Origin of the sequence: Abyssibius alkaniclasticus (assembly GCF_020447305.1) — a bacterium.
Taxonomy (GTDB): domain Bacteria; phylum Pseudomonadota; class Alphaproteobacteria; order Rhodobacterales; family Rhodobacteraceae; genus Abyssibius; species Abyssibius alkaniclasticus.
Genome location: NZ_CP095732.1, coordinates 110180 through 164205, shown reverse-complemented (window position 1 = coordinate 164205; position 54026 = coordinate 110180). Strand labels below are relative to the sequence as shown.

At 61.6% G+C, this 54026-nt stretch carries 61 protein-coding genes (2 of these 61 running past the window's edge); 35 read left to right on the top strand and 26 right to left on the bottom strand.

Annotated features, from left to right (window positions below; all coding sequences use genetic code 11):
- A protein-coding gene (locus LGT41_RS00880) for an N-formylglutamate amidohydrolase (protein ID WP_274128112.1) crosses the window boundary here: on the bottom strand, positions 1-395 show its 5' portion. Its footprint begins 355 nt before the window's first position; the window shows 395 of its 750 coding nt (coding positions 1-395); the start codon lies at positions 393-395; the stop codon falls past the left edge of the window.
- A gap of 159 nt (positions 396-554) precedes the next feature.
- On the opposite strand from LGT41_RS00880, the gene pyk reads away from it, so the two are divergent.
- The 4 genes from pyk (at position 555) to rplT (ending at position 2936) form a co-directional block, all read left to right on the top strand.
- A complete protein-coding gene (pyk, locus tag LGT41_RS00875; protein ID WP_274129616.1) occupies positions 555-2000 on the top strand; it encodes a pyruvate kinase in 1446 nt (481 codons plus the stop codon).
- A gap of 24 nt (positions 2001-2024) precedes the next feature.
- Positions 2025-2249 (top strand): hypothetical protein, encoded by a 225-nt coding sequence (locus tag LGT41_RS00870; RefSeq protein ID WP_274128111.1) that lies wholly within the window; start codon positions 2025-2027, stop codon positions 2247-2249.
- Between the two features lie 111 nt (positions 2250-2360).
- Complete coding sequence (gene rpmI / locus LGT41_RS00865) at positions 2361-2561, top strand: 50S ribosomal protein L35 (protein ID WP_274128110.1); 201 nt, start codon at positions 2361-2363, stop codon at positions 2559-2561.
- Positions 2562-2573: 12 nt separating this feature from the next.
- The gene (gene rplT / locus LGT41_RS00860; protein WP_274128109.1) at positions 2574-2936 is read left to right on the top strand and encodes a 50S ribosomal protein L20; all 363 of its coding nucleotides are present in this window, start codon (positions 2574-2576) and stop codon (positions 2934-2936) included.
- Positions 2937-2992: 56 nt separating this feature from the next.
- On the opposite strand, the gene LGT41_RS00855 is transcribed toward rplT, so the two are convergent.
- Positions 2993-3625 carry a calcium-binding protein gene (locus LGT41_RS00855; RefSeq protein WP_274128108.1) on the bottom strand — a complete coding sequence of 211 codons (633 nt, stop codon included), beginning with the start codon at positions 3623-3625 and terminating at the stop codon, positions 2993-2995.
- 130 nt (positions 3626-3755) lie between these two features.
- Here LGT41_RS00855 and pheS point away from each other — a divergent pair, with 130 nt between their 5' ends.
- The 5 genes from pheS to LGT41_RS00830 all read left to right on the top strand — a co-directional run bounded on the left by pheS (position 3756) and on the right by LGT41_RS00830 (position 9613).
- The gene (gene pheS, locus LGT41_RS00850) at positions 3756-4829 is read left to right on the top strand and encodes a phenylalanine--tRNA ligase subunit alpha (RefSeq protein WP_274128107.1); all 1074 of its coding nucleotides are present in this window, start codon (positions 3756-3758) and stop codon (positions 4827-4829) included.
- 250 nt (positions 4830-5079) lie between these two features.
- Positions 5080-7515, top strand: coding sequence for a phenylalanine--tRNA ligase subunit beta (gene pheT / locus LGT41_RS00845; protein ID WP_274128106.1), 2436 nt, complete (start codon positions 5080-5082; stop codon positions 7513-7515).
- Complete coding sequence (locus tag LGT41_RS00840; RefSeq protein WP_274128105.1) at positions 7512-7949, top strand: YtoQ family protein; 438 nt, start codon at positions 7512-7514, stop codon at positions 7947-7949. The genes pheT and LGT41_RS00840 overlap by 4 nt, the downstream gene beginning before the upstream one ends.
- A 270-nt stretch (positions 7950-8219) precedes the next feature.
- Complete coding sequence (gene mscL / locus LGT41_RS00835) at positions 8220-8612, top strand: large-conductance mechanosensitive channel protein MscL (RefSeq protein WP_274128104.1); 393 nt, start codon at positions 8220-8222, stop codon at positions 8610-8612.
- 188 nt (positions 8613-8800) lie between these two features.
- A complete protein-coding gene (locus LGT41_RS00830; RefSeq protein WP_274128102.1) occupies positions 8801-9613 on the top strand; it encodes a mechanosensitive ion channel family protein in 813 nt (270 codons plus the stop codon).
- Positions 9614-9770: 157 nt separating this feature from the next.
- Here the strand turns inward: LGT41_RS00830 and ald are convergent, their stop codons facing one another.
- On the bottom strand, positions 9771-10889 hold the full coding sequence (gene ald / locus LGT41_RS00825; protein WP_274128101.1) for an alanine dehydrogenase: 1119 nt from the start codon (positions 10887-10889) through the stop codon (positions 9771-9773).
- A gap of 152 nt (positions 10890-11041) precedes the next feature.
- Here ald and LGT41_RS00820 point away from each other — a divergent pair, with 152 nt between their 5' ends.
- The gene (locus LGT41_RS00820) at positions 11042-11500 is read left to right on the top strand and encodes an Lrp/AsnC family transcriptional regulator (protein ID WP_274128100.1); all 459 of its coding nucleotides are present in this window, start codon (positions 11042-11044) and stop codon (positions 11498-11500) included.
- On the opposite strand, the gene LGT41_RS00815 is transcribed toward LGT41_RS00820, so the two are convergent.
- Together LGT41_RS00815 and LGT41_RS00810 are read right to left on the bottom strand one after the other, a co-directional pair.
- Positions 11495-11824, bottom strand: coding sequence for an AzlD domain-containing protein (locus LGT41_RS00815; RefSeq protein ID WP_274128099.1), 330 nt, complete (start codon positions 11822-11824; stop codon positions 11495-11497). The genes LGT41_RS00820 and LGT41_RS00815 overlap by 6 nt on opposite strands.
- Complete coding sequence (locus LGT41_RS00810) at positions 11808-12518, bottom strand: AzlC family ABC transporter permease (RefSeq protein ID WP_274128098.1); 711 nt, start codon at positions 12516-12518, stop codon at positions 11808-11810. The genes LGT41_RS00815 and LGT41_RS00810 overlap by 17 nt, the downstream gene beginning before the upstream one ends.
- A gap of 71 nt (positions 12519-12589) precedes the next feature.
- Between LGT41_RS00810 and LGT41_RS00805 the strand changes: the two genes are divergently transcribed.
- From LGT41_RS00805 to LGT41_RS00780, 6 genes are read left to right on the top strand one after another with little or no spacing between them, the layout of a single operon-like run.
- A complete protein-coding gene (locus tag LGT41_RS00805; protein ID WP_274128097.1) occupies positions 12590-13462 on the top strand; it encodes a formate dehydrogenase accessory sulfurtransferase FdhD in 873 nt (290 codons plus the stop codon).
- Entirely contained in the window at positions 13459-13740 is a 282-nt protein-coding gene (locus LGT41_RS00800) for a hypothetical protein (protein ID WP_274128096.1), read from the top strand. The genes LGT41_RS00805 and LGT41_RS00800 overlap by 4 nt, the downstream gene beginning before the upstream one ends.
- Positions 13733-14275 carry a hypothetical protein gene (locus tag LGT41_RS00795; protein ID WP_274128095.1) on the top strand — a complete coding sequence of 181 codons (543 nt, stop codon included), beginning with the start codon at positions 13733-13735 and terminating at the stop codon, positions 14273-14275. Before LGT41_RS00800 ends, LGT41_RS00795 begins: the two co-directional genes overlap by 8 nt.
- Positions 14272-14871 (top strand): molybdenum cofactor guanylyltransferase MobA, encoded by a 600-nt coding sequence (gene mobA / locus LGT41_RS00790; protein WP_274128094.1) that lies wholly within the window; start codon positions 14272-14274, stop codon positions 14869-14871. The genes LGT41_RS00795 and mobA overlap by 4 nt, the downstream gene beginning before the upstream one ends.
- 2 nt (positions 14872-14873) lie before the next feature.
- On the top strand, positions 14874-15374 hold the full coding sequence (gene mobB / locus LGT41_RS00785; protein ID WP_274128093.1) for a molybdopterin-guanine dinucleotide biosynthesis protein B: 501 nt from the start codon (positions 14874-14876) through the stop codon (positions 15372-15374).
- Entirely contained in the window at positions 15367-16644 is a 1278-nt protein-coding gene (locus LGT41_RS00780; RefSeq protein ID WP_274128092.1) for a molybdopterin-binding protein, read from the top strand. The genes mobB and LGT41_RS00780 overlap by 8 nt, the downstream gene beginning before the upstream one ends.
- Here LGT41_RS00780 and LGT41_RS00775 read toward each other — a convergent pair.
- The 3 genes from LGT41_RS00775 to LGT41_RS00765 all read right to left on the bottom strand — a co-directional run bounded on the left by LGT41_RS00775 (position 16641) and on the right by LGT41_RS00765 (position 18966).
- Positions 16641-17675, bottom strand: coding sequence for a hypothetical protein (locus LGT41_RS00775; RefSeq protein ID WP_274128091.1), 1035 nt, complete (start codon positions 17673-17675; stop codon positions 16641-16643). The genes LGT41_RS00780 and LGT41_RS00775 overlap by 4 nt on opposite strands.
- A 17-nt stretch (positions 17676-17692) precedes the next feature.
- On the bottom strand, positions 17693-18163 hold the full coding sequence (gene greA / locus LGT41_RS00770; protein WP_274128090.1) for a transcription elongation factor GreA: 471 nt from the start codon (positions 18161-18163) through the stop codon (positions 17693-17695).
- Positions 18164-18300: 137 nt separating this feature from the next.
- The gene (locus LGT41_RS00765) at positions 18301-18966 is read right to left on the bottom strand and encodes a DNA alkylation repair protein (RefSeq protein ID WP_274128089.1); all 666 of its coding nucleotides are present in this window, start codon (positions 18964-18966) and stop codon (positions 18301-18303) included.
- 148 nt (positions 18967-19114) lie between these two features.
- Between LGT41_RS00765 and LGT41_RS00760 the strand changes: the two genes are divergently transcribed.
- From LGT41_RS00760 to LGT41_RS00750, 3 genes are all read left to right on the top strand, one after another.
- Positions 19115-20770 carry an electron transfer flavoprotein-ubiquinone oxidoreductase gene (locus LGT41_RS00760; RefSeq protein WP_274128088.1) on the top strand — a complete coding sequence of 552 codons (1656 nt, stop codon included), beginning with the start codon at positions 19115-19117 and terminating at the stop codon, positions 20768-20770.
- Between the two features lie 88 nt (positions 20771-20858).
- Positions 20859-22544 carry a tetratricopeptide repeat protein gene (locus tag LGT41_RS00755; protein WP_274128087.1) on the top strand — a complete coding sequence of 562 codons (1686 nt, stop codon included), beginning with the start codon at positions 20859-20861 and terminating at the stop codon, positions 22542-22544.
- A complete protein-coding gene (locus LGT41_RS00750; protein ID WP_274128086.1) occupies positions 22531-23370 on the top strand; it encodes a 4-(cytidine 5'-diphospho)-2-C-methyl-D-erythritol kinase in 840 nt (279 codons plus the stop codon). The genes LGT41_RS00755 and LGT41_RS00750 overlap by 14 nt, the downstream gene beginning before the upstream one ends.
- On the opposite strand, the gene LGT41_RS00745 is transcribed toward LGT41_RS00750, so the two are convergent.
- Positions 23367-24356, bottom strand: a complete 990-nt coding sequence (locus tag LGT41_RS00745) for a polyprenyl synthetase family protein (RefSeq protein WP_274128085.1) — start codon at positions 24354-24356, stop codon at positions 23367-23369. The two genes, LGT41_RS00750 and LGT41_RS00745, sit on opposite strands and share 4 nt — an antisense overlap.
- Positions 24357-24409: 53 nt before the next feature.
- Here LGT41_RS00745 and LGT41_RS00740 point away from each other — a divergent pair, with 53 nt between their 5' ends.
- The 3 genes from LGT41_RS00740 to LGT41_RS00730 all read left to right on the top strand — a co-directional run bounded on the left by LGT41_RS00740 (position 24410) and on the right by LGT41_RS00730 (position 25660).
- Positions 24410-24625 (top strand): putative signal transducing protein, encoded by a 216-nt coding sequence (locus LGT41_RS00740; protein ID WP_274128084.1) that lies wholly within the window; start codon positions 24410-24412, stop codon positions 24623-24625.
- Between the two features lie 3 nt (positions 24626-24628).
- Positions 24629-25405, top strand: a complete 777-nt coding sequence (locus LGT41_RS00735; protein WP_274128083.1) for a tRNA1(Val) (adenine(37)-N6)-methyltransferase — start codon at positions 24629-24631, stop codon at positions 25403-25405.
- Between the two features lie 87 nt (positions 25406-25492).
- Complete coding sequence (locus LGT41_RS00730) at positions 25493-25660, top strand: YdcH family protein (RefSeq protein ID WP_274128082.1); 168 nt, start codon at positions 25493-25495, stop codon at positions 25658-25660.
- Between the two features lie 3 nt (positions 25661-25663).
- Here LGT41_RS00730 and yddG read toward each other — a convergent pair whose 3' ends face one another.
- The 7 genes from yddG to LGT41_RS00695 form a co-directional block, all read right to left on the bottom strand.
- Positions 25664-26509 (bottom strand): aromatic amino acid exporter YddG, encoded by an 846-nt coding sequence (gene yddG / locus LGT41_RS00725; protein ID WP_274128081.1) that lies wholly within the window; start codon positions 26507-26509, stop codon positions 25664-25666.
- Entirely contained in the window at positions 26506-27252 is a 747-nt protein-coding gene (locus LGT41_RS00720) for a type 1 glutamine amidotransferase (RefSeq protein WP_274128080.1), read from the bottom strand. Before LGT41_RS00720 ends, yddG begins: the two co-directional genes overlap by 4 nt.
- Before the next feature lie 60 nt (positions 27253-27312).
- Complete coding sequence (locus tag LGT41_RS00715; protein WP_274128079.1) at positions 27313-28539, bottom strand: sugar-transfer associated ATP-grasp domain-containing protein; 1227 nt, start codon at positions 28537-28539, stop codon at positions 27313-27315.
- Between the two features lie 70 nt (positions 28540-28609).
- A complete protein-coding gene (gene phbB, locus LGT41_RS00710; protein WP_274128078.1) occupies positions 28610-29335 on the bottom strand; it encodes a beta-ketoacyl-ACP reductase in 726 nt (241 codons plus the stop codon).
- A 55-nt stretch (positions 29336-29390) separates the two neighbouring features.
- Positions 29391-30566, bottom strand: a complete 1176-nt coding sequence (locus LGT41_RS00705; protein WP_274128077.1) for an acetyl-CoA C-acetyltransferase — start codon at positions 30564-30566, stop codon at positions 29391-29393.
- A 66-nt stretch (positions 30567-30632) separates the two neighbouring features.
- A complete protein-coding gene (locus LGT41_RS00700) occupies positions 30633-31829 on the bottom strand; it encodes an alpha/beta fold hydrolase (protein ID WP_274128076.1) in 1197 nt (398 codons plus the stop codon).
- Positions 31826-31969, bottom strand: coding sequence for a hypothetical protein (locus LGT41_RS00695; protein ID WP_274128075.1), 144 nt, complete (start codon positions 31967-31969; stop codon positions 31826-31828). The genes LGT41_RS00700 and LGT41_RS00695 overlap by 4 nt, the downstream gene beginning before the upstream one ends.
- 102 nt (positions 31970-32071) lie before the next feature.
- Here LGT41_RS00695 and phaR point away from each other — a divergent pair, with 102 nt between their 5' ends.
- Positions 32072-32671, top strand: coding sequence for a polyhydroxyalkanoate synthesis repressor PhaR (gene phaR / locus LGT41_RS00690; protein WP_274128074.1), 600 nt, complete (start codon positions 32072-32074; stop codon positions 32669-32671).
- Here the strand turns inward: phaR and LGT41_RS00685 are convergent.
- A complete protein-coding gene (locus LGT41_RS00685; RefSeq protein ID WP_274128073.1) occupies positions 32668-33462 on the bottom strand; it encodes an EAL domain-containing protein in 795 nt (264 codons plus the stop codon). The genes phaR and LGT41_RS00685 overlap by 4 nt on opposite strands.
- 85 nt (positions 33463-33547) lie before the next feature.
- Between LGT41_RS00685 and LGT41_RS00680 the strand changes: the two genes are divergently transcribed.
- Positions 33548-34105 (top strand): DNA-3-methyladenine glycosylase I, encoded by a 558-nt coding sequence (locus LGT41_RS00680; RefSeq protein WP_274128072.1) that lies wholly within the window; start codon positions 33548-33550, stop codon positions 34103-34105.
- Here the strand turns inward: LGT41_RS00680 and LGT41_RS00675 are convergent.
- Entirely contained in the window at positions 34102-34674 is a 573-nt protein-coding gene (locus LGT41_RS00675) for a TlpA family protein disulfide reductase (RefSeq protein ID WP_274128071.1), read from the bottom strand. The genes LGT41_RS00680 and LGT41_RS00675 overlap by 4 nt on opposite strands.
- A 25-nt stretch (positions 34675-34699) precedes the next feature.
- On the opposite strand from LGT41_RS00675, the gene argH reads away from it, so the two are divergent.
- The 5 genes from argH (at position 34700) to LGT41_RS00650 (ending at position 41080) form a co-directional block, all read left to right on the top strand.
- Positions 34700-36094, top strand: coding sequence for an argininosuccinate lyase (argH, locus tag LGT41_RS00670; protein ID WP_274128070.1), 1395 nt, complete (start codon positions 34700-34702; stop codon positions 36092-36094).
- Between the two features lie 323 nt (positions 36095-36417).
- Positions 36418-36963: a putative pterin-binding protein gene (locus LGT41_RS00665; RefSeq protein ID WP_274128069.1), complete on the top strand. Its 546-nt coding sequence runs from the start codon at positions 36418-36420 to the stop codon at positions 36961-36963.
- A 63-nt stretch (positions 36964-37026) separates the two neighbouring features.
- A complete protein-coding gene (locus LGT41_RS00660; RefSeq protein WP_274128068.1) occupies positions 37027-37344 on the top strand; it encodes a DUF2834 domain-containing protein in 318 nt (105 codons plus the stop codon).
- Between the two features lie 14 nt (positions 37345-37358).
- Positions 37359-38627: a diaminopimelate decarboxylase gene (gene lysA / locus LGT41_RS00655; RefSeq protein ID WP_274128067.1), complete on the top strand. Its 1269-nt coding sequence runs from the start codon at positions 37359-37361 to the stop codon at positions 38625-38627.
- Positions 38615-41080 (top strand): DUF4175 domain-containing protein, encoded by a 2466-nt coding sequence (locus LGT41_RS00650; RefSeq protein ID WP_274128066.1) that lies wholly within the window; start codon positions 38615-38617, stop codon positions 41078-41080. The genes lysA and LGT41_RS00650 overlap by 13 nt, the downstream gene beginning before the upstream one ends.
- Here the strand turns inward: LGT41_RS00650 and LGT41_RS00645 are convergent.
- Complete coding sequence (locus tag LGT41_RS00645; protein ID WP_274128065.1) at positions 41077-43041, bottom strand: zinc-ribbon domain-containing protein; 1965 nt, start codon at positions 43039-43041, stop codon at positions 41077-41079. The two genes, LGT41_RS00650 and LGT41_RS00645, sit on opposite strands and share 4 nt — an antisense overlap.
- 150 nt (positions 43042-43191) lie before the next feature.
- On the opposite strand from LGT41_RS00645, the gene LGT41_RS00640 reads away from it, so the two are divergent.
- Genes LGT41_RS00640 through LGT41_RS00630 form a run of 3 tightly spaced genes read left to right on the top strand, consistent with a single transcriptional unit; the run spans position 43192 to position 45495 of the window.
- The gene (locus tag LGT41_RS00640; RefSeq protein WP_274128064.1) at positions 43192-43869 is read left to right on the top strand and encodes a cell division ATP-binding protein FtsE; all 678 of its coding nucleotides are present in this window, start codon (positions 43192-43194) and stop codon (positions 43867-43869) included.
- A complete protein-coding gene (locus LGT41_RS00635; protein WP_274128063.1) occupies positions 43866-44765 on the top strand; it encodes a cell division protein FtsX in 900 nt (299 codons plus the stop codon). Before LGT41_RS00640 ends, LGT41_RS00635 begins: the two co-directional genes overlap by 4 nt.
- 1 nt (position 44766) lies before the next feature.
- Positions 44767-45495, top strand: coding sequence for a lysophospholipid acyltransferase family protein (locus LGT41_RS00630; RefSeq protein WP_274128062.1), 729 nt, complete (start codon positions 44767-44769; stop codon positions 45493-45495).
- On the opposite strand, the gene LGT41_RS00625 is transcribed toward LGT41_RS00630, so the two are convergent.
- From LGT41_RS00625 to LGT41_RS00595, 7 genes are all read right to left on the bottom strand, one after another.
- Positions 45492-46451, bottom strand: coding sequence for an IS481 family transposase (locus LGT41_RS00625; RefSeq protein ID WP_274128061.1), 960 nt, complete (start codon positions 46449-46451; stop codon positions 45492-45494). The genes LGT41_RS00630 and LGT41_RS00625 overlap by 4 nt on opposite strands.
- Positions 46452-46508: 57 nt before the next feature.
- Positions 46509-47471: an acetyl-CoA carboxylase carboxyltransferase subunit alpha gene (locus LGT41_RS00620; protein WP_274128060.1), complete on the bottom strand. Its 963-nt coding sequence runs from the start codon at positions 47469-47471 to the stop codon at positions 46509-46511.
- Positions 47472-47522: 51 nt separating this feature from the next.
- Positions 47523-48581, bottom strand: coding sequence for a sensor histidine kinase (locus LGT41_RS00615; protein ID WP_274128059.1), 1059 nt, complete (start codon positions 48579-48581; stop codon positions 47523-47525).
- A gap of 63 nt (positions 48582-48644) precedes the next feature.
- On the bottom strand, positions 48645-49604 hold the full coding sequence (locus LGT41_RS00610; RefSeq protein WP_274129615.1) for an L-malyl-CoA/beta-methylmalyl-CoA lyase: 960 nt from the start codon (positions 49602-49604) through the stop codon (positions 48645-48647).
- A 94-nt stretch (positions 49605-49698) separates the two neighbouring features.
- On the bottom strand, positions 49699-50889 hold the full coding sequence (locus LGT41_RS00605) for a multidrug effflux MFS transporter (protein ID WP_274128058.1): 1191 nt from the start codon (positions 50887-50889) through the stop codon (positions 49699-49701).
- On the bottom strand, positions 50886-51386 hold the full coding sequence (locus tag LGT41_RS00600) for an acyloxyacyl hydrolase (RefSeq protein ID WP_274128057.1): 501 nt from the start codon (positions 51384-51386) through the stop codon (positions 50886-50888). The genes LGT41_RS00605 and LGT41_RS00600 overlap by 4 nt, the downstream gene beginning before the upstream one ends.
- Positions 51386-52561, bottom strand: a complete 1176-nt coding sequence (locus LGT41_RS00595) for a MalY/PatB family protein (RefSeq protein ID WP_274129614.1) — start codon at positions 52559-52561, stop codon at positions 51386-51388. The genes LGT41_RS00600 and LGT41_RS00595 overlap by 1 nt, the downstream gene beginning before the upstream one ends.
- A 151-nt stretch (positions 52562-52712) precedes the next feature.
- Between LGT41_RS00595 and def (LGT41_RS00590) the strand changes: the two genes are divergently transcribed.
- The 3 genes in view from def (LGT41_RS00590) to fmt are tightly spaced (each overlapping or abutting the next) and all read left to right on the top strand, a layout consistent with a single transcriptional unit that may run on beyond the window.
- Entirely contained in the window at positions 52713-53231 is a 519-nt protein-coding gene (gene def, locus LGT41_RS00590; protein ID WP_274128056.1) for a peptide deformylase, read from the top strand.
- Complete coding sequence (def, locus tag LGT41_RS00585; RefSeq protein WP_274128055.1) at positions 53224-53736, top strand: peptide deformylase; 513 nt, start codon at positions 53224-53226, stop codon at positions 53734-53736. Before def (LGT41_RS00590) ends, def (LGT41_RS00585) begins: the two co-directional genes overlap by 8 nt.
- A protein-coding gene (fmt, locus tag LGT41_RS00580; RefSeq protein WP_274129613.1) for a methionyl-tRNA formyltransferase crosses the window boundary here: on the top strand, positions 53736-54026 show its beginning. Its footprint extends 606 nt past the window's final position; only the first 291 of its 897 coding nucleotides appear in the window; the start codon lies at positions 53736-53738; the stop codon falls past the right edge of the window. Before def (LGT41_RS00585) ends, fmt begins: the two co-directional genes overlap by 1 nt.

Genomic DNA, 54026 nt, shown 5'->3' with positions numbered 1-54026 from the left:
GCCTCCAGCCGCGCGGAAATCGCGTTGTGATAGGGGCGGTGGAAGGCATCAAGGCGGCGCTGCTTTTCGGTGGCATCGGCATGGCGGTTGCCTTCGATGATCGTGCCGTCATACAGCTTCATCAGCAGGGTCGGGTCATCCTCGCCACGGTTCGGGTCGATCACCAGGCGCGAAAAATTCGTTGCAAGCAGCGGGGCATCGAGCGTGGCGGCCAGCAGGCGCGCAACCGCCAAGGCCCCGATATCAAAGGCAATATGCCGGTTCATATCGGCCGCGCAAATGCCAAGGCTGCCACCGTTCACGCAAGGCGGCACACGGTTTGTTGCATGGTCGCACAGCACCAGAACCGGCGCGGCACCTTCTTGGTTTTCGGCAAAGACGGCGGGTTCAGACATGGATTATCCTTGCAGCTTTGCGCTTGTTTTGGGCATTGGCGCGGCAATTTGCAAGCCTCGGCGGCGCATCAGAATTTATTCGGACAAGCCCCGATCCTTGCGCTATAAGGCGGTAAGGCCCCAAATTTTGAGTGAAAGCAGACCTGAATGACCGACAACATTCGCCGTAAGCGCAATGTCAAAATCGTAGCGACGCTGGGGCCCGCATCCAGCAGCAAGGAAATGATCGACAATCTGTTCATGGCCGGGGCCGATGTGTTTCGTCTGAACATGAGCCACGGCAGCCATGAAGAAATTCGCGCGCGCCACGCCTTCATTCGCGAGATCGAGGCAGAACGTGGCCGCCCGATTGCGATTCTGGCCGATTTGCAGGGGCCAAAACTGCGCTGCGGCACCTTTGCCAATGGCAGTGAAATGCTGGAAGAAGGCGCGCCGTTCCGCTTTGACCTTGATAAAGCCCCTGGCGATGCGCGGCGCGTGAACCTGCCGCACCCGGAAATTCTGCAAGCGCTCGAAGTTGGTTCCAACCTGCTGATCAATGATGGCAAACTGCGCGTGCGCGTGACCGCGCGCGGCGATGATTTTGCCGAAACCGTGGTAGAGGTTGGGGGCGAAATCTCCAACCGCAAGGGCGTGAATGTGCCCGATGTGGTGCTGCCGCTGGCCGCCCTGTCGGACAAAGACCGCACGGATCTGGAATTTGTCTGCGAGCTTGGCGTTGACTGGCTGGCCCTGTCTTTCGTGCAGCGCGCCGCCGATGTGACCGAGGCGCGCGCGCTGGTAAAAGGCCGCGCCGCGATTGTGGCGAAAATCGAAAAACCCGCCGCCGTGAAGGCGTTTGACGATATTCTTGCCGCCTCGGACGGGATCATGGTTGCGCGCGGCGATCTGGGCGTGGAACTGCCCGTTCATGCGCTGCCGCCCATTCAGAAACGGCTGGTGCGCGCCTGCCGCAATGTCGGCAAGCCGGTGATTGTGGCCACGCAGATGATGGAAAGCATGATCACGTCGCCCGTGCCGACCCGCGCCGAGGTTTCCGATGTTGCACAGGCGATTTATGAGGGCGCCGATGCGGTGATGCTGAGCGCGGAAAGTGCCGCCGGCGATTACCCGATCGAGGCCGTGACCACGATGAGCAATGTCGCAGAATCGGTTGAGGCCGACACGATTTACCGCCAGGTGATCGAAGCCAGCCGCACACCGGCGCGCCACCGCGTGGCCGATGCCATTACCGTGGCCGCCCGCGAAGTGGCCGAAACCACCGAAGTTTCGGCCATTGCCTGTTTCACCCATTCCGGCACCACGGCGCTGCTGGCCGCGCGCGAACGCCCCAGCGTGCCGATCATCGCGCTGACCCCGCTCATGCGCACAGCGCGGCGGCTGGCCCTGTCCTGGGGGCTGCATTGTGTTGTCACCGAAGAGGTTGACCGCTTCAAGAAGGCCGTTGTGCTTGCAGTGCGCGCGGCGCGTGCCTATGGGTTCGGCGTGGATGGCGACAAGATCGTGGTGACAGCGGGTGTGCCGTTCAATACACCCGGCAGCACGAATATCTTGCGCGTTGCGCCTGTGCAGGAAGAGCTTATTTTCGCCGGGGAAGTCGAATAACGGCGATATGGGGGGAAGGCTGCTATGTCAGACTATGAAATCTTCATTCTTGGTGGCAGCTTTCTGCTGATCATCGGGCTTATCAAATTCTTTGCCTCGGTCACCACGCGCAAGCCCATCGGGGTTGGTGTGCTGATCTTTGCGGTTGGCGGCGGCCTGCTGGTCTATGCCAATACGCTGCAACCGGGCGGCATGATGCCCGCCGATGTGCCCAATGCCCTGTTCAAACTGATTGGCAGAACCTTCTGATAGGGCTTGCAAAAGCCCCGCGCGCCTAGTATCAGGCGCGCTCCACCGGTGCGACCGGCCGAAAGGGCTGCCGAGTCGTGCTTGAATGCGTCATCCTGACAGGAGATTGAAATGCCCAAGATGAAGACCAAATCGAGCGCCAAGAAGCGCTTCAAGGTAACTGCGACGGGTCGCATTGTTGCCGCTCAGGCCGGCAAACGCCACGGCATGATCAAACGCACGAAGAAATTCATTCGTAACGCACGTGGCACGACCACGCTTTGCGCGGCGGATGAAGCCATCGTGAAAACATACATGCCGTATCACCGCTAGGAGGGCCGAGAGATGTCGAGAGTCAAGAGCGGCGTAGTCACACACGCCCGTCACCGCAAGGTTATCAAGGCCGCCAAGGGCCATTACGGCGCACGTTCGCGCAATTTCCGCACGGCCACCCAGTCGGTTGACAAGGCGATGCAATATGCAACGCGCGACCGTAAGGTGCGCAAGCGGAATTTCCGCGCGCTGTGGATTCAGCGGATCAACGCCGCCGTGCGTGCCTTTGATGAAAAGCTGACCTATTCGCGCTTCATCAACGGGCTGGCGCTGGCCGGTATTGAAGTGGACCGCAAGGTTCTGGCCGATCTGGCCGTGACCGAACCTGCCGCGTTCAACGATATCGCCGCGCGCGCCAAGGCTGCACTGGCCTAAGGCCCGCAGGCTGTTGAATTGTGAAAACCCGCCGCGCAAGTGGCGGGTTTTTCGTGTCAGAAAATGAAATCATCCGCCCCGAAATCGGCCGATGTAAAGGCTTTGGACCCGTCGGTGACGAAGATGGCCTCGGTGCCCAGTTCGGTTGTCAGTTCCAGCCGCACACGACCGGGCCGGACATCGACCATGACCAGCGCGCCGAAATTCGTATCAAAGGTTTGCAAATCGATCTGGTCTTTGCCCAGTTCGAAATTGCGCACCGCGTCGCGCGTGCCATCGGGGTTGAACAAAAACACATCCGGGCGCGAGGTGCCGAACAGCTTGTCCTTGGCTGCGGTGTCGGAGATGAGGTTCACGCTGGGCGGGGCGGCACCGGGGTCGAAGATGAAGTCATCGGCGCTCAGCCCGATCGGGCCGCCAAGCGTGGGCGCGAAGGTGACATTGTTGCTTTCGCCGCGAATGGTGAAGACGAAAGTGTCGGCCGAAATGCGCTTGATGAACACCTCGTCAAAGGTCACGCGAAAGGCGCTGAGGTCGATCTTGTCAAAACCATCGGCGAAATCGAGGATGAAATCGCGCTTGTTGTCGCGGTTCAGCGCGAAAATATCGGCCCCGTCACCGCCGCTCAGCTTGTCGCGGCGCATGGTGTCTGGCAGGGTTTCGCCCGCGGCTGTGCCGGTTATGATCATAAATAAACGCCCTATCTTTACGCAATTTTAACTTTGCACCATCAGGGTTAACGAGGGCTTAACGCGCCCTTCGCCTTGCAATCGCCGCTGTTTCTGATAGGCGTGAAGCGGATTTTGAGGCAGGCGGGTTATGGACGATATTGCAGAGCTGAAAACACGAATTCTGGGCGCGGTCGGCGCGGCTGGCGACGAGGCGGCGCTTGAAGATTTGCGCGTGGCCAGCATTGGCAAGAAGGGCGAGATCAGCCTTAAAATGCGCGAGCTTGGCAAGATGACGCCAGAGCAGCGCCAAGCGGTCGGCCCGCTGCTGAACGCGCTGAAGGATGAGGTGAACGCGGCCATTTCCGCCAAACGCGCGGCTTTGGGCGATGCGGCGCTGAACGCACGCCTGCAGGCCGAATGGCTGGATATCAGCGCGCCCGCGCGGCCCGCAGCGCAGGGCAGCATCCACCCCGTTAGCCAGGTGACCGAGGAAGTGATCGCGATTTTCGCCGATCTGGGCTTTTCGGTGGCCGAAGGCCCGCAGATCGAGACCGATTTTTACAATTTCGATGCGCTGAACATTGCCCCCGAACACCCCGCGCGCCAGGAGCATGACACGTTTTACATGCACCGCGAGGCAGGCGATAACCGCCCGCCGCATGTGCTGCGCACCCATACCAGCCCCGTGCAAATTCGGCATTTGGAGGCGCATGGCACGCCCTGCCGGGTGATCGCGCCGGGGCGGGTCTATCGCTCGGATTACGACATCACCCACACGCCGATGTTCCATCAGGTGGAGGGGTTGGCGATTGACAAGAGCATTTCGATGGCCAACCTGAAATGGGTGCTGGAGCAGTTCTTTTCAGCCTATTTCGGCACCAGCGTCAAAACCCGGTTTCGCGCCAGCCACTTCCCCTTTACCGAGCCGAGCGCCGAGGTCGATATCCAGTGTTCATGGGTTGATGGTCAGTTGAAAGTGGGCGAGGGCGATGGCTGGCTGGAAGTGCTGGGCAGCGGCATGGTCCACCCCAAAGTGCTGCAATCGGCAGGCGTTGACCCGAGCCAGTGGCAGGGCTTCGCCTTTGGCATGGGCATCGACCGGATTGCGATGCTGAAATACGGGATACCGGATTTGCGCGCGTTTTTCGATGCCGATTTGCGCTGGCTGCGGCATTATGGCTTCGGTGCGCTTGACGTGCCGACGTTGCATGGTGGGGTTTAACTCATCGTTGCATTGAAACAACTAGGATCGCGACCGGCACGAGGGTGGGCGGTCACGCCCGCCGCCGAGCCAGATGCGGGGCGGGTCGGGCGTGATCCGGGCCGCTTGGGGCGACCCGGAGGGTTTTGGGCCAGCTTCACCGCGTAAGGGCTGGTGGTTGTGCGGGTTCGCCCCACAAAAACCCTCTGTAACCCATCCCGCGCATTTGCTAGTTACTCCCCAACAGGATTGCGCGGGATAGGGCGGATATATGAAATTCACATTGGGCTGGCTGAAGCAGCATTTGGACACCGAAGCCTCGGTCGAGGAGATCGCCGAGGCGCTGACCGATCTGGGGCTTGAGGTTGAGGGCGTTGAAGACCCTGCCGAAAAGCTTGGCGCATTCCGCATTTGCCGCGTGATCGAGGCCGTGCAGCACCCCAATGCCGACCGTCTGCGCCTGTGCCGTGTGGAAACCTTCCCCGATGGCCAAGGTGGCCGCTCGGAGGAGGTGCAGGTTGTCTGCGGCGCCCCCAATGCGCGCACCGGGCTTGTGGGAGTATTCGCGCCCGTTGGCACGCATGTGCCCGGCACGGGGGTGGACCTCAAGCCCGGCAATATCCGTGGGGTGGATAGCAACGGGATGCTGTGTTCCGAGCGCGAATTGATGCTGTCTGATGACCATGACGGCATTATCGATTTACCCGCCGATGCGCCGCTTGGGATGCGCTATATCGACTATGCGAAGTCGAACGACCCTGTGTTTGACATTGCCATCACCCCCAACCGCCCCGATGCGCTGGGCGTGCGCGGTTTAGCGCGGGATTTGGCCGCGCGCGGGCTTGGCAAGCTGAAACCGCTGCCCATTGCAACCCTGCCCAAGGGCAAGCCGAGCGCGATAGGCGTGAGCATTGACGCCGATGTGCAGGCCAAGGGCTGCCCGCTTTTCACAGGCCGCCTTGTGCGCGGCGTGAAGAACGGCCCTAGCCCGCGCTGGCTGGCCGACCGTTTGCGCGCCATCGGGCTGCGGCCGATTTCAACGCTGGTCGATATCACCAACTATTTCACCTATGACCAGAACCGCCCGCTGCATGTGTTCGATGCCGACAAGGTGAAGGGCAATTTGCGGGTGCATTTTGCCGACGGTGGCGAAGTGATTACCGCGCTGGATGACAAGGAGTATACGCTGGAAGCCGGCATGATGGCGATTTCCGATGATACGGGCGTGGAATCGATTGCCGGTGTCATGGGCGGGGCGGCCACGGGCTGCACGGAAGATACGGTGAATGTGTTCATCGAAAGCGCCTATTGGGACCCTGTGAGCATTGCGCAGACCGGGCGGAAGCTGAAAATCAACTCGGATGCGCGCTACAGGTTCGAGCGCGGCGTTGACCCGGCCTTCACGCCCGACGGGCTGGATGCGGCCACGGCGATGGTGCTGGAGCTGTGCGGTGGCGAGGCGAGCGAGATGGTCGTGGCCGGTGCCGTGCCGGATACGAGCCGGTCTTACATGCTCGACCCCAAGCGCGTTGTCAGCCTTGTGGGCATGGAGATTGACGCCAAGGAACAGGCGCGCATTCTGGCCGATTTGGGCTTTGGCGTGGCTTCGGAGTTTTCGGGCATGGAGGTCTGGGTGCCAAGCTGGCGGCCCGATGTGCTGGGCGAGGCGGATCTGGTCGAGGAAATCGCCCGCGTCACCTCCTTGACCAAGCTCAAAGGCGTGCCGCTGCCCCGCCCGGAAAATGGTGTAGCCGAACAGGTGCTGACGCCTATTCAGGTGCGCAGCGCCAAGGTGCGCCGCGCGATTGCCGCACTTGGCTATAATGAATGCGTGACCTATTCCTTTATCGATGCGCAGGCGGCTTCGCTGTTTGGCGGCGGCGATGATGCGGTGCGCCTTGGCAACCCGATCTCGGCTGACCTGAGCCATATGCGCCCCAACCTGCTGCCAAGCCTTTTGCGCGCCGCCGCCCGCAACCAGGCGCGCGGCTTTGGCGATATGGCGCTGTTCGAGCTTGGCCACGGCTTTGCGGGCGGCGAGCCCGAGGATATGCAGCTTTTGGCCAGCGGTATCCGCATAGGCGCCACCGCGCCGCGCAACGCCTTTGGCACCCGCCGCCCGGTTGATATTTACGACGCCAAGGCCGATGCTGAAGCGGCGCTTGCCGCGATTGGCGCGCCGGTTGAGCGGCTGATGGCGCAGCGCACGGCACCCGACTGGTTCCATCCCGGTCGCTCGGCGGTGCTGGGGCTGGGGCCGAAAAACCCGCTGGCGGTGTTTGGCGAGCTGCACCCAAAAGTGCTGGCCGCACTGGATGTGAAGGGGCCGGCCGTGGCCTTCAGCCTGTTTTTGGAAAACGTGCCGGTGCCAAAATCCTCCAGCCGCACACGGCCTGCTTTGGGCATGTCGGATTTTCAGGCGGTCGAGCGTGACTTTGCCTTTGTGGTGGATGCGGATTGCGAGGCCGATACCCTGCTGCGCGCCGCCAAAGGGGCCGACAAGGCGCTGATTGCCGATGTCAGCCTGTTTGATATATTCGCAGGCGAGAAGGCCGAGGCGCAGATGGGCGCGGGCAAAAAATCGCTCGCCATTTCGGTGCGGCTGGAACCGAAGGACGCGACGCTGACCGATAAGGATATCGAGGCGGTGGCCGAAAAGGTGATCGCCAAGGTCGCAAAAGCAACAGGGGGGGTCTTGCGCTCATGAAGGTTTATCTGTCAGGGGAAATCCATACCGATTGGCGCGGCGAGATCGAGGCCGGGGCCGCGGGGCTGGGCATTGAGTTTTCAGCCCCCGTGACCGACCACGACACATCGGATGATTGCGGTGTGCGCATCATGGGGCCGGAGGAGAGCAAGTTCTGGCACGACCACAAGGGCGCCAAGCTGAACGCCATCCGCACGCGCAACGCCATTGCGGCGGCCGATATTGTCGTGGTGCGCTTCGGCGAGAAATACAAGCAGTGGAACGCGGCGTTTGATGCCGGCTATGCCGCGGCTTTGGGCAAGGCGCTGATCGTCATGCATGGTGCCGACCATCAGCACGCGCTGAAAGAGGTGGATGCCGCCGCGCTGGCGGTTGTGGAATCCGCCGAGCAGGTTGTGGAAATTCTGCGCTATACGGTGACGGGCAAGGCGTGATGAGGGCGCCAAGGGTGGTGCGCAATGAATGCAACCAAAGAGGTGCGCAATGAATGCGCACCCTACGGGTTGGATGTGATGTAGGGTGCGCATTTATTGCGCACCATGCGAGGGGTGAATCATTCCAAGGTGCGCCATTCGGGCGACCACAAAGGTGCGCAATGAATGCGCACCCTACGGGTTGGCCCGTCAAGAATTTGTTCCCATTTTCGCAGCTTATGCTAAATATTGTATAGGCGCAAAGACGCCCTACAACTTATGGGGACAGAAATGTTGAAAGAATTCAAAAGCTTCATCGCCAAGGGCAATGTCATGGACATGGCCGTTGGCATCATCATCGGCGCGGCTTTTACGGCGATTGTCAGCTCGCTGGTGGCCGATCTGATCAACCCGATCATCAGCCTGTTTACCGGCGGGATTGATTTCTCAGGCATGATGATCATGCTTTCGGATGATCCGGAGGCCGGCGCCTTCAAATATGGCAGCTTCATCATGGCGGTGATCAACTTCCTGATTGTGGCCTGGGTTGTGTTCATTCTGGTGAAAATGGTGAACCGCGTGAAAGACAGCGCCACCAAGCCCGCCAAGGAAGCCCCGGCTGCGCCAAAAGGGCCGACGCAAGAAGAATTGCTCGCCGAAATCCGCGATTTGTTGAAGAAATAAGCGCAGCTTTGCGCTGGCAAAGGGCCGCCTTCGGGCGGTCTTTTTTCAGGCCGCGTGGTGCGGAACGTGGTGCGCAGTGAATGCGACCACAAAGGTGCGCAATGAATGCGCACCCTACGGTTGGGGTTTGTTGTTTTTTGGTGCCATGAATGCTAGGGCCGTGGCCAAATGGATTTGGAGGTGAGCCGATGGATACGATGGCAGAACAACTGGGCTGGATCTGGCCGCTGATCATCAATGCGGGCAAGGCGCTGCTGGTGCTGATTGGCGGCTGGGTGGCTGCGGGCATGATTGCGCGCGTGGTGCGCAACCGCGTGATGGCACAGCCGCAGATCGACGATACGGTTGGCATTTTCATGGCCAACCTCATCCGCTATGCGATTCTGCTGATGGTGCTGATCGCGGTGCTGAACATTTTCGGTGTCGAGGCAACCTCGCTTGTGGCCGTGCTGGGGGCGGCCTCGCTGGCTATTGGCCTGGCGCTTCAAGGCACGCTCAGCCATGTGGCGGCGGGGTTCATGCTGGTCATTTTCCGCCCCTACAAGCTGGGGCATTTCGTGGATATCGGCGGCTCCTCCGGCACGGTCAAGGCGATCAATCTGTTCTTTACCGAGCTTGCCACGCCGCAAAACGAGCAGGTCATCGTGCCCAACGGGCAGGCCTGGGGCTCGGTCATTGTCAATTTTTCCTACCACCCGACGCGGCGGGCGGATCTGGTGTTCGGCATCGATTATGCCGATGACATCGACAAGGCGATGGAAATTATCCTGCGGCTTGCGCGCGCCGACGGGCGGGTGCTGGACAACCCGGAGCCCTGGGTGCGGGTTACGAATCTGGGCACCAGTTCGGTTGACCTGACAGCCCGGCTCTGGGCAAAGTCGGATGATTTCTGGGAGATGCAGTTTGACGTGACCAAGGCCGTGAAAGAGGCGTTCGATGCCGAGGGCGTCAGCATTCCTTACCCGCATACGGTGGAAATTCAGAAGGAAGTTCAGGCATAAAAAAGGTGCGCAATGAATGCGGCCAAAGGGGTGCGCAATGAATGCGACCACAGAGGTGCGCAATGAATGCGACCACAGAGGTGCGCAATGAATGCGCACCCTACGGGTGCCGATCAAACGGTTTTGGTGGGTGCGCATTTATTGCGCACCCTGTTGGTTACATGCCCAAAGCCTCGTGGCCCGAAATGAAGGGCAGGCCAAGGGCTTTGCCGACGGCTTCATAGGTGAGCTTGCCGGCATGGGTGTTGAGCCCGTTCAGCAGATGCGCATCATCGGCACAAGCCTGTTTCCAGCCTTTGTTGGCCAGCGCCATCATGAAGGGCAGGGTGGCATTGCCAAGCGCGATGGTCGAGGTGCGCGCAACGGCGCCCGGCATATTGGCCACGCAGTAATGCATGATACCGTCAACCTCGTAGATCGGGTCATCATGGGTGGTGGCGTGCGAGGTTTCAAAGCAGCCGCCCTGGTCGATGGCCACATCCACAATCACAGCACCCGGCTTCATGCTGGCAAGCTGCGCGCGGCTGACGAGTTTGGGCGCTGCGGCGCCGGGGATCAGCACGGCGCCGATCACCATATCGGCGGATGCCACCAGTTCGGCGGTATTGGCGCGGCTGGCAAGGCGGGTCTTGAACGTGCCGCCAAAGACATCATCGAGGTAGCGCATACGCGGCAGCGACATGTCAAGCACGGTCACATCGGCGCCCATACCGGCGGCGATCTTGGCGGCATGTGTGCCAACAACGCCACCACCGATCACCACAACATTGGCCGGACCAACGCCGGGCACACCGCCCATAAGCACGCCACGGCCGCCATTGGCTTTTTGCAAAGTCCACGAGCCGACCTGCGGTGCAAGGCGGCCCGCAACCTCTGACATGGGCGCAAGCAGCGGCAGGCCGCCATTACGGTCGGTCACGGTTTCATAGGCAATGGCCGTCACGCCCGATTTCAGCAGGTCATTGGTTTGCGGCGCATCGGGGGCAAGGTGCAGATAGGTGAACAGGATCTGGCCTTCGCGCAAGCGGGCACGTTCAACGGCTTGCGGCTCTTTTACCTTCACGACCATCTCGGCGCGGGCGAATACCTCTTCGGCGGTGTCGACGATTTCGGCACCAACGGCGGTATATTCCGCGTCCGGAAAGCCAGCGCCAAGGCCGGCATCTTTTTCGATGATCACGCTATGGCCAGCAGAGACGGCCTCAAAAGCGGCCATTGGCGTCATGCCAACGCGATATTCCTGATTCTTGATCTCTTTTGGGCAACCGATCAGCATATGGGCCTCCTGCTCTTGGGATGGGTCTGTTTGAAGATGCGCGCTTATTGCAGAAAATCTTTGAAATTGCATTGCAAATATCGGTTGTGCAGTGCAGAAGAAATGCACGATTTAACTGAAAAAGTGCAACATGGCGCAAGGATTGTGCATAAATGCAAATAGATGCGATTGATCTGAAGATTCTGTCGATCCTGCAGAAAGAGGGGCGGTTGCCCAATTCCGACCTTGCCGAGCGGATCGCGCTTTCACCTTCGGCCTGCTATCGCCGTGTGCAGCGGCTCGAGGCAGAGGGGATCATCCGCGACTATGTGGCGCTGCTGGATCCGCGCGCAATGGGGCGGCGGGCGACGGTCTTTGTCGAGATCACGCTTTCGGGCCAGTCAGATGAGATCATGGAGGCGTTCGAGCGGCAGGTGGCGCTGGTGCCCGATGTGATGGAATGCCACCTGATGGCGGGTTCGGCAGATTATATCCTGAAGGTGGTCGCGCATGATACCGATGATTTTGCGCGCATCCACAAACAATATCTGGCGCGCCTGCCCGGCGTGGCGCAGATGCAAAGCAGCTTTGCGCTGCGCACCGTGTTCAAAACCACAGCCCTGCCGCTATAGCGCCAGCAGCCCGTAAAGCACCACCAGCCCGGCGGCAATCGACCACAGGGTCGAGCGCATATAGGCCCCGATCAGCAGGGCCACGATGATGGCCGACAGGCGTATCGGTTCAAGCACGCCGCCCGTCGCCTCGGGCCAGGCCACAAGCGGGGCGACAATGCCGGGCATGATGGCCACGGGCACATAGCGCAGATGTCGCAGCGCCCAATCCGGCATTTGCCGCGCGCCGATCAGCCCCAGGAATGAAAAGCGGATCAGCCAGGTGCCAAGACCCAGCAGCAGGATGGTCGCCCAGATGGCAAAATCGCTAATGGGTTCGGGCATGGCGCTTCATCCATTGTTCAACGGCGGCCCCGGTCATCATGGCCAGAATTCCGGCGATGAGCAGCCACAGGTTATAGGGCAGAAAGGCCAGCACCAGCGACACCACGACCGATACAAAGGCCGCAGCGACATGGGGCAGGCTGCGCAGACTGGGGGCGACCATTGCCACAAAGGTGATTGGTAGGGCGAAATCGAGCGCATATTCGGGCGGGATGGCCGAGCCGACCAGCGCGCCCACAAGCGTGGAGCCATACCAGAACGGTGCCATGACGCAGAAAAAGCCCGCGAAATAGCCAAGCCGCTCGTCGATCGACATTGCGGGTGTGGCCTCATATTTCTGCACAGCGGCGATATAGTTCTGATCGACCAGCCCATAGGAAATGAGCGCGCGTTTCAAAAGCGGCGCTTCGCCCAGATAGGGGGCGAGCGAGGCGGAATACATGGCCATGCGCAGATTCACGGCCAGCCCGGTGGCCACGGCAATCAGCACCGGCCCGTTATCGACCAGCACAGCCACGGCGCTGAACTGGCCAGCACCCGCAATGACCAGCACCGTCATCGCCATTGTTTGCAAAAGATCGAACCCCGCCTCGGTGGCGACAACTCCGAAAAGCAGGCCGAAGGGCACGATCATCAGTGTAAATGGCAGGGCATGGCTTGCGCCAAGCCAAAAGGCCTTGCGGGTTGTGGACATCCGGGGACTCATTGGGCAAATTCAAAGCCTCCTTACCTTGCGGAATTTGCAGGGTCAAATTTGGATTTGTGATGGACGCCATGATAATTGCACCTGACCCGGCGCGAGCCGATCTGACGCGCGCGGTGCGCGGGCTGGACCAGAACGGCGTGGTTCAGGAGATACGCGTGGTCGAGGAGCGGCCGCTGACGATTTACCTCAACAGCCAGGAAATCGTGACGGCGATGACCATTGGCGATTATCCCGAATACCTTGGGGTGGGGTTTTTGCGCAATCAGGGCATGTTGCTGGAGGCCGATGTGCTGACGGCGGTGGACTATGATGACGAGCTGGAGGTTGTTGTCGTGCGCACCGAACGCGCCACGAATTACGAAGACAAGCTCAAACGCAAGACCCGCACCAGCGGTTGCGCGGTGGGCACGGTGTTTGGCGATATGATGGAGGCGATCGAGGGGCTGGTGCTGCCCGATATGGCGGTGAAAACATCCGATCTTTATGCGCTGGCCCACGCGATCAACACCATGCCAAGCCTGTATCTGGCGGCGGGCGCGATCCACGGCTCGGTTCTGTGCAAAGGCGCGCAGCCGCTTGTGTATATGGAGGATGTGGGCCGGCATAACGCGGTTGACAAAATCGCCGGCTGGATGCGGATGGAAGGCGTGCGCGCGGCCGACAAGGTGATGTATACGACCGGGCGGCTGACCTCGGAAATGGTGATCAAATGCGCGCAAATGGGCATTCCGGTGCTGGCCTCACGCTCGGGCTTTACGGCATGGGGGGTGGAAATTGCGCAGAAGGTGGGCCTGACGCTGATCGGGCGGATGCGCGGACGGCGGTTCATGTGCCTCAGCGGCGAAGGGCGGCTTGTGTGGGATGCCGACCCGGCGCAAGTGGCGGATGAGGATAAGCGCACAAGGCGCAAATCGGCGGAGGATGCGGAGTGAGCAAGGTGCCGCCGATTGTGATTGAAGCCGGCCATGTCGAGAGCGCCACGCGTGAGGCGCAGGCCTGGGCAGCACGGCGCAATACCCATTGGGCCTTGCAGCTTTATACGGTGTTCAATTGCGGGCTGTTCGTGCATTGCGGCCCGCTTGTGCATTGTGTTGCCCGCGACCCCCAAAACCCCGATGATCTGTCGCGCAGACAGGCTGAAAAGGCTGTGATGGCGCTTTGGGCGCAGAAGGGGCCGAATGCAGCGGCCGGAAAGGATGCGCATGGCTGAACAGGGCCAGATCATCATTGCCACGCAATATCATGACGACACCTCGGCAGCACTTCAGGCCTGGGGGCGGCGCTCGCTCTTGCCGCTCTGGATGCAGGCGGCGCAGCTTTTGGGGGGCTGCGTGCTGGGGATAACCTCGGCGGCGGGAATTTTGTTCCTTACCCAGATCGGGCTATACGAGATCGATCCGCAGCTTGTGAATGGCGCCTGGCGGCTGTTTCCGCTTGTAACCTTTACCGCGCTCTTGTTTTTGTGGAGCCGTGCGATGCGTTTTCAGATGGGCAAGATGTCGCGCCCAATTGGGGATGGGGCCGAGCGCTATCGCTTTCATGCCGAAGGGTTTGAGGAAGAGATTGACGGGGCCGCGCGCCAGTATGACTGGCGGACGGTCGGCGATATGGCCGCCAAGCGCGATGCGCTGTTCTTGCGCACCGGCACGGTGCTGCACGCCGTGTATCTGGGCGAGATCGAGGACAAGGCGGCGCGGGCCGCGCTTGTGGCGCGCATTCGTGCGCTTTGGCAGGCCGCGAAATGAAGATCGCGGGCGTTATTCTTGCAGGGGGTTTGGCCAGGCGCATGGGCGGGGGCGACAAGGCGCTGTTGCCGCTGGGCAATCGCACGCTGCTTGATCAGGTGATCGCGCGGCTTGCACCGCAGGTGGATGCTGTGGTGCTGAACGCCAATGGCGATGCGGCGCGGTTTGCCCGCTTCGGCCTGCCGGTGGTGGCCGATTCGGTGGACGGGTTTGCTGGGCCGCTGGCGGGCGTGCTGGCCGGGCTGGACTGGGCGGGCGCGCATGGCTTTGATGCGGTGCTAAGCGTGGCGGGTGATACGCCGTTCTTTCCGCAAGACCTGGCCGCGCGGCTGATGGCGGCGCGCGCGGGCCAGCCGATTGCTATGGCCGCCGGGCCGGGCGCGCCGCGCGCCGCGCGCCACCCGACCTTCGCGCTTTGGGATGTTTCGCTTGCCAATGCGCTGCGGCTTGCGCTGGATCAAGGCACGCGCAAGGTGGTTCAGTTTAGCGATGCGGCGGGCTGTGCAACTTGCGTGTTCGAGGGCGGCGATGATCCGTTCTTCAACGTCAATACGCCCGAGGATTTGCAAGCGGCGCAAGCGCGCGCGAAAGGATGAATATGCAGCGGGTTTACGGCGTTGTCGGCTGGAAAAACATGGGAAAGACCACGCTGGTGGAGCGGCTTGTCGCCACGTTCGCCGCGCGGGGGTTCACGGTTTCGACCATCAAACACGCGCATCATCAGGTGGATGTGGACCATGAGGGCAAGGATAGCTGGCGGCACCGCGCGGCGGGGGCGGGCGAGGTGCTTGTGGCATCCTCCAGCCGCTGGGCCTTGATGCACGAACTGCGCGGGGCGACGCCGCCAAGCCTTGCCGAGCTTCTGGCCAGGCTGTCGCCCTGCGATCTGGTGCTTGTGGAGGGCTATAAGCGCGATGGCCATGCGAAGGTGGAGGCGGCGTTGCGACAAGGGCGCGAAGGGTTGATCGCCGCGCATGATGACACCGTGAAGGCGGTGGCGGCGGGATATGAGACCGGCCCGCTGGACCGTGCGCGTTTTGATCTGAACGATGTCGAGGCGATTGCCGACTTTATTGCGGCGGAGGTGGGGCTTGGATAGGCGCAAAACGCTGGCGGATGACTGTTTTGCCCTGCCACCGGGTGTGGACTGGACCCCGGTTGACGTGGCACTTGCACGGCTGCGCGAAGGAATGGCGCCGGTTGCGGGCATCGAGCCCGCGCCCGCCGCAGCGGCCCTGGGCCGCTTGCTGGCAGCCCCGGTTTTTGCGGCGCGCGCCAATCCGCCGGGCGCAAATGCTGCGGTGGATGGCTATGGTCTGGCACATGCATCGCTTGGCGTCGATGGTGCGGGCGATTTGCAACTGCTTGCGGGCCGCGCGGCGGCGGGCGCGCCTTTTGGCCGTGCGGTGCCAGCAGGGGCGGCGCTGCGCATTCTGACCGGCGCGCTGGTGCCCGAAGGTGTGGACAGCATTGTGATGCAAGAAGATGTCACGCTGACAGGTGGGCGGCTGCGCTTCAAACCAGGGCTGAAACCAGGCGCGAACCTGCGCCGCGCGGGCGAGGATGTGGCGATGGGGGCCGAGGTTTTGCCCGCTGGCCGGCGTTTGCGCGCGCCTGATCTGGCGCTGATTGCCGCCGTGGGTGTGGCCGAGGTGCTTGTTTTTGAGCGCTTGCGCGTTGGTGTTCTATCAAGCGGTGATGAGCTTTGCGCCCCCGGCACGGCCAGCGCGCCGCACCAGACCCATGACGCAAACCGCCCGATGCTGCTGGCCATGATGCAGGCCTTCGGGCATGAGCCGGTCGATCTGGGGCATGTCGGCGATGACCCCGCCGCGCTGAAATCCGCGCTGGATGCGGGGGCGGCACGCTGTGATGCGATCCTGACGAGCGGCGGCGCTTCGGCGGGGGATGAGGACCATCTGAGCGCGGTGATCAGCGCGCATGGCCGCCTGCAAACCTGGCGCGTGGCCATGAAACCGGGCCGCCCGCTGGCGCTGGGGTTGTGGCCCGCCGCGCAAGGGCGCAACCTGCCGATATTCGGCCTGCCGGGCAACCCGGTGGCGGCCTGCATTTGCACGTTGGTCATGGCGCGCCCGGCGCTTTCGGTGCTGGCGGGCGGGGGCTGGCAACAGCCTGCGGGGCTGATGCTGCCGGCGGCGTTCTCCAAATCCAAAAAGGCAGGCCGGCGGGAATATCTGCGCGCCCGGCTGAATGCGGATGGCGCGGTCGAAACCTACCATTCCGAGGGTTCGGGCCGCATTGCCGGGCTGGCCTGGGCCGATGGTCTGGTGGAACTGCCCGATGCTGCGGGCACGGTAGCGCCCGGCGATAGGGTGCGCTATTTCAGCTTTGCAGAATTCGGCCTTTAGCCGAACATTCCGCTGACGCGGCCAAGCAGCATGAAGGCGCGGCCGGTGCGGGTATTGGCAAGGGCTTCGATATGCTTGTCTTCGCCATCGCGGCAAAATTCGCGCAGCACGATGTCAAACCGGCGCTGGAAATGCAGCGCGGCGTCGCGGAAAATCGGATCGTTGCGCATCCGGCCACGGGCCAGGGCAATGGCGGTCACATCGCGGATGCCGCCAACCGGGTCCATCTCGCGGCCACGTTCGCCTTCGGAAAAGCGGCGCCATTCGCGGGCCTTGGCAACCTCGGGCTTGAGGTCATCCATGTAAATACCATCCTGGGCCAGCAGGTTCATGATGTCTTCTGAGGCGCGCAAACACAGCGAGGCATTGCGGTGGCGCATGGCAATGCGCAGCGCGCGAAACCCGTCTTTGTCTTTCTCATCGGTGGGGAAATTCAGCGCATGGATAAGCTCGCCCCAGTTGGGCGGGGTATGGGGCAGGCGCACCTCGGTCTGGCCAAGCGGCAGGGTGGCCTGGTCAAGCTCGGCCATAGGCTGCCCGATGGGGGCGGCTTCGTCTTTCGGGGCAGACAGCATGGATGCGGCCTGACTGTCGCGCCCGGCCACCTGCGCATGAAGCAGGGCGACAAGCGCGGTTTCCACCTGCTGAAGCTGCTGGCCGATCGACTCCATCCTGTCGCGCGTCTCAACCAGCGCGCGGCTGTCGGGCTGGGCAACGACGCGGGCGGTTTGCGTATTGGGCGCGCTGGTATGCAGGCGCTTTACGGCAGCGGCCAGTTCGGCCGCCTCGAGCTGCACTTCGCGTGTGCGCGCCAAAAGCTGCACGCAAAACCAGACAAGCACCAGCGGCAGCAGGGCCGCCAGCACGAATAACAGCAGATCGAGCGCGCCGGCCCCGGTGGCGGCCTCGCCGCCGAACAGGCCGAAATACCCCGCCGCATAGGCGCCTATGCCGATGACCCACACAATGCTGACCCCCGCGGCGATGACCGTGTCACGCAGCGCGGTGGTCTTGTTGGCCTGTAGCTCCATCGGCTCTTTGCCCCTTTTCAGATGTAGCGGATCGAGAGAATCTCGTAGGATTTGCGCCCACCGGGGGTGACGACTTCAACGCTGTCGCCCTCTTCCTTGCCGATCAGCGCGCGCGCCAGAGGCGATTTCATGTTGAGCAGGCCCGCGTCGATATCCGCTTCAGCCTCGCCCACAATCTGAAAGGTCTTTTCCTCGTCGCTATCTTCATCGACCAGTTCGACCGTTGCGCCAAACTTCGCCGTGCCCGACATTTTGGACACATCGATGACATCGGCCAGCCCGAGAATGCCCTCAAGCTCCTTGATGCGCCCTTCCACAAAGCTCTGGCGTTCGCGCGCCGCGTGGTATTCGGCGTTCTCCGACAAATCGCCATGCTCGCGCGCTTCGGCAATGGCGCGGATGATCGCGGGCCGCTCGCTCGATTTCAGGTGTTTCAGCTCGGCTTCAAGCTTGGCAAAGCCGCGCGCGGTGAGGGGAATCTTTTCCATATGGTCGTCTTTTCATTCTGCTCTGCCACCCCAGAGCAAACCCGGGGCGGATTGGTTTAGCAAGCACAATAGGAAGCGGTTAGCGCACGTGCAAGCACAGAGGCGGGAAAGCCAGAAAACTCGGCGCATTTACGCGATTATGCCGTGGCAACTGCTTGCCGGCGCACCATTTCCCCAATCCAGAGCGGGGCGAAGGGCGAGGTGCAGCCTTTGGGTGTAGGGTAGTCGCGGAAAATGCCCAGACGCTCGCCAATGTCCAGCGCGCGGGGGCGCAGCGCGGCATGATGAATGCCGATATTGGCCAGCGCCATATTCATGGTCCATTGCACTTCGGGCGGGGCTGCGGGCATTTCGGCTTCAATCCGGTCGAGCAATGCAGGCAAATCAAGCCCATCGGGGGTTTTTTCAATGCGCTCGGCGGTCAGGCTCCACCCCGCACGCGCGGCCATCGGGTGGGGTGCCTGCATCCAGTCGGCACGCAGCGTTTCCTTGTTCGGGTGCTTCTTGATGACATAGGCTGACAGCCAGTCGGCCACCTGCATTTCAGAATTTGCGCAAACCAGTGCCGTAACCTCATCCGCCGCCAGCGCCTTTGGATCGATGATGAGAATGGCCAGCAGGCGCGCCTCGAACACATCGGTTTGCCACAGGTCCAGCGCCAGCGCGTGGTTGGTTCCGAGCGGCTTGGCCAGTTTGCGGATATCGCCCAGTTTCACGCCGAATTGCTGGCTATGCACCCCGCGATTGGCGTTCTGGCCGCGCAGCTTTTCACTGCCCAGCCCTTCGAGGTCATTCAAAATCATGCGCGTGTCCATCGGCCCATTAAAGCGCGAAACGCCCCCCACGTCACCCCCGCATTTGGTGGCGAAACCCAAGCCAGAGCCCCGCTTTCGATTGACCGTTATGCCGAGGCTGCGTTAGGTGTGAGCAACTGATCTTGGGGAGAGTGCAATGAGCGCAGTGGAACGCGAAGCGGCTGAATATGATGTGGTGATTGTCGGGGCCGGGCCTGCGGGCCTTTCGGCGGCGATCCGGCTCAAGCAGATCAACCCCGAATTGGCGGTTGTGGTGCTGGAAAAGGGCGCGGAAGTTGGCGCGCATATCCTTTCGGGCGCGGTGCTGGACCCGTGCGGGCTGAACCGTTTGCTGCCCGACTGGCGCAGTATGGGCGCGCCGATTGAAACCGAAGTGACCGAGGATAAATTCCTGCTCATGGGGCAGGGCGGCGCGCTGCGCCTGCCGAATTTCATTCTGCCGCCGCTGATGAGCAACCACGGCAATTACATCGTGAGCATGGGCAATGTCTGCCGCTGGCTGGCCGAGCAGGCCGAAGGTTTAGGCGTGGAGATTTTCCCCGGCATGGCCTGTTCCGACCTTGTCTGGAACGAGGATGGCAGCCTGAAAGGCGTGGTTGCCGGTGTGTTCGGCCTGAATGCCGATGGCAGCGAGGGGCCGAATTACGAGCCCGGCATGGAGCTGCACGGCAAATATGTGTTCCTGAGCGAGGGCGCGCGCGGCAGCCTGTCCAAGCAGGTGATTGCCAGGTTTGATCTGGCAAAAGATTGCGATGTGCCAAAATTCGGCCTTGGCATGAAAGAGATTTGGGACGTGAAGCCCGAGAACCACAAACAGGGGCAGGTCACGCATTCGCTTGGCTGGCCACTGGGGTGGAGGGCTGGCGGCGGCTCCTTCATGTATCATCTTGAAAACAATCAGGTTTATGTCGGTTACATCGTCGATCTGAACTACAAGAACCCGCATCTGTTTCCCTATATGGAGTTCCAGCGCTGGAAGCACCACCCCGATATTGCCAAGGTGCTTGAGGGTGGTAAACGCGTCTCTTATGGCGCGCGCGTGGTCACAAAGGGCGGTTACCAGTCCATTCCGCAAACCGCCTTTCCGGGCGGGGCGCTGTTGGGCTGTTCGGCCGGGCTGGTGAACCTGCCGCGCATCAAGGGCAACCATAACGCCATGCTGTCGGGCATTCATGCCGCCGATGCCGCGGCGGCCGCCATTGCGGCGGGCCGCGCGGGCGATGTGCTGGCCGATTATGACAAAGTGCTGAAATCCGGCCCCGTGGGCAAGGATTTGAAGCGTGTGCGCAATGCGGCCCCGATCAATGCACGCTTTGGCCCGCTGATCGGCATGTTCATTTCGGGCTTTGATATGTGGGTGGCCAATCTTACCGGCTGGAACCCGCTTGGCACGCGCAAACATGGCAAGTCTGACGCCGACGCCACCGGCAAGGCGGCCGATTATCCGGTCATCGACTACCCCAAGCCCGATGGCAAGCTCAGCTTTGACCGGCTGACCAATGTGGCGTTTTCCGCCACCAACCATGCCGAGGATGAGCCCTGTCATCTGGTATTGGCTGACCCGTCCATCCCCATTGGCGTGAACCTGCCCGACTATGCCGAGCCCGCGCAGCGGTATTGCCCGGCCGGTGTTTATGAGGTGATTCGCGATGCCGATGGCAGCAATCCGCGCTTTCAGATCAACGCCCAAAACTGCGTGCATTGCAAAACCTGCGACATCAAGGACCCAAGCAAGAACATTACCTGGGTCGTGCCGCAAGGCGGCGAGGGGCCGGCTTACCCGAATATGTGATCGCGCCGGCCGCCTGCCTGCGTTGCACTCGCCTGCCCGGCAGCCTAACCTGCTGGGCATACGGATTATAGCAAAGAGCGAGCCTTTTATGCCCAGACCCACCCGCGTTTTCGTTGCCCTATTGGCGTTGCATCTGTCGCTTGCGCCGGCCTTGGCCCAGGAAGAAGGCGCCGGGGCCTATCTGGCCGCCGTTGTGGCCACGCGCGATGGTGCATTCGAGGCGGGCGCGCGCTACTATGCCGCCGGGCTGGCCGAAGCGCCGGGCAATCCGGTCATGGCCCAGGGCGCGATGGTCACCCATGTCGCGATTGGCGATGTCGCCGGGGCGGTGGCCTTTGCCGAAACAATGGCGGCCTTGGGCGCGCGGGACGAATTTTCGGGCACATTGGTGCCGGTTTCGGCAATGGTCTCGGGCGATTTCGAGGCGGCGCTGGCGGCGCTCGACGATGAAACGCTTACCCAGAACCCGATGCTGAACCAGTTGCTTTCGGGCTGGGCCGCCATTGGGGCCGGGCAGTTTGGCGACGGGGTCGCACGGTTCGAGGCGCTGAATACAACCAGCGGTCTGCGCGGTGTGTCGGCCTATCATCAGGCGCTTGCCAATGCCTATGTCGGCGATTTTGAAAGTGCGGCACGGCTGTATCAGGCGGCGGGCGAAGCGGCCTATGTCAGCCGTGGCGCGGTGCTGGCCCATGCGCAGATACTGGCAACGCTTGAAGATTATGAAGGCGCGCGCCTGCTGATGACCCGGGGCGCCGGTGCGCGTATCAACGATGCTGAAGCCAACGCGCTGCGCCGCAATGTCATTGCCGGCGCACCCGTTTCGTTTGACCGCGTTGCCAGCCCGCTTGATGGCGCCGCCGAGGCGCTGATGCTGATGGCCGAAGCCCTGCGCAACGATGATGCCTTGCGCCTGTCGCTGTTTTTCGCGCGGCTTGCGGCCTATCTGAACCCTGCGCGCGACGATGTCGCCGTGCTTATCGGCGATATTCTGGTTGGCGAGGGGCAGAATGCGCTGGCGCTGGCGGCCTATAACGCCGTGGATGATGATGCGCCGCTGGCGCTGGTTGCCCTGGCGGGCAAGGCGGGCGTGCTGGAGGCGCAAGGCGAAATCGATGCCGCCATTGAGGTGCTGCAAGACGCGATTGCCATGCAAGGCGAGGTGCCGAGCCTACTGAACATGCTGGGCGACGGGCTGCGCCGCGCCGCGCGCTTTGGCGAGGCGGTCGAGGTTTACAGCCGTGCGATTGCTGCGCTTGACAACCCCGAAGCGCCTTCGGCCTGGTCACTTTACTATGCCCGTGCCACCGCATTGGAGCGCGAAGACCGCTGGCCCGAGGCCGAGGCCGATTTGCGCCTGGCGCTGCAACTTTCCCCCGAGCAGCCGCTGGTGCTGAACATGTTGGGCTATTCGCTGGTTGACCGTGGCCTGGCGCTGGAAGAGGCGCTGGGCATGATCGAGCGCGCAATGGAACAACGCCCCGATGACGGCTATATCACCGACTCGCTTGGCTGGGCCTATTACCGGATGGGCCGCTATGACGAGGCGGTTTCGGTCATGCTCGACGCGGTGCTGCTGCGCCCCGGCGACGGAATTCTGAACGATCACTACGGCGATGTGCTATGGATGGTGGGACGGGAGCGCGAAGCCGCCTTCCAATGGCAACGCGCGCTAGACAGCCGCTCGACCGATATCGACCGCCCCCGGATTGAAGCAAAGCTCGAACGCGGTTTGGATGCGGTGCTTGAGGAAGAAGGAAATGGCAACCAGTAGCGCGTTTCATGAAACTGCCCCGGCCAAGGTGAACCTTGCGCTGCATGTGACCGGGCGGCGCAATGACGGCTACCACCTGCTCGACTCACTCGTTGTCTTTACCGATTACGGCGATCGTCTGGATATGACCACCGAAGGCTACGGGCTGCATCTGCATATTGGCGGTGCGTTCGCGCAGGCGCTGGATGCGCATGACAATATCATCTTGCGCGCCGCCCGGCTGATGATGCCCGAAGATGCAGGGGCCAAAATCACGCTTACCAAGAACCTGCCGGTCGCGGCAGGCATTGGCGGCGGCTCTGCCGATGCTGCTGCCATGCTGCGGCTGGCGGCGCGGGCCTGGAAGCGGCCGCTGCCCAAACTGGCCAAGCAGCTTGAACTTGGCTCCGATGTGCCGGTATGTATGCGCAATACCGCCCAGCATATGCGCGGCATTGGCGAGAATCTGGCCGAACTGCCCTGGCTGAAAGGGCTGCATCTGGTGCTGGTCAATCCCGGCATTGCGCTGCGCACTCCCGATGTATTTGCGCGCTTGAGCCTGCATGAGAACGCGCCAATGGCGGCATTGCCCAAAACTGCCAGAGGGTTTGCAAACTGGCTTGGCCAGCAGCGCAACGATATGCAGAGCGCCGCCGTATCGCTATGCCCGGTGATTGCCGACTGCCTTGCCGCGCTTGGCGGGCATGGGGCGCAGATTGCGCGGATGTCCGGCTCGGGCACCACCTGTTTCGGCTTGTTTGATGATGCCTATACCGCCGAAGCGGCGGCGCGGGCGATCGACCTTATGGCGCCCGGCTGGTGGGTGCGCGCCACGCAAACGCATTAAACCGCGCGGGCGACCACGAAATCTGTCAGATCGGCCAGCAAATCGCGCAGCCTGTGTGCGGGCAGCGGGGCAAGCGCGGCGCGCGCTTTGGCCGCCCAGTCAAGCGCGGCGCGGCGGGTATCGGCCAGCGCGCCGGTGCTGGCCAGATAATCCATCGCCTGTTCCACATCGCCCTCGCGCTGCTTGCCATCGGCAATGGTGCGGCTCCAGAAGGCGCGGGCCGTATCATCGGCGGCGGCAATCGCGCGGATGACGGGCAGGGTCAGCTTGCGTTCGCGGAAATCATCGCCGGTATTCTTGCCAAGGCTGGCGGCGGCACCGCTGTAATCAAGGTAATCATCGGTCATCTGAAAGGCGATGCCGAGTGCATCGCCATAGGCGCGCAGGGCGGTGCATTCGGCTTCGGGCCGGCCCGCGACTACGCCGCCAACCTCGCAGGCTGCCGCCATAAGGGCTGCGGTTTTGCCGCGCACAACCTGCAAATAGGTGGCCTCGGTGGTGGAAATGTCTTGCGCGGCAGTCAGTTGCAGCACCTCGCCTTCGGCGATTGTGGCCGAGGCATTGGCGAGAATATCGAGAATTTGCAAGCTTCCACATTCCACCATGAGCTGGAAGCTGCGCGAGAATAGATAATCGCCCACCAGCACCGATGTCTGGTTGTCCCACAGCAAATTGGCGCTGGGCCGCCCGCGCCGCTGCGCGCTTTCATCGACCACATCATCGTGCAAAAGCGTGGCGGTGTGGATGAATTCAACCGTAGCCGCCAGCTTGATGTGATCATCGCCGCCATAGCCGCACATGCGCGCCGTGGCCAGCGTCAGCAGCGGGCGCAGCCGCTTGCCACCCGCACCAACAAGATGTTGGGTGACTTGCGGAATGCGCGGCGCGTGTTCAGAGGCCATGCGCGCGGCAATCAGCGTGTTCACTTTTGCCATATCTTCGGCCAATTCGTGCTGAATTTCCGCAAAAGCGCCCCTGTCTGCCATAACCACCTGCTCCATGTCTCGACGTTGCGCTGTTTGCCCGATAATCTGCGCAGATGAAAGAGATTTTCCGCAGCACAGACCCGACCGAAATAGCCTTTGCCCGCGCCTTGCTCGAGGGTGAGGAGATTTCCGTTGTGGTGTTTGATGAGAATATGAGCGTGTTTTACGGCGGGATTGGCCTGTTCCCCCGCCGGGTGATGGTTGTGGATGATGATGCGCAAGAGGCCACACAGGTGCTGCGCGACAATGGTCTGGAAACGAAAGCCTAGCCGATGGGGTTTGCCGAATCCGCGCTCAGCCGGGATGCGTTTTTAAGCGGGCGGCTGTGGCTGGCGCAGCCCGTTGCGGGCTATCGCGCCGCAACCGACCCGGTGTTTCTGGCGGCCGCCGTGCCCGCGCAATCCGGCCAATCGGTGCTGGAACTTGGCTGCGGTGCAGGCGTGGCGCTGGCCGCGCTTAGCCGCCGTGTCGCCGGGCTTGATGCGCATGGCGTGGAATTGCAGCCCGATTATGCCGCGCTTGCGCGCCTGAATGCGGTGGAAAACGGGCTGCGGCTGACCATACATGACGGCGATCTTGCTGAAATGCCCGCCAGCCTGCGCGCGCTTAGTTTCGATCATGTCATGGCCAATCCGCCCTTTTACGCCGACCATGCCGGCACCGCCCCGCGCGATGCGGGCAAGGCGCGCGCCCAGCAGCAGCCGATGACCGCGCTGTCGGTCTGGGTGGATGCCGCGCTGCGCCGCCTGCATCCGCGCGGCATGATCACGCTCGTGCATCGGGCCGAGGCTTTGGGTGACATTCTTGCCGCGCTGAACGGGCGGGCGGGGGATGTGACCGTGCTGCCGCTGGCCGCGCGCCAGGGGCGCTGCGCCGGGCGCCTGATTGTGCAGGCGGTGAAGGGCGCGCGCGGCCCGCTGCGGCTGCTTGCGCCGCTCATCGTGCATGAAGGCGCGCAGCACGGGGCTGCCGATGATGCCTATAGCCCGGTTGCGCGCGCAATTCTGCGCGATATGGCGCCATTGGCACTTTTGCGCCCAGCGCGCTGAAGCCGGCCAAATTTTATGTGAAGCTTAGGTGACAGGGCGCGGTTTTCGTGGTGCAATGCCCAGGCAAGCAACCCAAAGGAGGCACGCATGAATCTCGACAGCCATATTTCCGAATTGCGTAAGAAACACGCCGCATTGGAAGATCGAATCAGCAAAGACCAACGCAGTCCGGGGAGCAATGATCTGTCATTGATTGAAATGAAGCGCGAAAAGCTGCGCCTGAAGGATGAGATCGAGCGGCTGAGCGCGCATTGAGCGCTAGGCTCGCGCCGCAACCAGCGCACCAAATGCAATAAGGGCTGCCGCGCCAAGCAAAACCGGCGTGGCAGGCGCAAGGCCCGCCAGAACCAGAACGAGTGTCGACAGCACGGGGGCTGCATAGGCCAGCACGCCGAGCAGTTGGATATTGCCGCGTTTCACGCCAATATCCCACACGTAAAACGCCAGTCCGACCGGGCCAAGCCCAAGCGCAAGCAAGGCCAGCCAGGCCTGCGTGGTTTGCGGCCAGACCGTTGTTTCCCACAGCAGATGGCTGGCCAGCGCCAAGAGGGCGGAAATGGCGCAATAGGCGGCGATGATGATGCTGGGCACCGCGCCCACCGCGCGGCTGGCCACCGAATAGCCAGACCAGATCAGCGCGCATAACGCCGCGGCACCAAAGCCAAGCCAGTATTCCGGAGCGATGTCAAAACCCGTGCGGGCGATCAGCATGGCGGCGCCGCCAAAGGCAATGAGCGCCCCAACCATATGGCCCGCGCGCAGTTTTTCACCCGGCAGAAGTGCCGAAAACAGCACAATGAACAGCGGCCAGAGATAGGCAACAAGGCTGGCTTCGGCCGCGGGCGCATTGGCCAGGGCGGTAAAATAGAAGAAGTGGTAGCCGAATATCCCACCAACCCCAAGCAGCCAGACCCGCAATGGCAGCCCTTTCAGGCGGGCGCGCTGGCGGATCAGGCTGGGCAGGCCAATCGCCGCCCCAAGCGCAAAGCTGATTGCCGAAAGCTGGAAGGGCGGCAAACCACCGGAAAGCGTGGTGAACAGCGCAAGCAGCGCCCAAAGCAGCACCGCAATGCTGCCCAGGAGGGTTGCACGCAGGCTGCTCAAGCTGCGGCGCTGGCGCGGCGCTTGCTGGCCGCCTCAAGAAAACGGGCGATCAGCGCGGTCCAGATATCGTTTTGCACCTGCTGCACGAGCCCGGCTTCGGCAAGGGCCACGCGCTCGGCGGGCACGATTGCGTTCAACCGCGTATCGATCAGCCCTTGCACAAATTCGGCGGTCATCTCCGGATGGGATTGCACGGTAATGGCATCGGGCGCATCGGGGTTGCCATAAACCATTGCCGCATAAGGGCAAAATTCGGAGCTGGCGATGATCTGCGCGCTGCTCGGCGGCGTTACGATTTGGTCTTGATGCACGGCATAGCCCTTGAAGCTGGACTTGAGATCGGCCATCCAGCCCGGCAGGTTGTGGGTTTGATATTCATGCACACCCAGCCCCCAGCCGCGTTCCGATTTTTCAACCTTGCCACCCATCGCCTCGGCAATAAGCTGGTGGCCAAAGCATATGCCAACCAGCGGCACATTCTGGGCCACACAGTCGCGCACAAAGGCCTTGAGCGCATTGATCCAGTCCAGATCTTCGTATACGCCGTGCCGCGAGCCGGTGATCAGCCAGCCATCGGCGTCATCCGGGCGGCCAAGTTTTTCGCCATTGACGATAGACACATCAATGAACTCCGCATCGGGCAACCGGGTATGGATGAGCGCATGAAAAATGCTGGGATAATCGCCGAACCGCGCTTTCAGCGCATCCGAAACATTGCCCGTTTCAAGAATTCCGATTCGCATGTGAGGCTCCGCAAAATGTGGTTGCGCAACAATTAGCGCCGCAATCGGGCAGTTACCAGCCTAGGAATTGAAGCGCCCGCGCTCCAACGCCACGATGTCGCGTATCGCGCCAAGCTGCCAGGCATCGTTGCCCGCCTTGATCGCGGCGGAAATGGCATCGGCCCGGGCCTTGGCCGCGGCGAAAAGCGGCCTGTGTTCTGCATTCATGATGCCGCGCCCGCGCACAAGCTGGTAATGGCTGCATGACGGGTTGCCATTGCCCTCGATGATCAGCGGGCCTTTGTCGGTCAGCGCGACATCCCAGCCGATGATCCCAAGTTCGGGCATAAGCATATGGGCGGCTTTCACCAGCGCAACCGCATCGGGCAGCTGTTCAACCTTGAAGCCCGGCAGTTTGGTGCCCGTCACCGGCTGGTGTTCGATTATCAAATGGGCCCCGTCGGTGCGTTCCATCGCGATGCTGATTTCGTTCTTTTCAAGATCAAGATTGGCAAAATAGCGCCGCTTGGATTTTGTCGGCCCGGATTCCGTGCCATCGACCGGCATCCGGAACGAGCCGAAAAACACCAGCGGCGCGCCCTGTTCGGTTAAAATCGAGTTCAGCCGCATCGGGCCAAGCCCTTTGGGTGCAAGGCCGCGCAGATCCTTGGCCATTGCCTCGCAGGTTTGAAACAAATAGCCGCTTGGGAATTTGGCCAGAATCTCGGCGGCAAACGCCTCTATGTGTGGCCCGGAAAGGCCTTCGCCAAAAACCAGATGCCCGTCGGCATCAAGCCGCTCGATCTCGATCCCGCCGATGGATTGTTTGCTATCGGTGGGCTTGCAGTAGAGCGGATAGCGCGCGTCATGCCGAAGGAAGGCAACAATTTCCGCAGCACTGCGCAGTTGCGCCCAGGATCCCACGGTTTGGCGGGGCGAATACATGGCCTGAGTTTCGGTGCAGGCAAGGTTGCTGGCCGCGCAGAGCGCAAGAAATACCGGCTTTTGGTCGACCATGTAGCGCGCGCCGGCAAGTTCGGGTGCGGTCAGGCCGTAATTCAGCGCCTTTGCAGCCCGGTCTCCCAGAAATTCGCGCTTGTCACTGCGCGAAAGGTCGCGCCGATACACGCGCAAACGGTAATATTCATGCGGCAGCAGCTTGCCCGGACCATAGCGCAGCGCGAACATTTCGCGCACTTGCCGCCCGGTGGAAACGCCCTGCTTTTGCGCGACATACTGCATCATCAATGTAACGCTTGGCGCGCGCATTTGCGAGACCGAGCGCAGGATGTCTGACGGTTCAACCATATAATACCTTTAACAAAAAATGGCGCAAACTGCGCCATTTCTTGATAATTCATCGTTTGGCTTACAGCAATCAGCTAAAGAACTGGCCGCCGTTTGGCGAAATGGTCGACCCGGTCATAAAGCCCGCATCATCGGATGCAAGAAAGACCACGCAGCGCGCAATTTCTTCCGGCTCGCCCAAACGGCCCACGGGAATTTGCGGGATGATCCGCTCGTTCAGCACCTTTTCGGGAATGGCGCGCACCATTTCGGTGCCGATATAGCCGGGGCAAATGGCGTTGACGGTAATGCCCGCGCGCGCCCCTTCCTGTGCCAATGCGCGGGTAAAGCCGATATCGCCCGCCTTGGCCGCCGAATAGTTGGCCTGACCGGCCTGGCCCTTCTGCCCGTTGACCGAGCTGATATTGATCACCCGGCCAAATTTACGGTCCCGCATACCACCCCAGATAGGGTGGGTCATGTTGAACACGCCCGACAGGTTGGTGTCGATCACCTCGGACCATTGTTCGCGGGTCATCTTGTGAAACATGCCATCGCGGGTAATGCCGGCATTGTTCACCAGAATATCGACCGGGCCAAGCTCGGCTTCAACCTTGGCAATTCCCGCGACACAGGCATCATAATCGGCCACCGACCATTTATAGGTTTTGATGCCGGTTTCGGCGGTGAACTTCGCCGCTGCCTCGTCATTGCCTGCATAATTGGCAGCAACGGTGTAGCCCGCCCCTTTCAGCGCGACCGAAATGGCCGCACCAATGCCGCGGGTTCCACCTGTTACAAGGGCCGTTCTGGTCATGCGATCTCTCCTGTTGAAACGATTGTTCTGTTTGTTGTGCTATTGCGCAATAATGTTACGCACGCTCAACGCAGAGCGCAACACCCATGCCACCGCCAATGCACAGCGTGGCCAGGCCGCGCTTGGCATCGCGGCGCTGCATTTCAAACAGAAGCGTGTTCAGCACACGGCAGCCCGAAGCGCCGATCGGATGGCCAATGGCAATGGCGCCCCCGTTCACATTCACAATCGCCGGATCCCAGCCCATTTCCTTGTTCACGGCACAGGCCTGCGCGGCGAACGCCTCGTTGGCCTCGACCAGATCGAGGTCATCCACTGTCCAGCCCGCCTTGGCCAATGCCTTGCGGCTTGCCATGACCGGCCCAACACCCATGATCGACGGGTCAAGCCCCGCTGTTGCATAGCCCGCAATGCGGCCAAGGTGCTGAATGCCGCGGTTCATGGCATTTTCTTCGGTCATCAGCAGGGTGACTGCCGCGCCATCATTCAGGCCCGAAGCATTGCCTGCTGTAACCGAACCTTCTTTGGAAAATGCCGGGCGCAGCTTTTGCATCGCCTCGATGCTGGCGCCGTGGCGGATATATTCGTCCTGGTCGACCACGGTTTCACCCTTGCGGGTTTTGATGGTGAAGGGGGTGATTTCATCGGCGAACTTGCCGGCTTTTTGCGCGGCTTCGGCCTTGTTCTGGCTGGCCACGGCAAATTCATCCTGCTGGTCGCGCGAAATCTGCCACTGTTCGGCCACGTTTTCCGCCGTTGTGCCCATATGATAGCCGTTGAACGCATCCCACAACCCGTCTTTGATCATCGAATCGACAAAGCCAAGGTCGCCCATTTTCTGGCCATTGCGCAGATTGGCGACATGGGGCGACAGGCTCATGCTTTCCTGCCCGCCCGCCACAACGATTTCGGCATCATTCAGCATAATGTGCTGGGCACCCAGCGCCACGGCCCGCAAGCCCGAGCCACAAACCTGGTTGATGCCCCAGGCCGCGCTTTCAATCGGCAGACCGGCGGCGATATGCGCCTGGCGGGCCGGGTTCTGGCCCTGACCGGCGGTCAGCACCTGGCCCAGAATGGTTTCCGACACATCGGCCGCATCAACACCCGCACGGGCCAGAACGGCGCGAATAGCCTCGGCACCCAGTTCATGCGCGGGCGTATTGGCAAAGCTGCCCAGAAAGCTGCCAACGGCGGTGCGGGCGGCGGATGCGATCACGATATTGGTCATGGGGATGGTCCTTCAGGTTTATGTTGCGGTGCAAAATAGCAGTTGGGCATGGCGCTGTCACCCATTCTACAGGCTTTGCACAAAGCTGCAAACGCGTTGCCATAGCACAGGAGCGGCGCGGGCCGAGGTGATGAGGCCGACATGGCCGGTTCCAGCGGTGAAGGCCGTGGCCTTTGGCGCTGCGCGGGCCAGCGCCAGCGCACCCGCAGCCGGGGCGATCGTGTCATGCGAGCCGGCCACAACAAGGGTGGGACAGGTCAGGTTTTGCGCGCGCACGGCGCCACCCTCCAATTGCCAGTTGCCAAGCTGAGGGGCGTTGCCCAGATGCCAGTCCAGCAGCAATTCCTGCGCGGCTGGTGCCGACATCGCAATGCCATCGGCCAGCCAGTCTTCCAGCGCCACGAAACATGTTTCTGCGGGTGAGTTTGCGCGAAGCTCCGCAAAGCGGCGGAATTTCGTGGCAAAGGCCAGCGGGTTGAGCGCGGCAAACAGCGATTGGAACAGCGCGGCAGGAATGCAGCCATAAGTCTCGGCCAGCCCGCCCAGCAGGGCGCGCGCTGCCGCGCCGTCATGCTGGCCGTAGAGCAGGCGCAACTGGCTGCGCACGCCGCCGCCGGCGGTAAAATCCCACGGCGCCCCCAGCGCGACAAGGCCGCGAATGTTTTCAGAATTGCGCGCCGCCAGCCCGGCTGCAACCGTGCCGCCCATGCAATAGCCCAGCAGGCAGGCTGGCCCGATATGGGCAAGGGCGGCGCGCGCGCGCGCAACATAGTGCTGAATGCCAAAGCCCGCCTCATCGGGCCCGGGTGCGCCCCAGTCCAGCAAATAAGGGTGCAGCCCGGCTGCCGCCAGCCGCCCCATCGCCGAAGTTTCGGGCGTCAGGTCCATGATATAGGCGCGGTTGACCAGCGAGGGCAGGACCAGCACGGCCACGGCAGTGTGCGGCGCGTCTGGCGCATAATCCAGCAATCGCGTCGCGCCGCTTTGCCAGACGGGCGGCGCGGTTTCAGGGGCTCGCCGATAGGGGTGGTTTTGCCAGCGCGCCAGACCGGCCAGCGTGGTGGCCATACGGGCACCAACCTCCTGGGCCAGCACCACCGGATCGGGTGGTTCAAGCCCGGACGGATCGAGCGATGGGTGCCAGGGAAAGGACTCGGTGCCAAGGGCTGCGCTTGCCGCCATTGCCCCCTGATAGGCCGCGAGCATTTGCGCAACATGCTGGGCCAGCGGTTGCGGCGCGCCAATGCGGTGCTGCGCAATCATTTTGGCCTATCCGCCGTGCTGGGCACATCTTCGCGCGCAAAAAGCGTGATATTGGCTTCCCAAAGGTCAAGATAGGCGGCGGCGGCGCTTTGCTGCGGGGCTGGCGCTTTGGGTGGCGTGGGCGTGGTCTTGCGGCTCATGACTTCGCCATAACATGGATGCCGGCCTTCGCGCTTGCAAAATTGCTTTGCGGCAGCGCAAAATGCTGACTAAGCTGGTGGAAATGGTCCAAGGAGGCGCATGTGGCTGAACCCACACAAAGCGACGAACCGATCGTCATCAAGAAATACGCCAACCGACGGTTATACAATACCGCCAAATCCAGCTATGTAACGCTTGAAAATCTAAGCCAGATGGTGCGTGACGGCGAAGATTTTGTCGTGCATGACGCGAAATCCGGCGAAGATATCACCCGCTCGGTTCTGGCCCAGATCATTTTCGAGGCGGAATCCAAGGGCAATACCATGTTGCCCACGAATTTTCTGCGCCAGCTCATCGCGCTTTATGGCGATTCGCTCCAAGGCGTTGTGCCGGGCTACCTCGATGCGTCGATGGAGACATTTACGAAAAATCAGGAAGCCATGCGCGCGCAGATCAGTTCGGCCTTTGGGGCCAATCCGGCAATTGCCAACCTCGAGTCGCTGGCGCGAACCAATATGGAATGGTTTGAAAACGCCATGCGCATGTTCTCGCCCTTTCCCGGTGCGGTTGGCGGAAAGGAAAGTGCGGGCGAAAAACCCGCCGAGGCGCCCAAGAAGCCGCGCGAATCGGAACTGGATGCGCTGAAATCGCAGCTTTCCGAAATGCAGGTGCAATTGTCCAAACTGGTGGGCAAACCCTAGATCGCGGCGCGGTAGGGTTGCATGTCCATCACAAGCGGCACATCGCCGGCACGCCCGCAATAATAGCCTTGCAAACAATCCACGCCCAGCGCGGTTGCGGCGCGGGCCTCATGCTCGTTCTCAATGAATTCGGCCACGGTCAGCATGTCAAAATGCCGGGCCAGTTGCACCAGAACCTTGACCAGCATGGCATTGTCGGGGTTCTTGTGCAGGTCGCGAATGAATTCGCCATCGATCTTGACCATGTCAAAGCGGAAGCGGCGGAAATAGGCAAAGGCGGTTTGCCCGGCGCCGAAATCATCAATCGCAAAGCTGCACCCCAGCTTGCGGTTACGGTCCAGAAACGCGATGGTTTCATCGGGGTCCTGCATGGCGGAACGTTCCGTCAGCTCGACGATCAGGCGTTCCGGCACGCCCGGATCCTGGCGCGCGGCCTGAACAAGCAGGGCGTTCCAACCCTCATCATGCATTGTTTTGGGGCCGATATTGACCGAAAGGCGCAAGCGCCGGTCGGCGGCGAGCAGATCGAGTGCAACGCCAAGCGCACGCCGGTCGAGCGCGCGGCCAAGCGGGGTTGCTTCCACCGCGTCGATAAACTCACCCGCGCGCATCACCTCGCCATTGGCGCAACGCAGGCGCAGCAAGCCTTCATAAAACGCCACCATCCCTTGCGGGCCGCTGCGCAGGACCGGCTGCCAGGCCAGACCGATACGCCCGTGCTGCAGCGCGTCGGTCACAAGCGCAACACTGCGCGCGGTTTGGTTCGGGTCGGGTGCCGTTCGGCTGTGCATGGCATTATCCTCGGTCTGGCCCAAGATTGCCTGCAAGCCGTTAACACGATATGAATATTCACGGATTGTTCTAAAGGAAATTAAAATGCAGCACAGATGCGCATGGTGCGGCGATGATCCGCTATATATTGCCTATCATGACCGCGAATGGGGCGTGCCCTGCCGCGACAGCCGCGCACTTTTTGCGCAACTGATGCTCGAATCCTTTCAGGCCGGGCTGAGCTGGATCACCATTTTGCGCAAACGCGAGAATTTTTATGCGCGATTCGCGAATTTCAACCCCGATATTCTGGCAGGCTGGGGCGACGCGCAGGTCGAGGCAGCCTTGCAGGATGAGGGGATCATCCGGCATCGTGGCAAGATCGTTGCGGCCATCAAAGGCGCGCAGGCCTGGCAGAAAATTGAAGCGGGCAAAGGTTTTGCGGCGTTCATCTGGCAAACGGTCGAAGGCGCGCCCATCGATAACCGCGTGCAGGCGCAGGCCGATGTGCCGGCCAGCACACCCGCCTCGACCGCGCTTTCAAAACGGCTGAAGACGGCCGGCTTCAACTTTTGCGGGCCGGTCATCTGCTATGCGTTCATGCAGGCGGCGGGGCTTGTGAATGATCATGCCGTCACCTGCTTTCGCCATGCGGAAGTCTAATCCGCCAAGGCCGCGGCAAGGGCGCGGATGATTGGCCCGGCCTTGTCCCATTCCGCAGCCCCAGTCAGGCGGGCAATTTCGCGGCCCTCGCCATCAAAAACAATCGTCGTGGGCAGGCCCATTGCGCCATGTGCGGCGGCCAAATCGCCGCGCGGGTCAAGGTTTATGGGCATGGTCACGCCGACGTCTTCGTTGAAACGCTCGATATCCTCGACCCGGTTGCGCCCGGTGGCAATGGCGATCACGCCGGCCTCATCGCCCAGTTCTGCACGCAAACGGTCTAGCGCCGGCATTTCCTCGCGGCAGGGCGCGCACCAGGTGGCCCAGAAATTCACGACATTCAGCCGCCCGTTGGCAGGAATGGTTTGCGCTTCACCCGCCTTTGAAACATAGCCGACATCAACCACGTCGCGCGGTTCACTGTGAATGACGAGCCGGCGCAGACTGTCGCTGCGCATCGATTCAATGGCCGCGCGTTCCTCGGCGGAAAGCGTGCCGGCAATGCCGGGGTTTGCAACCAGTGCTGTGGCGGCATATAGCAGGGCAAAGCTAAGTTTTCGCAGGGTCATGGCAGGCCTTGGGTTGGAGGGGTGAATGTCGGACAAATCGGGTGCAAATGCAATGTGGGGCGGGCGGTTCGCTGCCGGGCCAGACGCGATCATGGAGGCGATCAACGCCTCGATCAGCTTTGACAAACGGCTTTACAAGCAGGATATCGAAGCCTCGCGCGCCCATGCCGCCATGCTGGCCGCCTGTGGTATTATCACCAATAGCGATGCCAGGGCGATTTCGGAAGGCCTGCTCACGATCTTGTCAGAAATCGAGGGTGGCACATTTGAATTTTCTGCCGCGCTTGAAGACATCCACATGAATATCGAAGCACGGCTGAAGGCGCTGATCGGCGCGCCCGCCGGGCGGCTGCATACCGCGCGCAGCCGGAACGACCAGGTGGCTGTCGACTTTCGGCTTTGGGTGCGCGACCAGTGCGATGCCGCAATTGCCAGCATCAGCGCGCTGATGCAGGTGCTGGTGGCGCAGGCCGAAGCGGGGGCCGATATGATCATGCCCGGCTTTACGCATTTGCAAACCGCCCAGCCAGTGACATGGGGGCACCATATGCTCGCCTATGTCGAAATGCTGGCCCGCGACAAGGCGCGCTTTGCCGATGCCCGCGCGCGGATGAATGAAAGCCCGCTTGGCGCTGCCGCGCTGGCCGGCACCGGCTTTGCGATTGATCGCGAGATGACCGCCAGCGCGCTGGGCTTTGATCGCCCCACGGCCAACAGCCTGGATTCCGTGTCGGACCGAGATTTTGCGATGGAGTTTCTGGCCGCGGCGGCCATTTGCGGCACGCATCTCAGCCGTTTGGCGGAAGAGCTTGTCATCTGGTCTTCGGCCCAGTTCCGCTTTGTGATCATGTCCGACAGGTTTTCAACCGGCTCCTCGATCATGCCGCAAAAGAAAAACCCCGACGCAGCCGAGCTTATCCGCGCCAAGGGTGCGCGCATCAACGGCGCGCTTGTGGCCTTTCTGACAATGATGAAGGGCCTGCCGCTGACCTATTCAAAGGACATGCAGGAAGACAAGGAACAGGTGTTTGACGCCGCCGATACGCTGATGCTGAGCCTGGCCGCCATGACCGGGATGATGGCCGACCTCAAGCCAAACCCGCCCGCCTTGCGCGCGGCGGCCGGGGCTGCGTTTTCAACCGCCACCGACCTGGCCGACTGGCTTGTGCGCCGCCTGAACCTGCCGTTCCGCGACGCCCATCATGTGACCGGCGCGCTGGTCAAACTGGCCGAAGACAAGGGGTGCGACCTGGATGAACTGACGCTTGCAGACATGCAGACCGGGCATCCCGAAATTACCCAAGAGGTGTTTGCCGTGCTTGGGGTCGATAATTCGGTGGCCAGCCGCACCAGCTTTGGCGGCACGGCGCCCGCGAATGTGCGCGCGCAGGTTGAACGCTGGAAAGAGGTGCTGAAATGAAGCCGCTACTATTGCTCCTTGCCCTTGCCGCTTTGGCGGGTTGCGGCGTGAAAGGCGACCCGCTGGCAGTAACCCCGCGGTTTGAATCGCGCGTCGCAGCACCCTGACGCGCCCGGCCCAATAAACGAAATACATGGCGCAATTTTTCCCATATCGGGGAAGTTGCGCCATTTCTGTTTTACTACAAGTATTGCATGTAATTCCTGAAGGCTTTCGGCGGGCTGCGCAAAATTACTTGCGTGAACGGCCCAAGTTTGCCATAACAACCCACGGCTGCAATGCCGATTCATAAAAAAACTATAGATGTATCAACAGGACAGACGATGTTTAAGCTCTTCTTAGCGCTGGCTTTTGCTATTGGCATGGGCGGCGCCAGCCAGGCCCAGGCCGAGCTGCGCGGCCCGGCGATTCTGACCGTTACAGGCGATGTCGCCAACTATTCGCGCGGCGCAATGGACCCGGATTACGATAAACTGTTCGACTATAATGGCGTGGCCTTTTCGTCGGCGGCGACCTTTGACTATGCAACGCTTGCCACGCTCAGCCAGCTTTCATACACAACCGATTTTCCGCAAGGCAAAGGCCCGCATGTGTTTGAAGGCCCGCTTCTGGCCGATGTTCTGCGTCTGGCAGGTGTGACGGGCACAACCATTTCGCTGCGCGCGCTTGACGGGTTCACCCTGGAACTGCCGCTGGCTGAATTGCTGGCAAAAGATCCGATCCTGGCGCTCAAACGCGATGGTGCGTTTCTTGGCCTTGGGGATTTCGGGCCAAGCCAGCTGGTATTTGCGCGCGGCAGCCGCGACGATCTCAATGACATTGACGACAGCAACTGGGTCTGGTCGGTTTTCTACATTGATGTGCAATAACATCGTTTCGCTTGAACGATCTGCGCGGTCGCGCTAGGTCCGGCTTTTCAGGCTGGGGGCGACATGGCACATACGCGAACGGTATTTCTGGTTCTGGCGCTTGTTGGCGCTGTCGGGCCTTTGTATTTCATGTTTGGGCATATGCAGGCCAACGGCTTCAGCCTTGGCGGCCTTTTCACCGCCTGGGGGGCCAATATGGCCACGCGCGGGCTGATGCTCAACATGCTGCTGTCCAGTCTGGTGCTGACGGTCTGGGCGCTGATCGAGGCACCGGCGCGGCGCGACTATCTTCCGCTTGTGGCCATACCCGTGGCCTTTTATGTTGGGCTTTCCAGCGGGCTGCCGCTGTATCTGTATCTGCGCGCCCGCCCGCTCAACTAAGCATCGGACTGTTCATGGACCATTTCCAATACCAATCCGGTGCGCTCTGCGCTGAACGCGTCGCCATTGCCGATATCGCGCGCGCCGTTGGCACACCGTTCTATGTCTATTCCAGCGCCACGCTCACCCGCCATTATCAGGTGTTTCAGGAAGCACTGGCCGGGATGGACCACCTCATCTGCTATGCGATGAAAGCCAATTCCAACCAGGCCGTGCTACGGCTGATGGCGAATCTGGGCGCGGGTATGGATGTGGTTTCGGGCGGGGAATATGCGCGCGCAATTGCCGCGGGCGTGCCGGGGGAACGCATTGTATTTTCCGGTGTCGGCAAAACCGCCGATGAAATGCGCATGGCGCTTGCGGGCGGCGTGCGCCAGTTCAACGTGGAAAGCGAGCCGGAACTGCTGGCGCTTGATGCGGTTGCGCGCGAAATGGGCCTGTGCGCCCCGATCACCATTCGCGTAAACCCGGATGTAGACGCGAAAACCCACGCCAAGATCGCCACCGGAAAATCCGAGAACAAATTCGGCATTCCCATTGCCCGCGCGCGTGAAGCCTATGCACAGGCCGCGGCGCTTGAAGGTGTAAAGGTTGTGGGCATCGATGTGCATATCGGCAGCCAGCTTACCGAGCTTGCCCCCTATGAGGCGGCTTTCACCAAGGTTGCCGAGCTTTGCGAACTGCTGCGCGCCGATGGCCATGATATTCGCCGGCTCGACCTTGGCGGCGGGCTGGGCATTCCTTATGAACGCTCCAACAGCCTGCCGCCCCTGCCACTGGACTATGGCGCGGTCGTGCGCCGCACGCTTGGCCATTTGGGCTGCGAGATCGAGATCGAGCCGGGCCGTCTGATTGCGGGCAATGCCGGGCTGCTGGTTGCGGGTGTCACCTATGTCAAACAGGGCGAGGGGCGAAATTTTCTGATTCTCGATGCCGCCATGAACGATTTGCTGCGCCCGGCCATGTATGACGCCTATCACGAGATCATTCCGGTGGTGGAACCCGAAGCGGGGGTCGAAACCCGGCCCATAGATATTGTCGGCCCGGTATGTGAAACCGGCGATACTTTCGCGCGCCAACGCGCCATGCCACCGCTTGCAGCAGGCGACCTTGTCGCTTTTCGCACGGCGGGGGCTTACGGCGCTGTCATGGCCAGCGAATACAATACCCGCCCGATGATTCCCGAAGTTCTGGTGCAGGGCGATCAATTTGCCGTGGTTCGGGCACGTCCGAGCTTGGAAGAGATTATCAATCGGGATAGCATCCCACTATGGCTGGCCTGACTCCCCCCAAGACCGCACCGCGCAAACCCGATTTTGCGCCGCTCGCCCCCTATGCCGGGCGGCTGTTTTTGTCACGGCTCACGCTTTGGGCGGAAACGCTGATCATGGCGTTCTGGCCTCTGGCCAGCCTTGTCGCGCTTGGAACTGCCGCGCTTTTGCTGCGGCTAGAGCAGTTTGTGCCACAAAACTATTGGGTTTACATCGCCGCTGCCCTGCTGGTTCTGGCGTTGTATCTGGGCGGTATCGGTGTGCGCCGCCTCAAACCTCCCAGCCGGATCGATGCGATTCTGCGGCTCGATTCCGCTTTGCCCGGCCGCCCGCTATCGGCCCTGCTCGACCGGCCCGCATATCTGGGCGATGACACTGTCAGCAAGAACCTGTGGCTGGCCCATACCGCCGCGATGCGCCAAGCCGCCGCACGCGCACGCGTGCCGGCGCCTGCCGTGAACCTGCGCGAACGCGACCCGAACGGCCTGCGCCTGCTGGCCGCCACCGCATTGGGCGTGGCGCTGGTTTTCAGCAACCTGCCCGGCGCGCGGGTGCAAAATGGCGGCCCCAATGGCACGGCCCTTGCCGCCGTGCCTGCTGCAAGCTTCGAGGCCTGGGCCCGCCCGCCTGCCTATACCGGCCTGCCGGTCATGTATCTTTCGCCCGAAAACCTGGCCGATGCATCGCTGGAACTGCCGATCGGGTCCGAATTTACGCTACGGCTTTACGGCGTTGGCGATTTTGCGCTGGAAGACGGGGCCAGCGGGCAAAACCTGGTGCTGGCGCCCGATGTTTATGATCTGAGCTTTCCCATCGTGCAATCGGGCCGCATAACCCTGCGTGAAAGCGGCGATGTGATGGGGGATTGGCGGATCACCGCGCGCGCTGATAGCCCGCCGCAGCTGCAATCGGACGCCGCAATCGCCAAAAGCCGCGACGGCGCGATGGAGCTGGAGTTTACCGCACAAGATGACTATGCCATCACCGGCGGCAGCTATCGGATCACCCTTGATCTGGACGCGGTCGACCGCCGCTTCGGCCTTGTTGCGCCGCCCGATTTGCCCGAACCGCTGACCGGCGCGCTACCACTGCCGTTTCGCGGCGACCGGGCCGATATCAAGGACATGCTCACCGCCGATTTCAGCCAGCATCTGTTTGCGAATCTGCCCGTAGTAATTACGCTCGAAGTCACCGATGGTGCAGGCCAGTCGGCGATTTTATCGCGCCGCGATGTGCTGCCCGCGCGTTCCTTCTTTGACCCGCTTGCCGCCGCCATCATCGAGCAGCGGCGCGATCTGCTCTGGTCGCTGGACAATCTGCGCCGCGTCAATGATGTGCTGCGCGCCATTTCCTATGCGCCCGAACCCGGCCTTTTCCCCAGCGCCAGCAGCTATCTGCTTACGCGCGTTGCCATCCGCCGCATGGGCTATATGGCCGAAGACGGGCTCAGCCTGGCCGAGCGTGACGAGATTGCCGCCCTGCTGTGGGATGTCGCCGTCATGATCGAGGCGGGCGATCTTTCCAGCGCCGAGGCGCGGTTGCGCCGCGCCCAAGAGCGGCTGCGCGAAGGCCTGCAAAACGGTGCCACCGAACAGGAACTGGCCGAACTGACCGACGAGCTGCGCGATGCGATTGACGAGTATTTGCAGCAAATGGCCCGCGAAATGCAGCAAAATGGCGACCAGCAGCAGGCTGAAAACCAGCAAAACGGGCCGACAATGTCGCAAAGCCAGTTGCAGGAACTGCTTGACCGGATTGAAGAGTTGAACCGGAACGGCCAGCGCGACGAGGCGCAGCGCCTGCTCGACCAGCTCAACCAGTTCATGGAAAACATGCAGATGACCATGCAGCAAACGCCGGGCGGCCAGGGCTCGCCCGGTGAGGGCGTTCAGGATACGCTGCGCCAGCAGCAGGAACTTTCCGACGATGCCTTCCGCCGCTTGCAAGAGGAATTTCGCGAAAACGGGCAGGGCGGCAATGGCCAGACCCAAAACCCCGAAGGCGAGGATGGGTCGCCGCCAACCAGCGAAGAACTGGCCGAACGCCAGGAAGCCTTGCGCGATTTCATGCGCCAATTGCAGGACGAGGGTGCCGATGCCGAGGCGCTGCGCGAGGCCGAGCGCAACATGGCCGACGCCCGCGACCGCCTGCGTGAGGGCGATCTTTCGGGCGCGTTGGATGAACAGGCGCAAGCAATGGAAAATCTGCGCCGCGGGATTCGCGAGTTGGAGGCGCAAGACCGCGCCGGCAATAACGGCGAGGATGACCCCGCCAATGCTCGCGACCCGCTTGGCCGCCCTGTCGGCAATGATGGCGGTGTCGATCAGGGTGAAACCGCGGTGCCCGACCAGAACGCTTCAGAGCGCGCGCGCGAATTGCTGGAAGAGATCCGCCGCCGCGCAGCCGACCGGCTGCGCCCGGAAGGCGAGCGCGACTATCTGCAACGGCTGCTCGATCTGTTCTAGAACAGCCCGCCGATGGCGGTGCGCAGGCTGTCTATCGTGCTGACAATGCCGCTGACCGCGGCTTCGCTGGCGGGCAGGGCGGAAACAATCGCAGCCGGGAAGACATAGACGACCGCAAGTGCTGCGCAGAGCAGCACCGCCACACCCATCCCCAAACGGCCAGCGCGGCGCGAACCGCCTTCGCGAGGGGCCTTGCCGGCCTTGGCCGCGCGGGATTTGGCGGGCTTGGCGGTCTTGCCACGGCGGCCGCCTTTCTCGTCGCGCAGGCTGGCACGCAATTCGTCGATGCTTTCCTGCCCGGCCTTGTTGTTCGTGCGCAGCAATTCCGAACGGATATTGGCGAGCATGGCCTCTTCATCCGCAGCGGCGGCCTTGGCCTTGGCCTCGTCATCCTCGGCCTCGTCATCATGGCGGGCGCGGCGCGCCTCATCCAGGGCGACCGGTTCGGCAGGTTTGGGTTTGGGTGCGAATTTCTGCACGGCTTTCAGCTCGGCAATCGCATCTGTCAGCTTGCGGGTCGCGCGCGCATCTTCGCCCTTTGGCTTGGCCGAACTGCTGGTTTGCGGCGGCTCGGGGTGGCCGGTTGTGGGCGGCAAATAGGTCGGCGCCGGGCCATCATCGAAATCGGGCGCGGCTTCAAATTCCGGCTCTGGCTCTGGTTCCGGCGCGGGCTCAAAAGGCTCTTCGGCTTCAACCCAGTCAAAGCCGCCGTCATCATCCTCGACAGCCACCGCTTCCGGCTCTTGGGCATCGGCATCCGCATCTTCCGCGGCCTCTCCCTCGTCCTTCGGCGCGTCGCTCGCTTCAAAGCTGAAGCCGTCATCGTCGCTTTCGATTTCAGCCTCACCAAAGGCTTCTGCATCATCGGCTTCAGGCTCGGCCGCCCAGGGGCGCGGCTTTGGTTCTTCATCGTCAAACTGCGGATGCGCACTGCGCTGGAAACGCGGTGGATCAGCCTGGATGGGCGCGAAATCCGGCGCATCACTGTCTTGGTCAGCGGCCAGTTCCGGCGCGTTGTCAGGCTCTGCGTCTTCATCACCCGATGCGGCTTGCATGTCGTCCTCGGGCAGGTCCGCAGCGGCCTCGACTGCATCAGCATCCGGCGCGCTTGCGAAGGGGTCGTCTTCTTGTGTATCCGCCCGTGGCTCATCCGCCACCTCATCAGGTGCGTCTGCAGTTTCGTCCGCATCCTCTTCGGGTTTCAATTCAAAATCCGGCGCGGCGGCGGGGGTTGGCGCGGGAGTTGGCTCGGGGGTTGGCTCGGGGGTTTGGGCGAATTCGCGGCGCGCAGCGGCGATATCGTCAAATGTCGAGGTCTCGGCTTCGGGGGCATCGTCCCGGGCTGCAATCTCTGGCGGGTCCGAAAAGACCGGGGCTTCGGGCAGGTCTTCTTCCTCGATATCGGGGGGCGGCGGGGGCACGCGAAACATTTCGGCCTTTGCAGCCGCTGTGCCGGTCTTTTCCGGTTTGGCAGGCATGGCCTTGGCGGCGGGTGCCTCGGCATTGCCGCGCAACCGTGTGCCGCGATCGGCACGAATTTCAACACTGGGCGCGGCCTCGGCCTTGGGCGCGTTCACGCTGCCGAATTTTGGCGCCTCGTCTTCAGCCTCGGCACCGATTTCGGGCGCGGGCTCGTCTTCAGGCTCAGGCTCGTCTTCAGGCTCAGGCTCGTCATCGGGCTCGTCCTCGGGCGCGTCATCATCCAGCACGGCCTCGACCGTCTCAACATCATCGGTATCGTCCCAAATCGGCACATCCTCGTCCGCGTCGGGCAGAACGGTGTCATCCTCGGGCCGGTCAGCCAGCAAATCGCCGTCAAGAAACGCCGCAGCCCCGGCCGAAGCGGGCGCCTGTTGCCAGACATTCTGGCAGGACGAACACTGCACTTCACGCCCTTCCGGCGGAATGGCATTTTCTGGCACCTGATATTGCGCGTCACACGAGGGGCAAACGATAAGCATTCAGCCCGTTCCTTTTGTTTTCTTGCGGCGAATCGGCCGATGCTTAACTTCTAGCCGCTCAATGGCAACATTCCAACTATAACGACCGAGCATTGGGCTTGAGCTTGGCAGCCGTTCGTGGGAATGTTCGCTGCCAATAGGAGACGATGCGTGATAACCTTCGAGCAAGCAGGCTTTAGCTACGGGCGCAATTCCATACTGAACGGTATAACCCAGGAATTGGCGCCGGGCTCCTTTCATTTTCTGACCGGGCCTTCGGGCGCGGGCAAGACCACGCTGCTCAAACTCTGCTATCTGGCGCTGCGCCCCACATCCGGCACGGTCAGGCTTTTCGGTCAGGATGTCAGCAAGCTCAGCCGCGACCGTGTGGCCGAAATGCGCCGCCGTATCGGCGTTGTGCATCAGGATTGTCAGTTTCTCGACCATCAGACCGTGCGCGCCAATATTGAATTGCCCATGAAGGTTGGCGGGCGCAACATCCATAAAAACCGCGCGAATGTCGATGATTTGCTGTCATGGGTCGGGCTGACCAAGCGCGGCGATGCGCTGCCACCCGAACTTTCCGGCGGCGAGCGTCAGCGCCTTGCCGTGGCGCGTGCGGTGATCATGGCGCCGGAAATCATTATTGCCGACGAGCCGACCGGCAATGTCGATTGGGAGATGGGCCACCGTTTGCTGACCTTGCTTGTTGAACTCAACAAGATGGGCAAGACGATCATTATTGCCAGCCATGATATGAATCTGATCCGCGCAACAAAATCCATGACCACGACCCGGGTGATGCGGCTGGTCAGGGGGCAGTTGGTGGCAGCGGGGGCCGATCTATGAATCTGCGCGCAATCCTCACCCGGTATTTTGGCGCCTACTCGGTCGACCAGATCGTGCCGCCGCGCGGCAATGCGGCCTGGGCGACGATTTTCACCACCGCCACAATGACCTTTCTGGCGGTTGCGGCCCTGGCCGCAGCCCTGGCGGGCGCGCGCTTTGCCGATGCCTGGTCGCTGGACCTTGCCAAAAGCGCCACCGTGCGCATTGCCGCCCCGGCCGAAACCCGCGAACAGCAAATTGCCGCAACACTTGCCGTGCTGGAAACCACACCGGGCATTGCCAGCGCCGAGGTGCTGGATGATGCCGCCCAGGCCCGTTTGCTGGCCCCGTGGCTGGGGGATGATCTGCCGATGGATGCGCTGCCACTGCCGGCGATGATTTCGGTTACGCTGGAGGGCGACGGCCCGAATACCGAAGCGCTGGCGCTGCGCCTGGCCGCCGATGCGCCCGATGCCGTGTGGGACGATCATGACCGCTGGCGCGAACCCTTGCAAAAAACCACCGCGCGGGCGCGAATGCTCGCCATTGCCGCGATTGTGCTGATCACGGCCGCACTTGCCGTAATGATCACGCTGGCCGCGCGTGCCGCGCTGGCGCAAAACGCACAGGTTATTGTGACCTTGCGGCTGGTGGGCGCGCGTGACCGGTTCATCATCTGGACCTTTGTGCGCCGCTTCACCATGCGCGCGCTGATCGGCAGTGTACTGGGCGCAATTTTCGCCATTATCGCGGTGCAAATGCTGGCCGATTCCACGGCGGATGAAACTTTCCTGTCGCTCATCGGTTTTAGCGGGCTGGATTGGGCGCTGCTGTTTGCCATCCCGTTTATCGCAACCTTTGTGGCCTTCAATGCCACGCGCCAGGCGGCAATGCGCCACCTTTCGCAACAGGCCTGAAATGCTGTTTCTGCGCTCGCAGCTGGCCGACCTGATCATGTATGTCCTGATGGCCATTATGGGCATTCTTTTCGCGCCTGCGGCAATTTACTCGCGCGGCGGGGCCTATTGGGCGATCAAGGTTTACTGCCGCACGGTGTTCTGGGTGTTGCGCATTCTATGCGGGCTCAAGGTCGAATTCCGGGGCGAGGTGCCGCAGGGCGAGGTGATCGTCGCGTCCAAACACATGTCATTTCTCGATGTGATGATGCACGCCTATGCGCTGCCGCGCGTGAAGTTTGTCATGAAACGCCAGCTGCGCTATGCGCCGATTTTGGGGCTGTATGGAATGCGCATCGGCTCGGCCCCGGTGGCGCGGGGCAAAAAAGGCAGTGCGGTGCGCAAGCTGGTGCGCGATGTCGAAAGCGACAAAGAGAATGCTGGGCAATTGGTGATTTACCCGCAAGGCACACGGGTTTTGCCTGGTTCCGACAAGCCCTACAAGGTGGGCGCAGGCGTGCTTTACACCCGCATGGGCCAAGATTGCGTGCCTGCCGCCACCAATACCGGCGTGTTCTGGGCGCGGCGCAGCCCCTATCGTTACCCGGGCACGGCGGTGGTTGAATATCTGCCGATGATCGAGCGCGGGCTCAAGCTTGATGAATTCATGAAGCGGCTTGAAGACGTGGTCGAAACCCGCTCCAACGCGCTGATGCGCGAAGCGGGCTACGCGCCGCCCGATCCGCGCTAGGTGTTCAGTCCCGGCATCTGGTGGATCGGATCGATGATGAAACGATCCGGGTCTGATGTCCAGATTTTGCAGATGTATTCGTAGGGCGTGAGACCGCCGAGGGTCTTCAGCCTGCGTGCGAAGTTGTAAGCCGCTGTAAAGTCGGCAAGGTGCGTGCGCAGCTGATCGTGGTTGTCGTAATGGAAGCGTTTGACGGTTGCGTCTTTGATCGTGCGGTTCATCCGCTCGACCTGGCCGTTGGTCCACGGATGGTTCGGTTTTGTCAGTCGGTGCTCGATCCCATTGGCCTCACAGATCATGTCGAAGCGCATTGGCCGGGAATAGGTGGTGTTGCGGTTCCGGGGCTGCTCGGCGAATTGGATGCCATTGTCCGTGAGAATGGTGTGAACTTGGTAGGGCACGGTTTCGAGCATGTGCTGCAGGAACTCCCAGGCAGTGCGTCTGTCTGCCTTTTCAACGAGTTGGGTTACGGCGAACTTACTCGTGCGGTCGATGCCGACAAAGAGATAGAGCTTTCCCTCAGCCGTTTGGACTTCAGCAATATCAATGTGGAAGAAACCAATGGGGTAGCGCTTGAAATTCTGGCGTTTGGGCTTATCGCCCTCGACATCCGGCAGGCGCGAGATGCCATGTCGCTGCAGGCAGCGGTGCAGGGCTGATCGCGTCAAATGCGGGATGGACGGCTGCAGGGCGTAGAGACAGTCGTCCAGCGGAAGGAGCGTGTGGCGTCGGAACGCGACGATTGTCGCTTCCTCGGCTTCGGTTAAAACTGTCGACCGCGGTTGCGTCGGTCCGGTCTTCATATCCTCGACCGTCACTCGCTTCCGCCACTTTGCGACAGTCTTGGGCTTGATGCCAAATTCCTTGCTCAGTTGCGCGAGCGAAGCTTGCGATCGCTGTATTGCCGCTCTGACTGCGTGCGTTGTCGTGGCGCTCCCGTGACGAACTTGTCCCATAATGCTTCCTTCCATTCCTTCGAAAGGATCGCACCATCAAACCGTGGGATCAAACACCTAGGCTGCCAGCGTTTTATTGCCAAGGGCTATGAATTTTTTGCGCCGCTCCATGCGCCGCTTGCTGGCGTCGATCTTCAAGACTTCCTTGAGCATCTGTTCGAGCGTTTTGCCAACCGCGGCGATGGCGGCTTTTCGGTCGCGCTGCGCGCCGCCCACCGGCTCGGGGATGACCTTATCGGCGATACCCAGCCGGTTCAGGTCTTGCGCGGTCAGGCGCAGGGCCTCGGCGGCTTCGCGCATCTTGCCCGCATCTTTCCACAGGATCGAGGCGCAGCCTTCCGGCGAAATCACCGAATAGACCGAATGTTCCAGCATGGCGAGCTGGTCTGCCGCGGCAAAGGCCACCGCCCCGCCAGAGCCGCCTTCGCCAATCACGATCGACAGAACCGGCACATTGATCGACAGGCATTTATCGGTGGAGCGCGCAATCGCTTCCGACTGGCCGCGCTCTTCGGCACCCTTGCCGGGATAGGCGCCTTGCGTATCGACCAGAAACACCACCGGCAGGCCGAAACGGTCGGCCAAATCCATCAGGCGGATGGCCTTGCGATAGCCTTCGGGCCGCGCCATGCCAAAGTTATGTGTGATGCGGCTTTTGGTGTCATGGCCCTTTTCATGGCCGATCACCATGACCGGCGCGCCGTTGAACCGCGCCAGACCACCCATGACCGCAAGGTCTTCGGCAAAATTCCGGTCACCCGCCAGCGGGGTGAATTCGGTGAACAGCGCGTCGATATAATCGCGGCAATGGGGCCGGTCGGGGTGGCGGGCCACCTGGCATTTTTGCCAGGCCGTCAGTTCGGCATAAATGTCCTTGAGCTGCTGGGCGGCCTTGGCATCGAGCGCCTTGGCCTCGCTCATCGTATCGGCATTGGTGCCGCCCTTGGCCATAGCCCGCAATTCGGCGGCTTTGCCTTCAATTTCGGAAAGGCTTTTTTCAAAGTCGAGGTAATTCTGCATCTGCCAACCCAGTCATTCTTCTGGTCAACATATGACGGGGCGCGCACAGAATTACAAGCCAAAGGCGGGCTGGGCGTTGCCTTCGGCAATTTCCAGCACAAGCGACACGGTAAAGCTGCTGCCCGTGCCCAATGTGCTGACCAGCTCGATTTTGCCACCCATCTTGCGAATGATTTCATCGCAGATTGACAGGCCAAGCCCCGTGCCTTTCAAATGGTTGCCCTCGGGGCGCACTTCCTGGAAGAACCGCTCGAACACGCGCGACAGGTTTTCGGGTGCAATCCCGTGCCCGGTGTCACGCACGACAAATTTTACGGCCAGTTTCCTGCCCTGCCGTGTGGCTGCGCAAGTCAGGGCAACTTCGCCCTTTTCGGTGAATTTTATGGCATTGCCAACAAGGTTGACCAGAACCTGCCGCAGCGCGCGACTGTCGACATTCACGTGCGGCAGGGGCGGGTCGGGCTGGTTGATTTCGAGCGTCAGAGCGCGGTTGGTGGCGACCGGGCGCAACACATCGTCCACCTCCTGAAGGATGTTGCCCAGATTCGTGGGCGCTGGATGAAGTTCCAGCTTGCCCGCCTCGATCCGCGCGACATCCAGCAGGTCGTTGATCATTTCAAGCAGGCCGCGGCCCGACCGTGTCATCACGGCCAGAAGCTCAAGCTGGCGCTTGTTCAGATTGGTGGTGCGCAGCACCTCGCCAAGGCCCAGAATGCCGTTGAGCGGGGTGCGCAATTCATGCGTTACCGTGGCCAGAAATTCGGTTTTTGCCCGATCGGCGGCTTCGGCCCGGCGCTTAAGCTCTTCGAACGCCCTGGTGGCCCGGAACATGCGGTGCAGGCTCCAGGCCAGCGCCAAGACCAGAACAATGGCCGCGGCCATGATCGGCAATCGAAAGAGTTGCGAAAACCCTTCGGCAGCGCGCGCATTTGGCCCGCAAGCCCAGGACGGTTCGGCGCCAGAACCAGCTTGCCCGTAGCAATAGACCAACCAAAGCTCCAGCGTGATAAGCGCCACGACCTTGATTGCGACGCCAATGAACAGCAGCCATAAAACAAGGCGCGATGGATAGGATGGGAGTTGCACTGCCTTCATATCAATCTTTACCACAACTGCCCCGACCGGTTTTGCGCAGACTAGTCTGCGTTTACGAATGCAAGGTTAACATTTGCGTCACCGTGCGAGCATTTCGGCCTGGCGCACAATCACCTGCGCCTGCCGGATCGAGGCGAGATCGACCAGCCGCCCCTTGTAAACCGCAGCCCCTTGGCCTGTGGCATCGGCGGCCTTCATCGCCGCCAGAATTTCGCGCGCTTCGGCAATCTGTGCGGCCGAGGGGGTGAAAACCGCGTTGGCCAGCGCAATTTGCCTGGGGTGAATCGCCCATTTACCCACCATGCCCAGGGTTGCCGCGCGGCGGGCCTGCGCCACAAAGCCCTCATCGTCGGAAAAATCGCCAAATGGCCCGTCAACCGGCAACAACCCATGCGTGCGGCAGGCGGCGACAATGGCCACGCTGACCGAATGCCATGCATCGCCCCAATGCTGCGCGCCGCCCGGTGCCAGCATATAGTAATTATCCTGCGTGCCGCCAATGCCGGTGGTTTGCATCCCCATGCTGGCCGCGTAATCGGCTGCGCCAAGGCTCATCGCGGCCATGCGCGGGCTGGCGGCGGCAATCTCGTTCACATGCACCAGCCCGGCGGCGGTTTCGATGATCACCTCGAACTGAACGGGCTTGCTGCGCCCCTTGGCGGCCTCGATCGCGCTTACCAGCGCGTCGACCGCGTAAATATCCGCCGCATTCCCGACCTTGGGAATCATGATCTGGTCCAGCCGGTCGCCTGCCTGTTCCAGCACCTCGACCACGTCCCGATACCAATAGGGCGTATCCAACCCGTTGATGCGCACCGACAGGTGCTTGTTGCCCCAATCGACACCGTTGATTGCCGCAATCACATTGGCGCGCGCGCTGTCCTTGTCGGCGGGTGCAACCGAATCCTCCAGATCGAGGTTGATCACATCGGCCGCGCTGGCTGCCATTTTTGCAAACAATGCCGGGCGCGAACCGGGGCCGAAAAGCTGGCAGCGGTTGGGGCGGGCTGGGGCGGCGGGCTGGATCTTGAAGCTCATCATTCGGCCTTTGGTTATTTTGTTGCGACAGGCTGTTTGTTTGACAAACAATCTTGCGCCACCACTGTCAAGTGAATTGCTGCAACTGCGAAGGTTAGCCGCGCCGCGCTAAAAGCTGCACAAGGGCCGCGGCGAGCAGGGCCAGCAGTGCCGAGGCACCCATCGCGCCCAAAAGCGGCCAGATGCCGGCCCCAAGCTCCATGAGCGTGCCGGTGATTGCCGCCATCATCGCACCGCCCCCCATATTGATCGCCCCGCCCAGCCCCGAGGCCGAGCCCGCCAGATGCGGCTGCACCGAAACCATGCCGGCATTGGCGTTGGGCAGGGTCATACCATTGCCCACTGCCACGATGAGCATGGGCAGATACAGCGATAGCGGGTGGTTCACGCCCAGGCTGAACAAGCCCACCGCCACCAACACGCCAACAAAAGAACAGCGCGCACCCAGCGTGATCATCCGGTTGAAGCCCACCGCCTGCGAAAACCGCCCGGCCAGAAAATTGCCGCCCATATAGCCAAGCGAAACCAGCGCGAAATACATGCCCGAGCTGGCCGGGGTCAGGCCGAACAGCGTTTCCGCCACATAGGGCGCCCCGCCCAGAAAGGAAAAGAACACCCCGGCGCTGAAGGTCGCAGTCACCGTATAGCCCCAGAACATGCGCGATTTCAGCAGCTGCGGATAGGCACGAAACTGGGCGGCAAAGCTGCTGGAGCGGTGGAAATTCGTCTCCCCCAGATCGACCCAGACCAGCGCCAGCACGCCCGCACCCGCCGCCAGCAATATTGCGAACGAGGCCTGCCAGCCGAACAGATGGTCAAGCCAGCCGCCAAGCGCCGGGCCGATCATTGGCGCAAGCGACATGCCCATCGTGACATAGCCGATCATGCTGGCGGCTTTGGCGGGTTCTGCAATATCGCGGATGATGGCGCGCGACAGCACCAGACCCGTGGCAATGGCTGCCTGTATCATCCGGAAGGCCAGAAACGTATAAATGTCGGTTGCAAGCAAACAGCCGATGCTGGCCAGAATGAAAATGACCAAGGCGCCAATAATCACCGGGCGGCGGCCATAGCGGTCGGAAAGCGGACCGATCAGAATTTGCAGCACGGCGGTTGTAGCAATATAGGCGGAAATGGCCAATTGCGCCAAAGCATAATCGGCATCATACCAATCGCTGATCGAGGTCAGCGAGGGCAGGAAAATATTCATTGTCAGGGCGGCAAGCCCGGCAATGGCAACCAGCGTTGAAAGGCGTGGCGGCGAACGATGCGGTGCCGCGCTCACCTGCTGGCGCCAAACGGGCGCGAAACGCGCAATTCGATGGTTTCAACACCGGGGTTGAAGCTGGCCAGATCGCCGTTGGAGCGATGGTCGTAAGACAGCGACACGCGCCAGTCATTGCCAAGATAGGTGCCAACCTCAAAGCCCGAACGGAATTCCAGCGGCGAACCGAGATCCATTTCGCCGCCCTGTATATAAAGCCCCGGCGCAAAGCTGAGGCCAAGGAACATTTCCTGACGGCCAAGCTGAAAGCCGAATTGCTGATAAAGCCCGTAGCCGAACCACGCCCCGCCCTCATTGGTGATGGAGCCATCCCAAACCGTGGTGAAGCGCCAGAACCTTTGGTCATAGTAGCTGGCGCGCAGTTCAGAGCCAATGAACTGCCCATCGGTATGCAGCCCGCCCACCGAGAATGACAGCTCGTTCACCGGATATTGGCGCACATCCTCAAAGCCGAACAGGCTGGCGAGCCAGAAGATTATTGCAAGCCGTCCATCCATTACTGCAAATCCCTGAACGCATCCTGCAAGCGCGCCACTGCCTCGGCGATATTGGCGCGGGTCATGGCAAAGTTGAACCGCATGAAGTTTTCGCCCCCCGGCCCGAAGCTGGGGCCAGAGCTTGCGGCGATGCCGGCATCCTTGGCGATGCGGCGGTGAATTTCGTCCTGGCTCATCCCCGTGCCCGAAAAATCGACCCATGACAGATAGGTCGCCTCAACCTGCATGGCCTGCACACCGGCAAATTCGCTGACACCGGCTTCAAACAATTTCCGGTTGCCATCCAGATATTGCACCACCGCATCGACCCAGGCATCGCCATGCCGAAAGGCGGCTTCGGCCATCAAGGGGCCATAAAGCGCGGTTTGCGTGCAGTTGGCGGCATAGACGGCCCTGAACTTCCGGCGCAATTCTGGGTTGGGAATAACCGCGCTGCCAAATTCGGCCCCGGCAATGTTGAAGGTCTTGCTGGCCGAAACCAGCGTGACCAGCCGGTCGGCAATATAGGGGGCGGCATTGCTGATGGTTGTATGCGTATGGCCGGGGAAAACAAGGTCGCAGTGAATTTCATCGCTGACCAGAATCAGGTCATGTTTCACGCAGAAATCGGCCACCTGCCGCAATTCCTCAACGCGCCAGACTCGCCCGCCGGGGTTATGGGGGGAACACCATGCCAGAACACGCTCGCGCCCGCTCATCCGGCTTTCAAGTGTGTCCATATCGAGCAAATAGCGCCCGCTCTCATTCTGCATGGGAATTTGCACGATTTCACGGCCATTGGCGCGGGTCACGGGCGCAAAGGAATGGTAGAAGGGCGTGAACTGGATGATACCTTCACCCGGTTCGGAATAGGCCTGCACGCAATGCGCAAAGGCGTTCACCAATCCAGTGCAGTTGATCACCCAATCGGTTTCTAAATGCCAGTTATGGCGGCGCTGCATCCAGCCCTGCATCGCCTCCAGATAGGGGCGGTCATTGGTGAAATAGCCATGCACGCCATGCGCCACACGCGCGGCCAGCGCCTCGGTAATGGCGGGGGCGGCGGCATAATCCATATCGGCGGTCCACATCGACAGGCCGGTATCGGGGTTCACGCCGTAAAGCTGCTCGATCCGGTCCCATTTGCTGGAATGTGTGTTGCGCCGGTCAATGGGGGTGTCAAAGTCGAACGTCATGGTCAGGGTCATGTCCTTGGGGGTGGTCGCCGACAAGCTAGCGAATTTTGGCGCGGCGACAAGGGCCGCTTGCCCGGCTTTGGCCATTTCAGCCCGTCTGCGTGCAAAGCCGGGGCTTGTGCGACCAAAGGCCTTGGCCTATTTGACTGGCATGAGCTTGAGAAACATCCTGATCCACCCCGACCCGCGGCTGAAAAAACGCTGTGCCGAAATCGACTCGGTCGATGCCGAAATCCGCAAGCTGGCCGATGACATGCTGGAAACCATGTATGATGCGCCGGGCATTGGCCTTGCCGCGCCGCAAATCGGTGTGCTGAAACGCCTGTTCGTGATGGATGTATCCGCCAAGGAGGAAACCGGCGCGCCGATGGTGCTGATCAACCCCGAAATCACCTGGGCCTCGGACGCGATGAACACCTATGAGGAAGGCTGCCTGTCAATCCCCGAGATATTCGATGAAATCACCCGCCCCGCGCAGGTGCGGATGCGCTATCTGGATATTGATGGCAAAACCCATGAAGACGAATTTGACGGGCTTGCCGCCACCTGTGTGCAGCACGAGTTGGACCATTTGAACGGGCGGCTGTTCATCGACTTTCTGTCGATGGCGCGGCGCGGGCTGATCACCGGCAAGATGAAAAAGCTCAAACGCGACCGTGCCCGTGACTAGGCCATTCCTGCAATGGCCCGATGCGCGGCTGCGCAGCATGGCCGAACCCGTGGCCGAAGTGACCGATGAAATCCGCACCATCTGGGATGAGATGCTGGCGGCCATGTATGCCATGCCTGTTGGCGGGCCCGGCGTGGGGCTTGCGGCACCGCAAATCGGCGTGATGCTGCGCCTTGCCGTGGTCGATGCGGGCACCAAGCGCGAAGCCTTGCGCATGGCCAACCCCGAAATCATCAAAGCCTCGACCATATTCAACGACCATGATGAAGGCAGCCCCAACCTGCCGGGGCTTTATGCCAAGCTCAGCCGCCCCGAAAGCGTGACGATGCGCTATCTGGACGAGCATGGCACGCTGGTTGAAAAAGCGCTTTCCGGGCTTTGGGCCAGATCGGCGCAGCACCAGATAGACCATTTGAACGGGCGGATGTTTTTTGACAGGCTTGGCCCGGTCAAGCGCAAAATGCTGATTGCCAGGCATCTGAAACAGCAAAAGCGGGGGCGATGATGCGCGTTATATTCATGGGCACGCCTGCGTTTTCGGTTGCTGCGCTCGATGCGATTGTTGCTGCTGGCCACGAGGTTGTGGCCGCCTATTCGCAGCCGCCCCGCCCCGCTGGCCGCGGGAAAAAGCCGCGCCCCAGCCCGGTTGCCGCGCGGGCCGGGGCGCTGGGCATTCCGCTATATACGCCCGAATCGTTGCGCAACACCGAAGCTCTGGCCGAATTTGCCGCGCTGAATGCCGATATTGCCGTGGTCGTCGCCTATGGGCTGATCCTGCCGCAAGCCGTGCTGGAT

Bases quoted from the DNA above. Each gene is read 5' to 3' on its own strand.
- rpmI (WP_274128110.1), top strand. From the start codon at position 2,361: ATGCCCAAGATGAAGACCAAATCGAGCGCCAAGAAGCGCTTCAAGGTA.
- LGT41_RS00805 (WP_274128097.1), top strand. From the start codon at position 12,590: ATGGACGCCATGATAATTGCACCTGACCCGGCGCGAGCCGATCTGACG.
- greA (WP_274128090.1), bottom strand. From the start codon at position 18,163: ATGGAAAAGATTCCCCTCACCGCGCGCGGCTTTGCCAAGCTTGAAGCC.
- LGT41_RS00660 (WP_274128068.1), top strand. From the start codon at position 37,027: ATGGCACATACGCGAACGGTATTTCTGGTTCTGGCGCTTGTTGGCGCT.
- LGT41_RS00820 (WP_274128100.1), top strand. From the start codon at position 11,042: ATGCAAATAGATGCGATTGATCTGAAGATTCTGTCGATCCTGCAGAAA.
- LGT41_RS00705 (WP_274128077.1), bottom strand. From the start codon at position 30,566: ATGACCAATATCGTGATCGCATCCGCCGCCCGCACCGCCGTTGGCAGC.
- LGT41_RS00760 (WP_274128088.1), top strand. From the start codon at position 19,115: ATGAGCGCAGTGGAACGCGAAGCGGCTGAATATGATGTGGTGATTGTC.
- LGT41_RS00740 (WP_274128084.1), top strand. From the start codon at position 24,410: ATGAAAGAGATTTTCCGCAGCACAGACCCGACCGAAATAGCCTTTGCC.
- ald (WP_274128101.1), bottom strand. From the start codon at position 10,889: ATGCTGATCGGTTGCCCAAAAGAGATCAAGAATCAGGAATATCGCGTT.
- LGT41_RS00630 (WP_274128062.1), top strand. From the start codon at position 44,767: ATGCTGTTTCTGCGCTCGCAGCTGGCCGACCTGATCATGTATGTCCTG.
- def (WP_274128056.1), top strand. From the start codon at position 52,713: ATGAGCTTGAGAAACATCCTGATCCACCCCGACCCGCGGCTGAAAAAA.
- phbB (WP_274128078.1), bottom strand. From the start codon at position 29,335: ATGACCAGAACGGCCCTTGTAACAGGTGGAACCCGCGGCATTGGTGCG.
- LGT41_RS00685 (WP_274128073.1), bottom strand. From the start codon at position 33,462: ATGCACAGCCGAACGGCACCCGACCCGAACCAAACCGCGCGCAGTGTT.
- LGT41_RS00765 (WP_274128089.1), bottom strand. From the start codon at position 18,966: ATGATTTTGAATGACCTCGAAGGGCTGGGCAGTGAAAAGCTGCGCGGC.
- LGT41_RS00870 (WP_274128111.1), top strand. From the start codon at position 2,025: ATGTCAGACTATGAAATCTTCATTCTTGGTGGCAGCTTTCTGCTGATC.
- argH (WP_274128070.1), top strand. From the start codon at position 34,700: ATGTCGGACAAATCGGGTGCAAATGCAATGTGGGGCGGGCGGTTCGCT.
- LGT41_RS00735 (WP_274128083.1), top strand. From the start codon at position 24,629: ATGGGGTTTGCCGAATCCGCGCTCAGCCGGGATGCGTTTTTAAGCGGG.
- LGT41_RS00750 (WP_274128086.1), top strand. From the start codon at position 22,531: ATGGCAACCAGTAGCGCGTTTCATGAAACTGCCCCGGCCAAGGTGAAC.
- LGT41_RS00830 (WP_274128102.1), top strand. From the start codon at position 8,801: ATGGATACGATGGCAGAACAACTGGGCTGGATCTGGCCGCTGATCATC.
- LGT41_RS00680 (WP_274128072.1), top strand. From the start codon at position 33,548: ATGCAGCACAGATGCGCATGGTGCGGCGATGATCCGCTATATATTGCC.
- LGT41_RS00695 (WP_274128075.1), bottom strand. From the start codon at position 31,969: ATGAGCCGCAAGACCACGCCCACGCCACCCAAAGCGCCAGCCCCGCAG.
- LGT41_RS00595 (WP_274129614.1), bottom strand. From the start codon at position 52,561: ATGACGTTCGACTTTGACACCCCCATTGACCGGCGCAACACACATTCC.
- LGT41_RS00700 (WP_274128076.1), bottom strand. From the start codon at position 31,829: ATGATTGCGCAGCACCGCATTGGCGCGCCGCAACCGCTGGCCCAGCAT.
- LGT41_RS00625 (WP_274128061.1), bottom strand. From the start codon at position 46,451: ATGGGACAAGTTCGTCACGGGAGCGCCACGACAACGCACGCAGTCAGA.
- LGT41_RS00635 (WP_274128063.1), top strand. From the start codon at position 43,866: ATGAATCTGCGCGCAATCCTCACCCGGTATTTTGGCGCCTACTCGGTC.
- LGT41_RS00840 (WP_274128105.1), top strand. From the start codon at position 7,512: ATGAAGGTTTATCTGTCAGGGGAAATCCATACCGATTGGCGCGGCGAG.
- LGT41_RS00650 (WP_274128066.1), top strand. From the start codon at position 38,615: ATGGCTGGCCTGACTCCCCCCAAGACCGCACCGCGCAAACCCGATTTT.
- mobB (WP_274128093.1), top strand. From the start codon at position 14,874: ATGCAGCGGGTTTACGGCGTTGTCGGCTGGAAAAACATGGGAAAGACC.
- LGT41_RS00620 (WP_274128060.1), bottom strand. From the start codon at position 47,471: ATGCAGAATTACCTCGACTTTGAAAAAAGCCTTTCCGAAATTGAAGGC.
- LGT41_RS00775 (WP_274128091.1), bottom strand. From the start codon at position 17,675: ATGGAGCTACAGGCCAACAAGACCACCGCGCTGCGTGACACGGTCATC.
- LGT41_RS00600 (WP_274128057.1), bottom strand. From the start codon at position 51,386: ATGGATGGACGGCTTGCAATAATCTTCTGGCTCGCCAGCCTGTTCGGC.
- LGT41_RS00665 (WP_274128069.1), top strand. From the start codon at position 36,418: ATGTTTAAGCTCTTCTTAGCGCTGGCTTTTGCTATTGGCATGGGCGGC.
- mscL (WP_274128104.1), top strand. From the start codon at position 8,220: ATGTTGAAAGAATTCAAAAGCTTCATCGCCAAGGGCAATGTCATGGAC.
- pheS (WP_274128107.1), top strand. From the start codon at position 3,756: ATGGACGATATTGCAGAGCTGAAAACACGAATTCTGGGCGCGGTCGGC.
- LGT41_RS00645 (WP_274128065.1), bottom strand. From the start codon at position 43,041: ATGCTTATCGTTTGCCCCTCGTGTGACGCGCAATATCAGGTGCCAGAA.
- pheT (WP_274128106.1), top strand. From the start codon at position 5,080: ATGAAATTCACATTGGGCTGGCTGAAGCAGCATTTGGACACCGAAGCC.
- LGT41_RS00730 (WP_274128082.1), top strand. From the start codon at position 25,493: ATGAATCTCGACAGCCATATTTCCGAATTGCGTAAGAAACACGCCGCA.
- lysA (WP_274128067.1), top strand. From the start codon at position 37,359: ATGGACCATTTCCAATACCAATCCGGTGCGCTCTGCGCTGAACGCGTC.
- LGT41_RS00675 (WP_274128071.1), bottom strand. From the start codon at position 34,674: ATGACCCTGCGAAAACTTAGCTTTGCCCTGCTATATGCCGCCACAGCA.
- LGT41_RS00810 (WP_274128098.1), bottom strand. From the start codon at position 12,518: ATGTCCACAACCCGCAAGGCCTTTTGGCTTGGCGCAAGCCATGCCCTG.
- LGT41_RS00745 (WP_274128085.1), bottom strand. From the start codon at position 24,356: ATGGCAGACAGGGGCGCTTTTGCGGAAATTCAGCACGAATTGGCCGAA.
- LGT41_RS00795 (WP_274128095.1), top strand. From the start codon at position 13,733: ATGGCTGAACAGGGCCAGATCATCATTGCCACGCAATATCATGACGAC.
- LGT41_RS00610 (WP_274129615.1), bottom strand. From the start codon at position 49,604: ATGAGCTTCAAGATCCAGCCCGCCGCCCCAGCCCGCCCCAACCGCTGC.
- LGT41_RS00855 (WP_274128108.1), bottom strand. From the start codon at position 3,625: ATGATCATAACCGGCACAGCCGCGGGCGAAACCCTGCCAGACACCATG.
- mobA (WP_274128094.1), top strand. From the start codon at position 14,272: ATGAAGATCGCGGGCGTTATTCTTGCAGGGGGTTTGGCCAGGCGCATG.
- LGT41_RS00720 (WP_274128080.1), bottom strand. From the start codon at position 27,252: ATGCGAATCGGAATTCTTGAAACGGGCAATGTTTCGGATGCGCTGAAA.
- LGT41_RS00755 (WP_274128087.1), top strand. From the start codon at position 20,859: ATGCCCAGACCCACCCGCGTTTTCGTTGCCCTATTGGCGTTGCATCTG.
- LGT41_RS00815 (WP_274128099.1), bottom strand. From the start codon at position 11,824: ATGCCCGAACCCATTAGCGATTTTGCCATCTGGGCGACCATCCTGCTG.
- LGT41_RS00715 (WP_274128079.1), bottom strand. From the start codon at position 28,539: ATGGTTGAACCGTCAGACATCCTGCGCTCGGTCTCGCAAATGCGCGCG.
- rplT (WP_274128109.1), top strand. From the start codon at position 2,574: ATGTCGAGAGTCAAGAGCGGCGTAGTCACACACGCCCGTCACCGCAAG.